The 45,605-nt window shown below is 72.3% G+C and carries 38 protein-coding genes; 21 read left to right on the top strand and 17 right to left on the bottom strand.

The genetic code is table 11. The annotated features are described in order from the left end of the window. The first annotated feature begins 113 nt into the window (after positions 1 to 113). From ABZ484_RS23825 to ABZ484_RS23835, 3 genes are read left to right on the top strand one after another with little or no spacing between them, the layout of a single operon-like run. On the top strand, positions 114 to 1,253 hold the full coding sequence (locus ABZ484_RS23825; protein WP_358867935.1) for a 5-(carboxyamino)imidazole ribonucleotide synthase: 1,140 nt from the start codon (positions 114 to 116) through the stop codon (positions 1,251 to 1,253). After that, positions 1,250 to 1,777 (top strand): 5-(carboxyamino)imidazole ribonucleotide mutase, encoded by a 528-nt coding sequence (gene purE, locus ABZ484_RS23830; RefSeq protein ID WP_358867936.1) that lies wholly within the window; start codon positions 1,250 to 1,252, stop codon positions 1,775 to 1,777. Before ABZ484_RS23825 ends, purE begins: the two co-directional genes overlap by 4 nt. A gap of 5 nt (positions 1,778 to 1,782) precedes the next feature. Further along, a complete protein-coding gene (locus ABZ484_RS23835; RefSeq protein ID WP_358867937.1) occupies positions 1,783 to 2,961 on the top strand; it encodes a dipeptidase in 1,179 nt (392 codons plus the stop codon). Between the two features lie 314 nt (positions 2,962 to 3,275). Here ABZ484_RS23835 and ABZ484_RS23840 read toward each other — a convergent pair whose 3' ends face one another. Continuing rightward, a complete protein-coding gene (locus tag ABZ484_RS23840; protein ID WP_358867938.1) occupies positions 3,276 to 3,635 on the bottom strand; it encodes a VOC family protein in 360 nt (119 codons plus the stop codon). Positions 3,636 to 3,750: 115 nt separating this feature from the next. Between ABZ484_RS23840 and ABZ484_RS23845 the strand changes: the two genes are divergently transcribed. After that, positions 3,751 to 4,257, top strand: a complete 507-nt coding sequence (locus ABZ484_RS23845) for a CGNR zinc finger domain-containing protein (protein WP_358867939.1) — start codon at positions 3,751 to 3,753, stop codon at positions 4,255 to 4,257. Between the two features lie 148 nt (positions 4,258 to 4,405). Here ABZ484_RS23845 and ABZ484_RS23850 read toward each other — a convergent pair whose 3' ends face one another. Further along, positions 4,406 to 5,749 (bottom strand): UDP-glucose/GDP-mannose dehydrogenase family protein, encoded by a 1,344-nt coding sequence (locus tag ABZ484_RS23850; RefSeq protein ID WP_358867940.1) that lies wholly within the window; start codon positions 5,747 to 5,749, stop codon positions 4,406 to 4,408. 186 nt (positions 5,750 to 5,935) lie between these two features. Here ABZ484_RS23850 and ABZ484_RS23855 point away from each other — a divergent pair, with 186 nt between their 5' ends. Next, complete coding sequence (locus tag ABZ484_RS23855) at positions 5,936 to 7,093, top strand: acyl-CoA dehydrogenase family protein (protein WP_358867941.1); 1,158 nt, start codon at positions 5,936 to 5,938, stop codon at positions 7,091 to 7,093. 85 nt (positions 7,094 to 7,178) lie between these two features. Here the strand turns inward: ABZ484_RS23855 and ABZ484_RS23860 are convergent, their stop codons facing one another. Then, positions 7,179 to 8,207 carry a glycosyltransferase family 2 protein gene (locus ABZ484_RS23860; RefSeq protein ID WP_358867942.1) on the bottom strand — a complete coding sequence of 343 codons (1,029 nt, stop codon included), beginning with the start codon at positions 8,205 to 8,207 and terminating at the stop codon, positions 7,179 to 7,181. Between the two features lie 128 nt (positions 8,208 to 8,335). Here ABZ484_RS23860 and ABZ484_RS23865 point away from each other — a divergent pair, with 128 nt between their 5' ends. After that, positions 8,336 to 9,847, top strand: a complete 1,512-nt coding sequence (locus ABZ484_RS23865) for an LCP family protein (protein ID WP_358867943.1) — start codon at positions 8,336 to 8,338, stop codon at positions 9,845 to 9,847. 13 nt (positions 9,848 to 9,860) lie between these two features. Here the strand turns inward: ABZ484_RS23865 and ABZ484_RS23870 are convergent, their stop codons facing one another. Continuing rightward, positions 9,861 to 10,445, bottom strand: a complete 585-nt coding sequence (locus ABZ484_RS23870; protein WP_358867944.1) for an acyl-CoA thioesterase — start codon at positions 10,443 to 10,445, stop codon at positions 9,861 to 9,863. 92 nt (positions 10,446 to 10,537) lie between these two features. Between ABZ484_RS23870 and ABZ484_RS23875 the strand changes: the two genes are divergently transcribed. Beyond that, positions 10,538 to 11,872: an LCP family protein gene (locus ABZ484_RS23875; protein WP_358867945.1), complete on the top strand. Its 1,335-nt coding sequence runs from the start codon at positions 10,538 to 10,540 to the stop codon at positions 11,870 to 11,872. Between the two features lie 100 nt (positions 11,873 to 11,972). Here ABZ484_RS23875 and ABZ484_RS23880 read toward each other — a convergent pair whose 3' ends face one another. The 6 genes from ABZ484_RS23880 to ABZ484_RS23905 form a co-directional block, all read right to left on the bottom strand. Continuing rightward, positions 11,973 to 12,335, bottom strand: coding sequence for a four-helix bundle copper-binding protein (locus ABZ484_RS23880; protein WP_358867946.1), 363 nt, complete (start codon positions 12,333 to 12,335; stop codon positions 11,973 to 11,975). A 158-nt stretch (positions 12,336 to 12,493) separates the two neighbouring features. Next, positions 12,494 to 13,378: a hypothetical protein gene (locus tag ABZ484_RS23885; RefSeq protein WP_358867947.1), complete on the bottom strand. Its 885-nt coding sequence runs from the start codon at positions 13,376 to 13,378 to the stop codon at positions 12,494 to 12,496. 153 nt (positions 13,379 to 13,531) lie between these two features. Further along, positions 13,532 to 15,046 carry an LCP family protein gene (locus ABZ484_RS23890; protein ID WP_358867948.1) on the bottom strand — a complete coding sequence of 505 codons (1,515 nt, stop codon included), beginning with the start codon at positions 15,044 to 15,046 and terminating at the stop codon, positions 13,532 to 13,534. Positions 15,047 to 15,295: 249 nt separating this feature from the next. Next, positions 15,296 to 17,086: an LCP family protein gene (locus ABZ484_RS23895; protein WP_358867949.1), complete on the bottom strand. Its 1,791-nt coding sequence runs from the start codon at positions 17,084 to 17,086 to the stop codon at positions 15,296 to 15,298. A 229-nt stretch (positions 17,087 to 17,315) separates the two neighbouring features. Continuing rightward, a complete protein-coding gene (locus tag ABZ484_RS23900) occupies positions 17,316 to 18,587 on the bottom strand; it encodes an LCP family protein (RefSeq protein WP_358867969.1) in 1,272 nt (423 codons plus the stop codon). 324 nt (positions 18,588 to 18,911) lie between these two features. Further along, positions 18,912 to 19,667 (bottom strand): TIGR03089 family protein, encoded by a 756-nt coding sequence (locus ABZ484_RS23905; RefSeq protein WP_358867950.1) that lies wholly within the window; start codon positions 19,665 to 19,667, stop codon positions 18,912 to 18,914. A gap of 149 nt (positions 19,668 to 19,816) precedes the next feature. Here ABZ484_RS23905 and ABZ484_RS23910 point away from each other — a divergent pair, with 149 nt between their 5' ends. Next, positions 19,817 to 21,370: a peptidoglycan recognition protein gene (locus tag ABZ484_RS23910; RefSeq protein ID WP_358867951.1), complete on the top strand. Its 1,554-nt coding sequence runs from the start codon at positions 19,817 to 19,819 to the stop codon at positions 21,368 to 21,370. A 106-nt stretch (positions 21,371 to 21,476) separates the two neighbouring features. Further along, positions 21,477 to 22,559, top strand: a complete 1,083-nt coding sequence (locus ABZ484_RS23915; RefSeq protein ID WP_358867952.1) for an NDP-sugar synthase — start codon at positions 21,477 to 21,479, stop codon at positions 22,557 to 22,559. 307 nt (positions 22,560 to 22,866) lie between these two features. On the opposite strand, the gene ABZ484_RS23920 is transcribed toward ABZ484_RS23915, so the two are convergent. The 4 genes from ABZ484_RS23920 to ABZ484_RS23935 form a co-directional block, all read right to left on the bottom strand. Continuing rightward, a complete protein-coding gene (locus ABZ484_RS23920) occupies positions 22,867 to 23,895 on the bottom strand; it encodes a DNA-3-methyladenine glycosylase 2 family protein (protein WP_358867953.1) in 1,029 nt (342 codons plus the stop codon). 99 nt (positions 23,896 to 23,994) lie between these two features. Next, positions 23,995 to 25,302, bottom strand: a complete 1,308-nt coding sequence (locus ABZ484_RS23925) for a coenzyme F420-0:L-glutamate ligase (RefSeq protein WP_358867954.1) — start codon at positions 25,300 to 25,302, stop codon at positions 23,995 to 23,997. After that, complete coding sequence (cofD, locus tag ABZ484_RS23930; RefSeq protein WP_358867955.1) at positions 25,299 to 26,258, bottom strand: 2-phospho-L-lactate transferase; 960 nt, start codon at positions 26,256 to 26,258, stop codon at positions 25,299 to 25,301. Before cofD ends, ABZ484_RS23925 begins: the two co-directional genes overlap by 4 nt. A gap of 154 nt (positions 26,259 to 26,412) precedes the next feature. Then, on the bottom strand, positions 26,413 to 26,931 hold the full coding sequence (locus ABZ484_RS23935; RefSeq protein WP_358867956.1) for a cysteine dioxygenase family protein: 519 nt from the start codon (positions 26,929 to 26,931) through the stop codon (positions 26,413 to 26,415). Between the two features lie 693 nt (positions 26,932 to 27,624). On the opposite strand from ABZ484_RS23935, the gene ABZ484_RS23940 reads away from it, so the two are divergent. From ABZ484_RS23940 to ABZ484_RS23950, 3 genes are all read left to right on the top strand, one after another. Continuing rightward, positions 27,625 to 27,888, top strand: coding sequence for a WhiB family transcriptional regulator (locus tag ABZ484_RS23940; protein ID WP_003975777.1), 264 nt, complete (start codon positions 27,625 to 27,627; stop codon positions 27,886 to 27,888). A gap of 229 nt (positions 27,889 to 28,117) precedes the next feature. After that, positions 28,118 to 31,954, top strand: coding sequence for a glycosyltransferase (locus tag ABZ484_RS23945; RefSeq protein WP_358867957.1), 3,837 nt, complete (start codon positions 28,118 to 28,120; stop codon positions 31,952 to 31,954). Next, positions 31,951 to 33,471, top strand: coding sequence for a DUF5719 family protein (locus ABZ484_RS23950; RefSeq protein ID WP_358867958.1), 1,521 nt, complete (start codon positions 31,951 to 31,953; stop codon positions 33,469 to 33,471). Before ABZ484_RS23945 ends, ABZ484_RS23950 begins: the two co-directional genes overlap by 4 nt. 131 nt (positions 33,472 to 33,602) lie before the next feature. On the opposite strand, the gene ABZ484_RS23955 is transcribed toward ABZ484_RS23950, so the two are convergent. After that, positions 33,603 to 34,052, bottom strand: a complete 450-nt coding sequence (locus tag ABZ484_RS23955; protein WP_358867970.1) for a metallopeptidase family protein — start codon at positions 34,050 to 34,052, stop codon at positions 33,603 to 33,605. 422 nt (positions 34,053 to 34,474) lie between these two features. Here ABZ484_RS23955 and ABZ484_RS23960 point away from each other — a divergent pair, with 422 nt between their 5' ends. The 8 genes from ABZ484_RS23960 to ABZ484_RS23995 all read left to right on the top strand — a co-directional run bounded on the left by ABZ484_RS23960 (position 34,475) and on the right by ABZ484_RS23995 (position 43,152). After that, positions 34,475 to 34,900 (top strand): DUF3499 domain-containing protein, encoded by a 426-nt coding sequence (locus ABZ484_RS23960; protein ID WP_030182488.1) that lies wholly within the window; start codon positions 34,475 to 34,477, stop codon positions 34,898 to 34,900. 353 nt (positions 34,901 to 35,253) lie between these two features. Then, positions 35,254 to 36,618: a phosphomannomutase/phosphoglucomutase gene (locus ABZ484_RS23965; RefSeq protein WP_358867959.1), complete on the top strand. Its 1,365-nt coding sequence runs from the start codon at positions 35,254 to 35,256 to the stop codon at positions 36,616 to 36,618. 132 nt (positions 36,619 to 36,750) lie between these two features. Continuing rightward, positions 36,751 to 36,921 carry a Trm112 family protein gene (locus tag ABZ484_RS23970; protein WP_358867960.1) on the top strand — a complete coding sequence of 57 codons (171 nt, stop codon included), beginning with the start codon at positions 36,751 to 36,753 and terminating at the stop codon, positions 36,919 to 36,921. A gap of 194 nt (positions 36,922 to 37,115) precedes the next feature. Then, positions 37,116 to 38,243, top strand: a complete 1,128-nt coding sequence (locus tag ABZ484_RS23975) for an SIS domain-containing protein (protein WP_358867961.1) — start codon at positions 37,116 to 37,118, stop codon at positions 38,241 to 38,243. A 64-nt stretch (positions 38,244 to 38,307) separates the two neighbouring features. Beyond that, a complete protein-coding gene (gene manA / locus ABZ484_RS23980; RefSeq protein WP_358867962.1) occupies positions 38,308 to 39,459 on the top strand; it encodes a mannose-6-phosphate isomerase, class I in 1,152 nt (383 codons plus the stop codon). A gap of 139 nt (positions 39,460 to 39,598) precedes the next feature. Then, positions 39,599 to 40,582 (top strand): cation diffusion facilitator family transporter, encoded by a 984-nt coding sequence (locus ABZ484_RS23985; protein ID WP_358867963.1) that lies wholly within the window; start codon positions 39,599 to 39,601, stop codon positions 40,580 to 40,582. A gap of 337 nt (positions 40,583 to 40,919) precedes the next feature. Further along, positions 40,920 to 42,377, top strand: coding sequence for an adenosylhomocysteinase (ahcY, locus tag ABZ484_RS23990; protein ID WP_358867964.1), 1,458 nt, complete (start codon positions 40,920 to 40,922; stop codon positions 42,375 to 42,377). A gap of 157 nt (positions 42,378 to 42,534) precedes the next feature. Then, on the top strand, positions 42,535 to 43,152 hold the full coding sequence (locus ABZ484_RS23995; protein WP_358867965.1) for a hypothetical protein: 618 nt from the start codon (positions 42,535 to 42,537) through the stop codon (positions 43,150 to 43,152). Between the two features lie 44 nt (positions 43,153 to 43,196). Here the strand turns inward: ABZ484_RS23995 and ABZ484_RS24000 are convergent, their stop codons facing one another. Then, complete coding sequence (locus tag ABZ484_RS24000; RefSeq protein WP_358867966.1) at positions 43,197 to 44,141, bottom strand: RDD family protein; 945 nt, start codon at positions 44,139 to 44,141, stop codon at positions 43,197 to 43,199. 130 nt (positions 44,142 to 44,271) lie between these two features. On the opposite strand from ABZ484_RS24000, the gene ABZ484_RS24005 reads away from it, so the two are divergent. After that, positions 44,272 to 45,279: a stage II sporulation protein M gene (locus tag ABZ484_RS24005; protein WP_358867967.1), complete on the top strand. Its 1,008-nt coding sequence runs from the start codon at positions 44,272 to 44,274 to the stop codon at positions 45,277 to 45,279. Between the two features lie 81 nt (positions 45,280 to 45,360). Here the strand turns inward: ABZ484_RS24005 and ABZ484_RS24010 are convergent. Beyond that, the coding region (locus ABZ484_RS24010; protein ID WP_358867968.1) for a hypothetical protein at positions 45,361 to 45,605 on the bottom strand (245 nt) is incomplete at its 5' end.

Below are 45,605 nucleotides of genomic sequence, written 5' to 3' on the forward strand. Positions count from 1 at the left end.
AGACCCGGAAGAGACAGGGAAGAGCGCACGAAACGGTCGGGGGGGAGGACGAGCGGTGAGCGGACGCACGGCGGGGAATCCGGCCAGGGTGGCGCGGCCGATACCCTGGGGGCGTGACGTTCCCCGTAGTCGGCATGGTCGGCGGTGGCCAGCTCGCTCGTATGACACACGAGGCGGGCATCCCGCTGGGCATCAGGTTCAAGCTCCTCAGTGACACTCCTCAGGACTCCGCGGCGCAGGTCGTGAACGAAGTCGTCGTCGGCGACTATCGCGACCTGGACACGCTGCGCGAGTTCGCGCGCGGATGCGACGTGATCACCTTCGATCACGAGCACGTGCCCACCGAGCACCTCCGGGCCCTGGAGGCGGACGGCATACCCGTGCGCCCCGGCCCCGACGCGCTGGTGCATGCCCAGGACAAGGGGGTGATGCGCGCGAGACTCGACGCGATCTCAGTGCCCTGCCCACGGCACCGCATCGTGACCGATCCGCAGGACGTGGTCCGCTTCGCCGCGGAGGGCGACGGCTTCCCGGTCGTCCTGAAGACCGTCCGCGGCGGCTACGACGGCAAGGGCGTGTGGGTGGTCGGCTCCGTGGAGGAGGCCGCCGAGCCGTTCAAGGCGGGCGTCCCGGTCCTCGCCGAGGAGAAGGTCGACTACGTCCGCGAGCTCGCCGCCAACGTCGTCCGCTCCCCGCACGGCCAGGCCGTCGCCTACCCGGTGGTCGAGTCCCGGCAGGTGAACGGCGTCTGCGACACGGTCATCGCCCCGGCCCCCGGCCTGGACGAGAACCTCGCGCTCCAGGCCGAGGAGATGGCCCTGCGGATCGCCAAGGAACTCGGCGTCGTCGGCCACCTCGCCGTCGAGCTGTTCCAGACCCGCGACGGCCGCATCCTCGTCAACGAGCTGGCGATGCGCCCCCACAACTCGGGCCACTGGACCCAGGACGGCGCGATCACCTCCCAGTTCGCCAACCACGTCCGCGCCGTCCTCGACCTGCCGCTGGGCGACCCGCGCCCGCGCGCCACGTGGACGGTCATGGTCAACGTCCTCGGCGGCGACTACCCCGACATGTACTCCGCGTACCTGCACTGCATGGCCCGCGACCCGCAGCTCAAGATCCACATGTACGGCAAGGACGTGAAGCCCGGCCGCAAGGTCGGACACGTCAACACCTACGGCGACGACCTGGACGACGTGCTGGAGCGCGCCCGTCACGCAGCCGGATACCTGAGAGGCACGATCACCGAATGAGCCCAGTTGTTGGCATCGTCATGGGGTCGGACTCCGACTGGCCCGTCATGGAGGCCGCCGCAAAGGCGCTCGACGAGTTCGAGATCTCCTACGAGGTCGACGTCGTCTCCGCGCACCGCATGCCCCGGGAGATGATCACCTATGGCGAGCACGCGGCGGAGCGCGGACTGAAGGCGATCATCGCGGGCGCGGGCGGCGCCGCCCACCTGCCCGGCATGCTCGCCTCCGTCACCCCGCTGCCGGTGATCGGCGTGCCCGTCCCGCTGAAGTACCTGGACGGCATGGACTCGCTGCTGTCGATCGTGCAGATGCCGGCCGGCGTGCCGGTCGCGACGGTCTCGGTCGGCGGCGCCCGCAACGCGGGCCTGCTCGCCGCCCGGATCCTCGCCGCCCACGACGAGGAGCTCCTGGCCCGCATGCGGGAGTTCCAGCAGGACCTCAACGACCAGGCCACCGAGAAGGGCAAGCGGCTGCGCGCCAAGGTCGAGGGCGCCGGCGGCTTCGGCTTCGGCACGGGGAAGTGACGCCGATGGCCTCCCTCGAGGAAGCCCGGGAACTGCTGCGCGAGTTCCCGGTCGTCGACGGTCACAACGACCTGCCCTGGGCGCTGCGCGAGCAGGTCCGCTACGACCTCGGCGCCCGCGACATCGCCGCCGCCCAGAACGCCCACCTGCACACCGACATCCCGCGGCTGCGCGCGGGCGGCGTCGGCGCGCAGTACTGGTCGGTGTACGTCCGCTCGGACCTGCCCGACCCGGTCCCGGCGACCCTGGAGCAGATCGACTGCGTACGGCAGCTGCTCGACCGCTACCCGGCGGACCTGGCGCCCGCGCTGACCGCCGCGGACATGGAGGCGGCGCGCGCGGACGGCCGTATCGCCTCGCTGATGGGCGCGGAGGGCGGCCACTCCATCGCGAACTCGCTCGGCACCCTGCGCGGTCTGTACGCGCTCGGCGTGCGCTACATGACGCTCACCCACAACGACAACGTGGCCTGGGCGGACTCGGCGACGGACGAGCCGGGCGTGGGCGGACTGTCGGCGTTCGGCCGCGAGGTGGTGCGGGAGATGAACCGCCTGGGCATGCTGGTGGACCTCTCCCACGTGGCCGCGACGACCATGCGGGACGCGCTGGACACCTCCACCGCCCCGGTGGTCTTCTCCCACTCCTCCTCCCGGGCCGTCTGCGACCATCCGCGCAACATCCCCGACGACGTCCTCGAACGCCTGCCCGCCAACGGCGGCATGGCCATGGTGACGTTCGTGCCGAAGTTCGTCCTCCAGGCCGCCGTCGACTGGACCGCCGCGGCCGACGAGAACATGCGGGCGCACGGCTTCCACCACCTGGACACCACGGAGAAGGCCATGAAGGTCCACCGGGCCTTCGAGGAGGCGAACCCCCGCCCCGTCGCCACGGCCGCCACGGTCGCCGACCACCTCGACCACATGCGCGAGGTCGCCGGCATCGACCACCTCGGCATCGGCGGCGACTACGACGGCACGGCCTTCACCCCCGACGGCCTGGGCGACGTCTCCGGCTACCCCAACCTGATCGCCGAACTCCTGGACCGCGGCTGGTCCCGTTCCGACCTGGCCAAGCTGACCTGGCAGAACGCGGTACGCGTGCTCGGCGCCGCGGAGGACGTCTCCCGCGACCTGCGCGCCACCAAGGGCCCGTCCAACGCGACGATCGAGGAACTGGACGGCTGAGGCCCGGTACCGGAGAACGGGTACCTCGGCAGTCCTGTTCTTCGGTACCAGCGGTATGCGAGAGAGGCGGCAGCAGATGCCCACGAGCGGCAGCGAGGCCCGCCGGGATCCGTACATGCCTGCCGACGAGTACGCATCCTGGCGGGAGACCGCCCACCTTCTCCGCTCCCCCTCGAACGCCCGGCGGCTCATGGAAGCCGTCGCGCGCGACAAAGCGGGCACGCCGGCCGCCGACACGAACACGGAAGGCCGGAAGCCCTCCCTGCCTTGATGGGCGACGCCCGGCCGACACTACGGCGACGGTGCGTTGCCTGTCAGCAGGCGCACAAGCAGAACGGGTGGCCGGCCGGGTCGGCGTAGACCCGGAAGGTGCGGGTGCGGTCCGTCGCGTCCAGCGGCTCCGCGCCGAGCGCGAGGACGCCCTTCTCCGCCGCGTCCAGGTCCTCCACCACAAGGTCCAGGTGGAACTGCTGCGAGCGGTCGGACGACGGCCACTTCGGCGGCACGTGCCCGGGCGCCGCCTGGAACGCCAGCGACGGACCGCCCGGCACCTTCAGGTCCGCCCAGTCGCCCTCGCCCTCCACCGTCCCGCCGAGCACCTCGGCGTAGAAACCGGCGAGCGCGCGCGGGTCGGGACAGTCCAGGACGACGACACCCAGCTTGGCGAGAGCCATGACTTCCTCCCGAGGAGTGCTGGTTACCCGTAGAGGCGGATAACCGGTAACGGTTACCGCATGCTCCCCCATGGCCGGTAACGGCGCAACAGCTTTTCGAGGTACCGTCGCAGCCATGAGTGAGAGATCGGCCGCGCCCGCGGGCCTGGCGCTGGTCGAGGCCCTGGTGAACACACTGGACCTGGAATCGGGCGGCGACTCGCTCGACTCACCGGACGTCCGGGCGCGCTTCGGGATCACCGAGGCCGAACTGCCGGCCGCACGCGAGCTGCGCGAGTCGCTGCGGGCCACGCTGCTCGCCCACGCCGGGCACCTGCCGCACCGCGAGGTGACGCCCCTGGGCGAGCTGCTGGCGCGGGCCCCGCTGCTGGTCGCGGTCGACGCCCAGGACGGCTCCGCGGCCCTCGCCCCCGCCGACACCACCACCCTGACCTCCCGTGTCGCGGCCGCCGTGGCCGAGGCGCTGGTCGCCGGCACCTGGACCCGGCTGAAGGCCTGCGAGGCGGTCACCTGCCACTGGGCGTACTACGACCGCAGCCCGGCCGGCCGCGGGCGCTGGTGCTCGATGCAGGTGTGCGGGGCACGCGCGAAGATGCGCCGGTATCGCGCCAAGGCGCCGTGACCGTCGCCCCGGTGGTACGGGTGGCACCCAGGCGGATGGTGCAGAATGCGGGAAGACGCCGGTTCGGCCGACTGAGCCTCGGCCGAACCGGCGTCGCCCCCGGTGAGCCGGTCGTTCGGCGAGTCGGTCGTTCGACCGCGCGTACGGCTCAGGCCGTAGGGCGGCCCATCGCCCGGTACGTCCATCCGGCCCGCCGCCACAGTTCCGGATCCAGCGCGTTACGGCCGTCCAGGACCAGGCGGGAGGAGACGACCTCGCCCAGCTCGGCCGGGTCCAGCTCGCGGAACTGACGCCACTCGGTCAGGTGCAGCACCACATCGGCGCCCCGGACCGCCTCCAGCGCGGACTCGGCGTACCCCAGCGTCGGGAAGACGCGCCGGGCGTTCTCCATCCCCTTGGGGTCGTAGACGGTCACCTGGCCGCCCTGGAGGTGGATCTGCCCGGCCACGTTGAGGGCGGGCGAGTCGCGTACGTCGTCCGAGTCGGGCTTGAAGGTCGCACCGAGCACCGCGACCCGCTTGCCGAGGAACGGCCCGCCGCCCAGCGCCTGCCGGGCCAGCTCCACCATCTGCCCGCGCTGGCGCATGTTGATCGAGTCGATCTCGCGCAGGAAGGTCAGCGCCTGGTCGGCACCCAGCTCACCGGCGCGCGCCATGAAGGCGCGGATGTCCTTGGGCAGGCAGCCGCCGCCGAAGCCGATCCCGGCGCGCAGGAACTTCTTCCCGATCCGGTCGTCGTACCCGATCGCCTCCGCCAGCTTGGCGACGTCGCCGCCGGCGGCCTCGCACACCTCCGCCATCGCGTTGATGAAGGAGATCTTCGTGGCCAGGAAGGAGTTCGCGGAGGTCTTCACCAGCTCGGCGGTCGGGAAGTCGGTGACGACGAAGGGCGAGCCCTCGCCGATCGGCGTGGCGTACACCTCGCGCAGCAGCTTCTCCGCCCGCTCGCTGCGCACGCCGACCACGATCCGGTCCGGGTGCAGCGTGTCCTGGACGGCGAAGCCCTCGCGCAGGAACTCCGGGTTCCAGGCCAGTTCGGCGTCCTCGCCCGCGGGCGCCAGCTCGGCGATCGTCCGGGCCAGCCGGTCCGCCGACCCGACCGGCACCGTCGACTTGCCGACGACCAGCGCGGGCCCGGTCAGATGCGGGGCGAGCGAGGCCACCGCGGAGTCGACGTAGGACATGTCACAGGCGTACTCGCCGTGCTTCTGCGGGGTGTTCACACAGACGAAGTGGACGTCGCCGAAGGCGCCCACCTCGGCCCAGTCCTGGGTGAAGCGCAGCCGCCCGCTGGAGCCCTCGATACCGGCCACGTGCTTGCGCAGCAGCTCCTCCAGACCGGGCTCGTACATCGGGACCTCGCCCCGCTGCAACATCTCGATCTTCTCGGGGACGACGTCCAGGCCCAGCACCTCGAACCCCAGCTCGGCCATGGCCGCGGCGTGCGTCGCGCCGAGATAGCCGGTGCCGATCACGGTGATCTTGAGGCTCATGGATGCTCCAGGAGGGACGGGGGTGATGCGCTGCCCGAGCATATCGGGGGTATGCGCAAGGCCATCGCCGGGCAATGTCCCCGCTGTCGCCAAGCTCACGTATCACTTGCGCGGGCAGGCACCTAAAATTCGGGTTACTTAACGGTAGTTAGCGTCACACTGGTCGCTTTTGGAGCGTGAGAGACCTTGGCCGGATCGGCTGATTTCGACCTGTACCGCCCGTCCGAGGAGCACGACATGCTCCGCGACGCCATCCGCTCGCTGGCCGAGGCGAAGATCGCGCCGTACGCCGCCGCGGTGGACGAGGAGGCCCGCTTCCCGCAGGAGGCCCTGGAGGCGCTGGTCGCGAACGACCTGCACGCCGTGCACGTCCCCGAGGAGTACGGCGGCGCGGGCGCGGACGCCCTCGCCACGGTCATCGTGATCGAGGAGGTGGCCCGTGTCTGCGCGTCCTCCTCGCTGATCCCCGCGGTGAACAAGCTGGGCTCCCTGCCGGTGCTGCTGTCCGGCTCCGAGGACCTGAAGAAGCGGTACATGACCCCGCTCGCCAAGGGCAACGGGATGTTCTCGTACTGCCTCTCCGAGCCGGACGCGGGCTCCGACGCGGCCGGCATGAAGACCAAGGCGGTCCGCGACGGCGACACCTACGTGCTCAACGGCGTCAAGCGCTGGATCACCAACGCCGGGGTCTCCGAGTACTACACGGTGATGGCCGTCACCGACCCGGAGAAGCGCTCCAAGGGCATCAGCGCCTTCGTCGTCGAGAAGTCCGACCCGGGCGTCTCCTTCGGCGCCCCGGAGAAGAAGCTCGGCATCAAGGGCTCCCCGACCCGCGAGGTCTACCTCGACAACGTGCGCATCCCCGCCGACCGCATGATCGGCGAGGAGGGCACCGGCTTCGCCACGGCGATGAAGACCCTGGACCACACCCGCATCACCATCGCCGCACAGGCCCTCGGCATCGCCCAGGGGGCGCTCGACTACGCCAAGGGCTACGTCAAGGAGCGCAAGCAGTTCGGCAAGGCGATCGCCGACTTCCAGGGCATCCAGTTCATGCTCGCCGACATGGCCATGAAGATCTCGGCCGCCCGCGCCCTGACCTACCAGGCCGCCGCCGCCTCCGAGCGCGGCGACGCCGACCTCACCTACCAGGGCGCCGCCGCCAAGTGCTTCGCCTCGGACGTCGCCATGGAGGTCACCACCGACGCCGTCCAGCTCCTCGGCGGCTACGGCTACACCCGCGACTACCCGGTGGAGCGCATGATGCGCGACGCCAAGATCACCCAGATCTACGAGGGCACCAACCAGGTCCAGCGGATCGTCATGGCGCGCAACCTGCCGTAAGCGGCAGGTGAGCCGATGACCGAAGGGTGCCCGCCGGTCGGGCACCCTTCACGCGTCCTGCGGCACCGCTCGGCTGCGGGAGTGCTCAGCTCGGCGAGGTGACCGCCGGCCGGCGCGAGGCGATGACCTTCCTCGCCAGCGCCTTCGGGCTGGTCAGGAAGCCCCAGCCCCACGACATGTGCATGGTGGCCAGGGCCACCGGTATCCGCAGCCGGGCGCTGAGCGGCAGGCCCTTGCCGGCCGGCACCGACCCGGCGGCGATCGCCGCCAGATAACCGCCCGGGACCACGAACGCCCAGGGGGTCAGGGCCGCGCCCACCACGATCCCTGCCGCGATCGCGCACACGGCGGTCGGCGGGGCGAGATAGCGCAGGTTGATGGAGCCCTCGTGGTAGCGGGCGACGACATGCCGCCAGCGGCCGTAGTCCTTGTACTGCTTGGCGAGCGCCCGCACGTTCGGGCGCGGCCGGTAGGAGACCCTCAGCTCGGGCGAGAACCAGATCAGGCCGCCCGCCTCGCGGATGCGGAAGTTCAGCTCCCAGTCCTGGGCGCGGATGAACTCCTCGTTGTAGCCGCCCTGTTGCTCCAGGGCCGCACGGCGGAAGACACCCAGGTAGACCGTCTCGGCCGGGCCGGCCTCGCCGCCGGTGTGGAAGGCCGCGTTGCCCACACCGATCTTCGAGGTCATGGCCGCCGCGACCGCGTGCTCCCAGGCGTTCTCGCCCTCGGCGTGCATGATGCCGCCGACGTTCTGCGCGCCGGTCTCCTCCAGGAGGCGTACGGCCGTGGCGATGTAGTTCGGCGAGAGCATGCCGTGGCCGTCGACGCGGACCACGATCGGATGGCGGGAGGCCTTGATCGCGGCGTTCAGCGCGGCGGGGGTGCGGCCGGTGGGGTTCGGGACCGTGTGGACGCGCGGGTCGTTCCGTACGAGCTCGGCGGCGATCTCGTCCGTGCGGTCCGTGGACGGACCCAGGGCGATCACGACCTCCATCTCGCCGTCGTACTCCTGCGCGAGGATCGCTTCGACGGCCCCGCGCAGATGCCGCTCCTCGTTGAGGACGGGCATGATCACAGACACGGCGGGGAACCGCACGTCGGGCTTGGCGTTCATCGGTGCTCACGTTACCGCGTACGGGGGACACCGGTGCGCGCCGCAGGGGGCACTGCCCCGGTGCGCAGATCGTATGGCCCTACGGTGCTCACGGTGCCCACCCACGCCATATGCGGAGGTGTCCCTGCATGTCCACCACGCCGCCCCGGTCGTCCCCGCAGTCCCGGCCCGCCGCGCGGTCCCGGCGCGGGTCGCGGCAGGCCGCCGTACCGCAGCGGCCGGACGGAGTGCCGTACGCGCCGGTGCCGCGCCGCAGACCGCGCTGGGCCATGCGGGCGGCGACCACGCTGTCGGTGGTGGTGCTCGCCTCGGCCGGGATCGGGCACGCGGTGGTCTCCAGCCTGGACGCGGGCATCGTCCGGGTCGATCCCTTCAAGGACATGAAGAACCGCCCGCCCAGGGGCCACGGGATGAACGTCCTGCTGGTCGGCACCGACGGCCGGGACAAGATCAGCGCCCAGGAGCGGCGCAAGTACCGGCTGGGCGGGCAGCCCTGCCACTGCACCGACACGATGATGATCGTGCACCTGTCGGCGGACCGGGAACGGGCCAGCGTGGTCAGCCTGCCCCGCGACTCGTACGCCGAGCTGCCCGCCCATGTCGACCGGAACACCGGCAAGCGGCACGGGCCGCACCCGGTCAAGCTGAACGCGGCCTATGCCGAGGGCGGACCGAACCTGACCGTGCGCGTGGTCGAGGGCATGACCCGGCTGAAGATCGACCACTACCTGGAGGTGGACTTCACCACCTTCATGCGCACCGTCGACGTCCTCGGCGGCGTCCCGGTCTGCACCGCCGAACCGCTGAAGGACTCCTACACCGGCCTGGACCTGCCCGCCGGCACCCACACCCTCACCGGCGGCCAGGCACTCCAGTACGTCCGCTCGCGGCACGTCGACGGGGCCAGCGACTTCGGCCGGATGCAGCGCCAGCAGCGTTTCCTGGCCGCGCTGATCGAACGCGCGACCTCCTCCCGGGTGCTGCTGAACCCGATGAAGTTCCGGGACGTGACCCGGGCCGTGCTCAGCTCGGTACGCGCCGACCAGGGTTTCCACACCGAGGAGCTGCTCGACCTCGGGCGGGCGATGCGGAGCTTCTCCCCCTCCTCCTCCGAGTTCACCACCGTCCCGGTCGAGCAGCCGGCCGTTCCCGTGGGCGGGCTCGGTTCGACCGTGAAGTGGGACAAGGCCAAGGCCGAGCAGCTGTTCCGGACGCTGCGCGAGGACCGCCCGCTCTCGGTGCGCAAGCCGTCGCCGCGGCGGGACCGCGCCGTGGCCGTGGGGGTCGCCCCGCAGCGCATCCGGGTCCAGGTGGAGAACGGCACCACCACGGTCGGGCTCGGCAGGCGCGTGGACACCGCGCTGGCGGCGGCCGGGTTCCTCACCACCAGGGCCCCCGTGGACTCCAAGGAACGCGGGGTGAAGCGGACCGTGGTGCTCTACGACCCCCGGTGGGACCGCTCGGCGCGGTCGCTCGCCGCGGCGCTGCCGGGAGCCGAGCTGCGGGCCGTGCCGGGGCAGGGCCCGACCCTCAGGGTGATCGCGGGCGGCGACTTCCGTCAGGTGCGCAAGGTCCGCGTGGAGGATCCGGTGCAGGGCGCGGCCCGCGTGGTCAGGGGCGACGAGGTGCAGTGCGGGTGAGGCCGGCGGGAGCTCAGTCCTCGTAGCCCTCCGCCGCCCGCTTCTCCCGCAGTTCCTTGATCGCGCGGCGGCGGGCCAGGCGGTGGGTGCGGCGTATCTGGGCCTCCTGGTAGCGCCGCTTGTCCCGCTCGGTCTCGGGCAGGACCGGCGGCACCACGCGGGGCTTTCCGTCCGCGTCCACGGCGGCGAAGACCAGGTAGGCGGAGCCGACCTGGGTGGCCGGGGTGGACTCGTTCCAGCGCTCGGCCAGGACGCGGACGCCCACCTCCATGGAGGTCCGGCCGGTCCAGTTGACCTGGGCCTTCACGTGGACGAGGTCGCCGACCCGGACGGGCTCCAGGAACACCATCTCGTCCATGGAGGCGGTGACGGCGGGGCCGCCGCTGTGCCGGCCGGCAACCGCGCCCGCCGCGTCGTCGACCAGCTTCATGATCACACCGCCGTGCACCGTGCCCAGGAGGTTGGTGTCGTTGTGGGTCATGATGTGGCTGAGAGTGGTCCGGGACGCCGAGGTGGGCCTGCCCGGGATTTCCGCGGTGCCGGTTTCCGCGACGAAGGCCTGGTCTGTCATGGCCCCCACCTTATGCCGAGGCGACATAGGGGGGATTTGTGTCGGCTTCGCAACAGCCGTGACCTGATTTTCCGACGGCCCTTGTACGCCATACGGGCGAGACCTGCACACTGGGGCCCATGAATGATTGGCCCGAGGGGTGGTCCGGCGACGAGCGTGGACCCCGGTACGGACGCGGCAGCGCCGGAGCGCAGCCGGAGGGCGCGCGTGTGATGCGCCAGGTGCGGCGCGGCGGCCCGGCGGTACCGCCCGGGCAGGGCGCCTACGGCAGGCAGGGCGGGCAGCGGCCCGCGGCGCCTCCGTACGGGGTGCCGCAGCAGCCGTCGTACGCCGGCGGCGGCTACGCCGACGGCTACACCGACAGCGACGACGGTTACGGCTACGACAGCGGCTACAACACCGGACAGGTCTACGGCCGGCCGGGCGGCGACGGTCCCGGCGGTCCGGGCGAGGGCGGCACCCGCGGTCCCCGTCCCGCGCCCAACTGGGGCCGTCGCATCAAATGGACCGCGATAACCCTGGTCACCGCGCTGGTGGTCACCTCGGTGGCCACCTACTTCTGGGCCGACTCCAAGCTGCACCGGGACGTCGACCTGTCCAAGGTCATCGACCGGCCGGAGGCCGGCAAGGGCACGAACTACCTGATCGTCGGCTCCGACAGCCGCGCCGGAATGTCCGCCGAGGACAAGAAGAAGCTCCACACCGGCTCCGCCGAGGGCAAGCGCACCGACTCGATGATGATCCTGCACGTCGGGGACAACGGCGACACGCTGATCTCCCTGCCGCGCGACTCCAACGTCACCATCCCGCAGTTCCGCGGCTCGGAGTCCGGCAAGATCAGGCCGGCGATGGGCACGAACAAGCTGAACGCGGCGTACGCGTTCGACGGGCCGACCCTGCTGGTCCGCACCATCGAGTACAACACCGGCCTGCACATCGACCACTACGTGGAGATCGGCTTCGCCGGCTTCGCCAACATCGTGGACGCGGTCGGCGGCGTCGAGATGACCATCGACAAGCCCTTCAAGGACAAGTGGTCGGGCGCCGACTTCCAGGCGGGCAAGCAGAAGCTGAACGGCGAGCAGGCCCTGGCCTTCGTCCGTACCCGGCACGCCTTCGCCGCCTCGGACCTCCAGCGCACCAAGAACCAGCAGAAGTTCCTGTCCGCGCTGGCCCACCAGGTGGCCACCCCGTCGACGGTCCTGAACCCGTTCAAGTTCTATCCGACGATGGGGGCGGGCCTGGACTCCCTGGTCGTCGACAAGGACATGAGCCTGTGGGACCTGGCCTCCATGTTCTGGGCGATGAAGGGCGTCAGCGGCGGTGACGGCAAGTCCATGAACATGCCGATATCCGGCTCCTCGGGCGGCAACCTCGTCTGGGACAAGGCGAAGGTCAAGACCCTGGTCGACGAGTTGAAGAACGACGAGACGGTGACCGTCTCCGGCAACTGACCGGACGGCCGCCGGGCAACCGGGCGGCCGCCGGACGACCTGTCAGGGGCAGGGCCCCGCGGTACTGTCCGCGGGGCCCTCGCCGTCGCGCCCGGCCGGGTCACATCCGGGCGCCCGTCATCGCGCGACACATCTCCGCGCAGCGGCGACACGCCTCCGCGCAGCGTTGCATCATCTTGTCCTCGGGCAGCGACATACACGCCTCGGCGCACATGTCACACGCCTTGGCGCACATCGCGCACATCTCGGCCGCCATCGGCGAGCGGCGCATCATCATGTCCGCGCACATGCGCGTGGTCTCGGAGCAGTCCATGAGCGCGCGCATGATCTGCATCTGCGCCTGGCCGCCCATCTGCATGCAGGAGCTCATGGCCTCCTCGCAGACGGTGTGGCAGGACATGCACGCCTCGACGCAGTCCTGCATCTGCTTGCTCATGGCGGTCATGGTTCCGGGCTGGGTCATGGCTCCTCCTGGGGGGACGAAGGCAGCCGGGGCCTCGGGGCGGGCCCCGTGCCCTTCCGTCGTACGCCCCTCGACCGCCCCCCGCCATCCGACGGAAGCACGGAATCCGCTACGCCCGCCCGGGTGAGGCGGCGGCGCCCGGCGACCGCGTCCGTCGCTCATCCCGCCTTCGCCGGGTCCGTCCCGTACAGGGCGGAGGCCGCCCGGGCCCGGGTCACGTCGCAGGTCTCCTGCTCGTCGGCGGGCGCGAGCCAGAGCGGCACCAGGCGGGACACGGTGGACGAGGCGTCCATCCGCAGATAGTGGCAGGTGCCGTTGACGCGCAACGCGAACACGTTCACGTCACCTCCGGCGGGGCCGCCGGAGACCTCGCTCACGGTGTCCTGCGCGGCGACCAGCCGCTTGTCCGTCAGGAAGTCCACGGCGCCCCGCGCGGAGTGCGGGTAGCCGGTGGTCGCCATCCGCCCGGACGCGCCGGTCGACTGCCGCGCGAGCAGCCCGCCCATCTGCGCCACGAGGCTGCCCGGCCGGCCGTCGGTCCGTACCGCCGGGCAGTCCAGATGGGACTTTTTGACGCTGTACGTGCCGACGGCGAAGGTGTAGCGGTAGCAGCGGACCGGATAGGCGTGCGCGTCGACGGTGCCCGCCTCCGGCGGCACCAGCCCCAGCATCACCGTCATCGTGTGCGTCCGGCCGCCCGGCCCGCCCGGGGCCGTGTCCGAGCTCAGCAGCACACCGCCGTGCCCCTCGACCTGGGCGACGAGGGTTCCCTCGGTGAACTGCCCTCCGTAGGTCTGCCCCGGCGAGTAGAAACCCGCGTTCAGGTCCGCCCGCAGATCCTCGGCGAGCCGGTCGGCCTGCGCGTCGACCGCCGCCGTGTCCTCGGCGGTCGCCCTCTGGTACACCAGGGTGCCCGCCACACCGGCGGCCCCGGCCACCACCGCGGTCAGCACGAACAGCAGCCCGCGGACCAGGGTCCCGCGCCGCCGCCGCTCCGCGTGGGGCCGTCCGTCCTGCCGGGCCACCGTCACATCTGCCGCCACGTCACCACTCCCCTCGGCAGGACGTCACCCCTGCCGACGGGACGCCCGGATCACCTCGCTGCCCGCCGATCCTGCCACCCGCGCCCGCAACGCCCGCACGCGGCCGAGGACTTGCCCGCGTGCGGGCGTTCAAGAAACGCACCCGGAGGCGGGCTACCAGCGGTAGGGCGCGTACACGTCCATGCACTGCCCGGTGTCGGCGCCGTTGATGGCGTCGGAGTTCTCCGGGATGTCGCCGGCCTTCGGCGCCTCCTGCTTCGGGTAGCTGGTGCCCGTGCGCCAGTCCGAGCCGACGACGAGGGTCACACCGGTGACGTCCGTCGACTTCTCCACCGAGGACATCGGGATGCCCAGCGCCGCCGCGACACGTTCGGCGTCGCCCTTCAGGTCGGCGCTCGGGTAGCGGACGACCGTCTCGTCCGCGGACGGCGTCACCGACGCGTCCGCCGCGGCCCTGGTGAAGCCCTTCCGCACGAGCTCCTGGCTGATGTCGGTCGCCCGGTGGGAGACCGGGGCGAGGGTGGACGTACGGGTGCCGTTCTGCACGGCGACGCCGATCTGGCCGTCCGGGTGCGCGGGGTCCGCGGAGGCCTGCTCCTGGTCCGCGCCCTGCTTGCCGCCGGCGCCGGACCCGTCCTTCTTGCCGTCGGAGGCCTTGCCGTTGGCGTCGAAGGACACGTCGTCGCGGATCATCTTCCACACCTTCTCGGCGTTGGCGCCGTCCGGTACGAGATGGTCCTTGTTCTGCGGGTCCTCGACGTTGGGCATCGTCGTCATGGTGATGCGGTTGGTCGGGACCGTCTTGAGCTGCATCGCCAGGTCGTACAGCTTCTTGACGGTGCCGATCTCCTCGGAGACCTGGAGGGACTTCGTGGCCGCCTCGGCCAGGTTCATCAGGCGGCCGGTGTCGGTGAAGACGCTCTGGCTCTTCAGCGTGCGGATCATCGAGTTCAGGTACATGTGCTGGGCCCTGGCGCGCAGCGGGTCGCTGCCCCAGGCGTGCCGGGTGCGCAGCCACTGGAGGGCCTGCTTGCCCTTGACCTTGGTCGTGCCGGCCTTCAGCTTCAGTCCGGAGCCGCCGGGCACGCTCGGCAGCGGGCGGTCCCACACGTTCTGCTTGGTGCAGACGTCGACGCCGCCGATGGCGTCCGCCATCTTCACCACGCCCGCGAAGTCGATGGTCATCCAGTGGTCGATGTAGACACCGGTGAGGTTCTGCCAGGTGGCGAGGGTGCAGCCGGCGCCGCCGCGGGCCAGTGACTCGTTGATGATGGCGTTGGTCGGCGGGTAGACGTGGCCGGTCTTCGGGTCCGTGCACTTGGGGATGTCGACGCGGGTGTCGCGCGGAATGCTCACCACGGCGGCGCTCTTGCGGTCCGCGGCCAGGTGGATGAGCATCTGCACGTCGCCCAGCGGCGGGTTGCCCCGGTTCTCCCTGCTGCCGCCGAGCGCCACGTTCGCGTCGGAGTTACGGCTGTCGGAGCCGATCAGCAGGATGTTCACGGGCGTCTGGCCGGCCGCGTTCGGCTTCGCCTTCCGCGCCTTGGAGTCGCCGCTGCTGCGCTCGCCCTTGCGGATGTTGCTGTTCAGATGCTCGTAGTAGAGGTATCCGGCGCCGGCCGTGCCGAGTATCACCACCGCGAGCACCGTCGCCGACCAGCGCAGCACGCGCCGTTTGGGACGTCTGCCCGCGGTGCCGCGTCCGCCATGTCCGCCATGTCCTCTGCCGCCGTGACGGCCGCGGCCGCCCGACACGTTCCCTCGCGACGCGAGGGGCGCCGTGTCCTCGACCGCAGGCCCCTCCCCGCGCAGACCGCTCTGGGTCAACTCCCCATCCTCCCCACCCTGACTTCACCGAACAGGCCTGTCGTGCGCCCTGTTAGACGCTCGACAGGCCCGAAGGGTGGCCCAGTGCGCTCAACTCGCGCACTGAACCTTGTCGGCCGTGGACTTCCCGTCCACGTCCGGCGCCTTCGTCGGAGCGGTGAGGGACACTCCCGCGCCCTTGAAGTCCTTGCCCAGGGTCAGCGTCATCGCCGGCAGCCCCTGGGAGTTGGTCACGCTCTTGCCCGGCTTCAGCGCGGAACCGGACAGCCCCATCAGCGCGGCGAGCTTACGGGCCTGGTCGGCCTGGTCGGGCGCGTACTCGAGCGTGGTCTTGCCGATGGCCGCGGGCGCGTTGCCCGCGTTCTCGGACTTGCTGACGCCCTGCTGGTTCTGCAGCCAGGTCAGCGTCTGCGACGCGGAACCGGGAGGGGCGCCACCGTTCAGGATCCGCACCCGCACGTCGGAGGCGGCCGACTGGGGGCCCTTGAGCCGGTCGGCCTCGGCGTCCTTCGCCTGCTGCTGCTTCTTCTTCACCTCGGTGAAGGAGACGTCGCTGCCGATGGTGTCGAAGACCTGGGGGGCCTTGTTCGGGTCGACGATGACCGTCTTGTGGATCTTGCCGTCCGCCGGGTTGTCGAGGACCGGCACCGTCAGGAAGGTGATGTTCTTCGGCGGCACCTTCTTCAGCTCCAGGGCGATGTCCTTGAGCGTGCTGACCTTCTTGATGCCCTGGTCGACGGTGAGCGCCTTGGTGGCGGCGTCGGCCAGGTCGTAGAGCTTGGCCGGGTTGGTGAGGGTGTCGCCGGAGGACATCTTGCGCATCAGCGAGCCGAGGAACTGCTGCTGCACCTTGATGCGGTCCAGATCGCCCTGGTTGCCGAAGCTGTGCCGGGTGCGGACGAACGCCAGCGCCTGCTCGCCCTCGACCTTGTGCGTGCCGGCGGACAGCTTCAGGTGCGAGTCCGGGTCGTCGACGGCGTGCTTGAGGCACACCTCGACGCCGCCCACGGCGGACGTCAGGGTCTTGACCGCGTTGAAGTCGGCCATCATGAAGTGGTCGGGCGCGATGCCGGTGACCTCCTTGACCGTGCGCATCGTGCAGCCCGCGTCGCGGCCGTCCTGGCCGAGGCTCGTGTTGAAGCGGACGTCCTGCGTGCCCGGGATGACCTTCATGCTGCCGTCGGACTGTTTGGTCGGGCAGTCCGGGACGTCCACGATCAGGTCGCGGGGGATGCTCAGCGCGGTCGCGTTCGTACGGTCCTTGGAGACGTGCAGCAGGATGTTCGTGTCCGCGTGGCCCACGCTGCCCTTGTCGCCGTAGCCCCCGTTGCCCTTGCCGGTCCGCTTGTCGGTGCCGATGACCAGGATGTTGAAGGCCTCGTCCTTGCTGAAGCCGTTCTTGGCCGCGCTGCCCACGTCGGTGGTGGAGATGTTGCCCTCGAGGTGCTTGAGGATCAGATAGCCGGCCGTGCCGACGCCCACCAGGACGAACGCCATGGTGCCGCCGGTCCACATCAGGACCTTCTTGGTCCTCGACTTCTTCTTCTCCGGCCGGCGCCCCCGCCGCCCGGGCACCGGCTCCTGCGGCGGCGGCGCGCCACGACGGCGGCGCGGCCCGGGCACGGTGCGGCCCGGAGCCGCCTCGCGGGACTGCTGCCGTCCGGGCGCGGACCGCTCTCCCGGCGCGCCGGCGCGCCGGCCCGCCGCCGCGTTGCCGCCGCCCCCGCCCGCACCGCGCGAGGACGGTCTACGCGGGCTGGGGACCGACGACTGCGGAGCGGAAGGAGTCAGTCGCAGTTCGTATTCGCCGGTGTTCGGATTGAGCACCCACTGGTCTGCGGGATCGATGTTGTCCGCCCGCCCACGGCCTTGCGCGTCCACGGTTGTCCGAATCCTCCGTCGGGGCCACGCGGCGCCTCCCCCCTCAAAGGCGCTCAGGGTCTCGTACACACAGTGCACGACCCCAGGGAGACCTCGCGGCCGGTAGCACCGGATCGCTCACACTATCCGGCCGGTCGCGGATTCAGCGACGGCGGTGACAAATTCCACGTCCCTACAACTGGGCAATCCGCCCATTTCCGGGAACAGAAGTTCGCCTTTGGTCGGGGCTTTACCCGCAGATGTCCTCAGCGGCGGTGTTGCCGGGGAACGACGGGGTGGGTGACGGTGGGTCCACGAAAGCGGCAGTACGCGCCCGGAGCTTCGCCGCACTCCCGGAAACGTACTGAACGTAGTCGTGCGACTGCGCAGCCGAACCGCCGCCGGGAAGGGAATCGGGTGCCCCGGCCGCGGAATCCGGTCGGCCGGCCGGAGAATCCGGCCGACCGGTCGGGGAACCGGAATGCGGAGCAGCCGAATTGGCGCCGTTTGCGCCGGAATACCGTGAAACCTCCTTGGCCACCGCCACCGGCTGGTCCGCCCGCAGCCGGGCGAACAGTTTTTCGGCCTCCGGTTCCACGAGTTGGTCACGATCGGCGTTGTAGACGTACGACTCCCTCGGAACCGTCAGGAACCGGACCTGTTCCGTGGGGATCTCGCGCAGCCCGCGCACGAGTTGGTAGAGGCCGCGCAGACTCGCCAGCGCCGGGTCGGTGGTCAGGGAGGAGGTGGCCGCGTCCAGGACGGGATACAGCTTCACCGGGTTCAGCAGGACGTCGTCGCCGCGCACCTTGTGGACGAGGGCGCCGAGGAACCGCTGCTGGCGCTCCATGCGGTCGGTGTCGCTGCCGTCGCCCAGGGACTTGCGGGCACGGACGTAGCCGAGCGCCTGCTCGCCGTCGAGTGTCACCCGGCCCGCCGGCAGCCGCAGTCCGGCGTCCTTGTCGTTCACGGGCTTCTTCAGGCACAGCTCGACGCCGTCGACCGCGTCGACCATCGCCTTGAAGCCGCTGAAGTCGACGACGACGTGGTGGTCGATCCGGATGTCCGTCAGTTTCTCGACGGTGCGGACGGTGCAGGCCGGCCCGCCCGTCTGGTAGGCGTAGTTGAGCATCGCGAACATCGGCTCGGTCCGGCTGCCGTCCGGGCGGCGGCAGCCGGGCACGTCCACCATCAGGTCGCGGGGCAGGGACACGGCGGTGGCGCTGCGCCGGTTCGCGGCCAGGTGCAGCAGGATCATGGTGTCGGAGCGCTCGGTCCCCGAGTCCCGTCCGTACCGGGTGTTTCCGTCGCCCGCGCGCGTGTCCGACCCGATCAGCAGGATGTTCTGGGCGCCCTTGACCAGGGCGGTGGGCCGTTCCTTCTCGTAGCGCCGGAGCTCGGCGGCGGCTGCCTCGTCGGGGGTGATGTTGTCGCTGAGCTTGACGTAGACCGCCCACCCGATCCCGGCGGCCGCGGTGACCAGGACGGCCGCGCCGAGCGCGGTGCCCCGCAGCCAGCGCATACGCCGCCGGCGCGCGAGCCCGGCCCCGGTGGCCGATCCCCCCAGGCCCGGCCCGACGCCCGGTCCGCCCGGTCCACCGGCACGGCCCTCGGCACGGCTCCCGCCTGCCCCACGGCTCACGTCTGGAACCACCCCTCTCCTCCGTCCGGTCCTTCGACCATGACCCGGGGGGAGCCCGGGGGAGGGGTGCTGATGAGCCGAACGGGGGAACGGGGCCGGCTCCGCGGCCGTGTCTCCGACGACGTTCACGGCTGCTGGCCGTGCCGGCGGCCGGGGAGGCGGGCGGCCGTGCCGGTGGCCGGGGAGGCGGGCGTCACCGCGCCGTCATCGTGCCGTCGCCGTGACCCTTTCGGTCTCGATGCGCTTGGCCAGGGACTCCTCGTCCAGACGGTCCAGGTGGCGGCAGAGCACCACCGATCCGCCGGCGGCGAGCGGGGCGTACAGGCCGGCGCTCAGCCCCTCCCAGGTGTCGTACGGCAGTCCCGACAGCAGCCGGGAACCCGGCCCCGTCAGATCCAGTCCCGGGGCGTCCGCGCGGGCCCGCTCGACGACCTCCGCCGCCGTGTACTCCGCGCCGGCCACGATCAGGCCGGGCCCCTCCGGGTCCACGGGCGCGAACGGCGCGAACCGGTCGCCCTGACCCGGTACCTCGACGGCGTAGTCGACGAACCCCTGCGGCGGCTGCGGGAACCGGCCGCCCAGCGGCCGCAGCGCCAGCGCGACCCGCTCGCCGGAGCAGGCACGTGCGGCGTCGAGCGTGTCCGGTCCGCTGACCACGACATCGGCCGCCGCCGGATCCCCGCCGATGTCCGCGACCGCGCCCACCGACGCGCACGCCAGCAGCCACACCGCCGTCTGCCAGTGCGCCGGCAGCAGCAGGGCCACCCGGTCGCCCGGCCCGGCGGCGAGGTCCCCCTGGAGGAGGTTCGCGGTCTTGGCCACCCAATTGGCGAAGGTGGCCACGGACAATTCGACACGTTCGCCCGTGGCGTCGTCGTAGAAGGTCACCAGAGGGCGTCCGGGATCCGCGGCGAGCGCGGAACCCAGCAGGTCGGCAGGGGTGCGTTCGGTGGCGTTCACCCGCGCTAGCGTACGCGGCGCCGCTCCCGCCCGGCGCGCTGTGGCGTCCGCGGGGGCGGCGGGCGGCCACCGGTTCGGAGGAACGTCATCCGACGCACCGTCAGTTCGCTAATGGACATGTATGTATGACTATGTCCAAGATCGGGGCCATGCGTCGACGATATGGATTCCTTGCGTCCTCGATCGGTGTCACCAGCGCGGCGGCCCTCGCCCTGACGCCCTCCCTCCCCGCCGCCGCGGCCACGACGACGGTGAGCGGCGCGTCGGCGGCGCCGGTGGCGGCCCCGCCGGTGCCGGCCGTGCAACGCGCGGGCACGGAAGCGGCGGACGTCCCCGGCAGCACCCAGTCCCTGCCCCTCGTCCCGCTCACCGAGGGCCGTGCCCACGGCCGAAGCCTCACCGTCCCCCGAGGCCACGCCCCGCGAGGCCACGCCGCCCGGGGCCTCGCCTCAGCCCGGGGCCCCGCCGTCACCCCCACCGACGGCGCCGTCCCCGAACAGGGCCTGCGCCGCGCCGACGTACGGCACTTCTCGCTGCTCGGCGTCGTCTGGGACAACCCCGACACCGAACTGCACGGCAGCGTCCAGGTCCGCACCCGTTCCGTCGCCACCGGAACCTGGTCCGGCTGGCAGGCCGTCGAGACCCACAACGCCGACCACGGTGCCGACCCCGGCACCGCCGAACGCGCCCTCCGTCACGTGCGCGGCGCCACCGCGCCGCTGTGGGTGGGCGACTGCGACGGCGTCGACGTGCGTGTCCGCGCGGACACCGGCGACCGCGACCAGGGCGCCGACACGGACCCGCCGCTGCCGTTGCCGCTGCCCTCGGGGCTGCGCCTCGAACTCGTCGACCCCGGCGGCGACCCGGGCGGCGACCCCGGCGACGGCCTGGGCGACGAGTCCCCGGTCCCGAGCCCCGAGCCGGACCAGCCGCGGACCGGCGAGCTGAGCGAGGCGGCCACTGCCGCCTCCGCCGCCAACGCCGGTCTCGCCCCGATCGGCGCCACCGAGATCCCCGCGCTCGGCCGCGAGGACACCGAACGCGAGTTGTTCGCCCTGCGCGGCGGCGAACTGACGGAACGGCAGCGCGCCCAGCCCCACATCGGACCCCGCCCGAAGATCATCACCCGCCGCGGCTGGGGTGCGGACGAGTCGCTGCGCGCCAGGGGGTTCGTCTACACGAAGAAGGACAAGGTGGCGTTCGTCCACCACACCGCCACGGGCAACAACTACACCTGCTCCGAGGCCCCCTCGGTCATCCGCAGTATCTACCGCTACCACGTCCTGAGCATGGGCTGGCGTGACATCGGCTACAACTTCCTCGTCGACAAGTGCGGCACCATCTACGAGGGCCGGGCCGGCGGTGTGGCGAAACCGGTGCTGGGCGCCCACACCATGGGCTTCAACAGCAACAGCGTGGGCATCGCCGTCATCGGCACCTACAGCAGGTCCAAGCCCTCCTCGGCCGCCGTCAAGGCCGTCGCCCGGCTCGCCGCCTGGAAGCTCGGTCTCTACGGGATGAATCCGCGCGGAAAGACATATCTGAAGTCCGCCGGTGGCAACCTCTACCAAAAAGGAAAGAACGTACGCCTGAACGTGATCTCCGGTCACCGGGACGGCTTCGCCACCGACTGCCCCGGAGCAAAGCTCTACGGAAAGCTCGGCACCGCCCGCAAGACCGCGGCGCGCTACCAGGGCCGCTGAGGCCGGACCACACCGCACGGCCCTCGGAGGCGGCCGGGAACGGTCTGCATACACTGGCCGGCCGAACGACAGATCGGCCGGTCCCGGCAGGAAGCAGAGACGACAGGTGACAGAAGCGATCCTCCTGGTCGGCGGCAAGGGCACCCGGCTGCGCCCGCTCACGGTGCACACCCCGAAGCCCATGGTGCGGGCGGCGGGGGTGCCGTTCCTGACCCACCAGCTGGCGCGGGCGAGAGCGGCGGGTGTCGAGCACATCGTGCTCGCCACGTCCTATCTGGCCGAGGTCTTCGAACCGTACTTCGGCGACGGCTCCTCCCTCGGCCTCCACCTGGAGTACGTCACGGAGGTGGAGCCCCTGGGCACGGGCGGCGCCATCCGCAACGTCGCCTCGCGGCTGCGCTCCGGCCCCGACGAGCCGGTCCTGATCTTCAACGGCGACATCCTGACCGGCCTGGACATCCCGGCGCTGGTGCGCACCCACGAGGAGACCGGCGCGGACGTCTCCCTGCACCTGACGAAGGTGACGGACCCGCGCGCCTACGGCCTGGTCCCGACCGACGGGACGGGCCGCGTGCTGGCCTTCCTGGAGAAGCCGCAGACCCCGGAGGAGATCGTCACCGACCAGATCAACGCGGGGGCGTACGTCTTCCGCCGCTCGGTCATCGACACGATCCCGCAGGGGCGCCCGGTGTCGGTGGAGCGCGAGACCTTCCCCGACCTGCTGTCCGCCGGCGCCCACCTCCAGGGCATGGTGGACTCCACCTACTGGCTCGACCTCGGCACCCCGGCCGCCTTCGTCCGCGGCTCGGCGGACCTGGTCCTGGGCCGCGCCCCCTCCCCGGCCGTTCCCGGCCGCTGCGGCGAGCGCCTGGTCCTCCCCACGGCCGTCGTCGCCCCCGACGCCAAGCTGACGGACGGCACGGTGGTCGGCGAGGGCGCGCTGGTGGCCGAGGGCGCGCGGGTCTCCGGCAGTACGATCCTGCCCGGCGCCGTCATCGAGCCCGGCGCCGTCATCACCGACTCCCTCATCGGCGCCCGCGCCCGCATCGGCACCCGCTCCGTCCTCACCGGCACGGTCATCGGCGACGGCGCGGTCATCGGCCCCGACAACGAACTCCGTGACGGCGTGCGCATCTGGTGCGACGCCCGGATCCCGGCCGGCGCGGTGAGGTTCTCCTCGGACCAGTAGAGCGCGGCCTCAACGCCATGACTGCGGGCAGTCGCGTGCCTCCGTAGCCGCGGGCAGTCGTGCCGCAGGGGGCGGTCGCCCACCCCGGCAGCGGCACCCGTACACAGCCGCGGGCGCGCGTGCCTCCATAGCCGCGGGCAGTCGTGCCTCCCCCAGTGCTCGACGCCTGGGCGGTACCCCCACGGCGGCACGGGTGGGCGCAGCGGCACCCCGCACGCGCGGGCAAGCGCACCCACCCCCGCGCCGGCCCCAACGCCGGGCACTCTCATCAGGTCCAGCCGCTCCGGCTCACCTCACGGCGGCTACTTCAAAAGCGCCCGATGTCACCGACCGGCATCCGCGGCCCCCGCCGAGGCGGCACCCGCCCACTCAGCAGAATCAACCGGGCCGCCCGATGCCGCTGCCCCTGCTCCGCGTACGGCTCCAGCAGCCGCAGCATCACCGCATCGTCCGCATACCGGTCCCCGGCCAGCGCGAACCCCACGATCCCCGGCAGATGCAGATCCCCCACCGTCACCGCATCCGCCGCTCCATGACTGCGCTGCACGGTCTCCGCCGACGTCCACGGCCCGATCCCGGACACCAGCTCCAGCCGTTCCCGCGCCGCCGCCGGAGGCATCCGCACCGCCTCCTCCAGCCGCGCCGCGACCCGCACCGCCCGCAGCACCGTGGACGCCCGCTTGTCGTCGACCCCGGCCCGATGCCAGTCCCACGAGGGAATCAGCGCCCAGGTGCGCGGCGCCGGCATGACGTGCATCCGTACCGGCACCGGGCCGGGCGCCGGGTCCCCGTACTTCCGCACCAGCGTCCGCCACGCCGCGTACGCCTCGACCGTCGTGACCTTCTGCTCCAGGACCGACGGGATCAGCGACTCCAGCACCAGCCCGGTCCGGGTCAGCCGCAACCCCGGTCGCCGGTGCCGGGTCAGTGCGAGCAGCCGGTGTCTCGGCTCGAACAAGGACGGGTCGTCGGCGGCCCCGAGCAGTTCGGGCAACTGCTCCAGCAGCCACTCGGCCCCCGGCCCCCACGCCTGGCCGCACACCTCCCCACCGCGCGCGAAGACGCGTAGCGTCCCGGGCCCCAGCGGTGTACGGCTGGCCCGCCACACGGACCCGTCGGGCGTCGCACGGAAGGTCGGATCGCCCGGCCCGCGCCGCAGCGGACCGAGCACCAGCCCGAGGTCCAGCGGCCCGTCCGGCACCCAGGTGCGGGTCCGCCCCGGCGCGGCGGCCTGCCGGGGCACACCGCCGGCGGGCATCGCACCGCCCGAGGGAACGGCGACATGCCCACCGCGCACGGTCGTACGCGTGGGCCGCGGAGCGAAACGTCCTGCCACGAATGAGTTCCCGTAAGCTCGCCGGAGTGGTCCTAGGAGACTAAGCGGTGGTAGGCACGAACCGCCGGAAGAAGCGGTCATCCCACCCGGAAGAAGCGGTCACCGCACCTCGATGAACGCCCCCGCCGCCCGCTCCGGCCGCGGTCGCGGCTGCTCCGCCGGATGCCCGACCGCCACCGCGCCCATCGGGTCCCAGGTGCCCGGCAGGCCGAGCGTCTCGCGAACCACGTCGCGGCAGAACATCGTCGACGACACCCACGCGGAGCCCAGCCGCTCCCCGGCGAGCGCGACCAGGAAGTTCTGCACGCCCGCGCCCGCGGCGACCACGAACATCTCGCGCTCGGCCCCGTCCCGCCGCGCGTCGCCGTAGGCGTGCGAGCCGTCCATGACGAGGCAGGGCACCACCAGGTACGGCGCGTTCCGCAGGACGTCGCCGCGGCGCACCCGCTTGGCGATCGACTCCTCCGTCTTGCCGTCCCGCCTCAGGTCGGCGATCCACGCGTCCCGCATGGCGTCGAGCAGCCGGGTCCGCGACTCGGCGGACTCCAGCAGCACGAAACGCCACGGCGTCGTGTGGTGCGGCGCCGGCGCGGTCACCGCCGCGGCCACCGCCCGCCGTACCGCCCCGGGGTCGACGGGTTCGTCCGTGAAGGCCCGCACCGTACGCCGCTGGGTCACCGCCTGCCGTACCGCCTCGGAGGTGCCGAGCCGGAACATGTCGTCGCGCGCGTCGCGCACCATGGCCCTCGCTCCCTCGCCGTGCTCCGCGGACACCACATGGGCCAGGCCGCGCACCACGGCGACGGGCAGCCCGGCCGCCTTGCCCTTCACCAGGTCACCGGCGGACGCCAGTTCGTCCGCGGTGGCCACGACCGTCGCGCTGAGCGGATTGCCGTGCGTGTCCGTGGCACCGCGCAGGTCGTCCAGCACGCGCACACCCGCCGCGCCGATCGCGACGTCCGTGAGTCCCGCGCGCCACGGCCGCCCGAAGGTGTCGGTGACGACGACCCCGACGTCGACGCCGAGCGCGTCGCGCAGCCCGTCCCGGATCGCGCGCGCGGACGCGTCGGGGTCCTCGGGCAGCAACAGCACCGTCCCGGACGGGGTGTTGGAGGCGTCGACGCCGGCCGCCGCCATGACCAGGCCCTGCCGGTTCTCGACGATCCGCAGCGGTCCGCGCCGGGCCACGACCCGTACGGTCTCCGCGTCGATCGCGGCCTCCCGGTCGGCCGCGGTGACGACGCGGCCCTCCGCCTTGGACACGATCTTGGAGGTGACCAGCAGCACGTCACCGTCGGCCAGTCCCGGCTCGGCGGCCGCGATCAGCTTGCCGAGGTCGTCGCCCTCCTGGACCTCGGGGATCCGGGTGATCGCCCAGACCCGGTATCCGGGCGCCTGTCCGCTCAAGCCCCCCGCACCTCCTCCGCCAGCGTCAGTGCCTCCCGCGCCATCTGCGCGGCGGCGTCGACGTCGGTCATCATCAGCGGCACCGCACGGCACCGGATCCCGGCCGCCTCGACCCGCTCCACCGAGGCCGCGTCCACCGTGTCGACGAGCCAGCCGTCGAGCAGGCCCGAGCCGTAGTGCTCGGCCACCGCCGCGGCCGTGGACTCCACGCCCACCGCGGCGAGCACCTTGTCGGCCATCCCGCGCACGGGCGCGTCCCCGACGATGGGGGACAGGCCGACCACCGGCACTCCGGCGTCGGCGATCGCCTCCCTGATGCCGGGCACGGCCAGGATGGTGCCGACGGAGACGACCGGGTTGGACGGCGGGAAGAGGATCACGTCCGCCCCGGCGATGGCCTCCAGCACGCCGGGCGCGGGCTTGGCGTGCTCCGCGCCCACCGGCACGACGGCCTCGGCGGGCACGGACGCGCGCAGCCGCACCCAGTACTCCTGGAAGTGGACCGCCTTGCGTTCGCCGTCGATCTCGACGGCGACATGCGTCTCCACGCGGTCATCGCTCATCGGGATCAGCCGCACGCCCGGCTTCCAGCGGTCGCACAGCGCCTCGGTGACCGCGCTGAGCGGATAGCCCGCGCCCAGCATCTGTGTCCGCACGATGTGCGTGGCGAAGTCCCGGTCGCCCAGGCCGAACCACTCGGGCCCGACGCCGTACGCCGCCAGCTCCTCCTTGAGGTGGAAGGTCTCGTCGGACCGCCCCCACCCCTGCTCCTCGTTGATGCCGTCGCCCAGCGTGTACATCACCGTGTCCAGGTCCGGGCAGACCTTCAGCCCGAAGAGGTGGATGTCGTCGCCGGTGTTGCCGATGACCGTGACGTCCGCGTCCGGCACGGCCCGCTTCAGACCGCGCAGGAACCGGGCACCACCGATGCCGCCTGCCAGAACCACAATGCGCATGGGGCCAAGTCTGTCAGGCGGGTACGACAACGCGGTGCCGGTACGACGACGCCGCATCGGTACCGCCGCGCAGTACCGGTACGGCGACGCGGCGCCCCGCCCTCGGGCCGGACTCCTGTGCGCCGCCCGGACTCCTGTACCGCACGCCGGACTCCTACGCGCCGACGGCGCCCACCGTCTGCTGCGCGGCCACGGACCCCGAGCAGGAAGCGGTGGAGTGCATGGGCATCTCGGTCAGTCCCGGGAAGTAGACGTGCAGGCTGACCGCCGGCCGCAGCGTGTCGTTGACGACCTCGTGCACGTATCCCGGAGCGAACACGCGCTGCGCGCCCGCGCCCAGCGCGCGCGTGCCCCGCCGGGTGTGCTCGGTCAGGGTGCCGTCCAGGACGGTGAGCACACCGGAGGAGCGGCCGTGGTCGTGCGGTCCGCTGCCCTGGCCGGGCAGCCAGGACAGCAGCCACACCTCGTAGCCGGGTCCGGTGCGCAGCCGGTGGTACCAGCGGGTGGTGGCGTCGTAGCGGACGAGGTGCTCCCACTGGGCGCGGTCGGCCGCGACGGACCGGGCCAGGCCGGCGAACTCGGCCACGGTGGCCGGGTGCTCGCGCGGGGTCTGGAGCAGGTGCGGGACTTCGAGGATGTCGCCTGCGATCTGGAGGTCGCTGTCGCTGTTCATGGGGGTGTCGTGGTTCCTCGGTGGGGCCGATCAAAGGGAACGGACGCCGGGCCGTACAGCAGTTTCGGAAGGGGCCCGGACGGCGGCTGGAGCGCGCGTGCGCGCGGGGGCTCAACAGCCGGAACAGCGACAGCTACAGCGAGCGCGGGCAGCACCGTGGGACCCGGCGGTGCGGGTCGAGGTGGGTGCCGAGTTCGCGAGCATGCCCACAAGGACACCGGTTCACACCACCCGTGTCAACTCGACGCCCGGAATGTGGGACATGTTTCACCTCATCCGGTTCATCTCTCAGGTGAAAGGTTTGCTCAGCGGGAGAGCGGGACACATGGCGCACATGCCGGGCGCGCAAGCCCCGTTGCGATCCCGTGATCCGACTGTGATCAGGTTCGCGGCGGTGCGCGTGTCGGAACGGGATCGAAGGTCCAGGCGTCCTTCCTTCAGGGGGCTCGGTGAGGGCTCGGTGAGGGCTCCGCGCGGGGCGACGGGTCTTCGGGGCCTCGGCTGCGCGTCAAGGTTTATGCCGATTTGAACACTTTCCGCATGGCCTTGGTTCCGCAGAGTGAATAAGGGGCTCAATAGCAGATCTCGGCTTGACTCGCCCGGAGCAGCACACTTGTAATTTCACTCGTGTCGTTCAGCCGGGATCGGTAACGGCTACATCACGGGGACGCGAAAGACAGACGAGGGGCGCACATGACCGAGCTGGTGCAGCAACTGCTGGTCGACGACGCGGACGAGGAACTCGGCTGGCAGGAGCGCGCGCTGTGCGCCCAGACCGACCCCGAGTCCTTCTTCCCCGAGAAGGGCGGCTCCACCCGCGAGGCCAAGAAGGTCTGCCTCGCCTGCGAGGTCCGCTCCGAGTGCCTCGAGTACGCCCTCGCCAACGACGAGCGCTTCGGCATCTGGGGCGGCCTCTCCGAGCGCGAGCGGCGCCGGCTGAAGAAGGCCGCGGTCTGACGGCGCGTCGGCCGTCGTCCGGCCGCCGCCCGGTCACCGTCCGGCCACGGACGTACGCGTACATCCCCTACACAAACATCACGAACGGCCCGTCGCAGGTGGGTTATCCACAGGCGGCGGGCCGCCGTCATGGCCAGCCAGTAGTGTGGTCGCTCGTCCGAGACGCCCCGCTGCCCCCAGGGGGCACAGGCGTCCACCGCAGTCCACCGAACCGGGGCCGTGTATCTCGATGTCCGTGCACAGCCATACGGCAGCCCACTACGACGTCGCCGCCGCAGCGCCGTCGGACCCCGCGGGCGCGACGCAGTTCGCCCCGCAGTCCGACCCGAACCGGCCGCCGGAGTTCCCGCGGCACGTCGTCACCGCCGTCCTCGTCTCCCACGACGGCGCCCGCTGGCTGCCCGACGTGCTCGCCGGCCTGCTCGGCCAGGAACGCCCGGTGCAGTACGCCGTGGCCGCCGACACCGGCAGCGCGGACACCTCCGCCCAGGTGCTCACCGACGCCCTCGGCGCCGACCGCGTGCTGCACCTCGCCCGGCGCACCGGCTTCGGCCAGGCCGTCGACGAGGCCACCCGCACCGCCCCGGTCCTCACCCCGGACGAACTGCCGTACCTCAAGCGCCCCAGCGGCTGGGACCCCGTCACGCGCACCTGGCGCGACGACGCCTACGACCTGCCCGAACTCCCCCACGGCGAACCGGTGCAGTGGCTCTGGCTGCTGCACGACGACTGCGCCCCCGAACCCGACGCCCTGGCCGAGCTGTTGCGGGTCGTCGACAACGAGTACGAACTCGGCCGCGAGGACGTGGCGGTGGTCGGCCCCAAGCTGCGCGGCTGGTACGACCGGCGCCAGCTTCTCGAAGTGGGCGTCACCATCGCCAACTCCGGCCGCCGTTGGACCGGCCTGGACCGCCGCGAACAGGACCAGGGCCAGCACGACCACGTCCGGACCGTGCTGTCGGTCTCCAGCGCCGGAATGCTGATCCGGCGTGACATCTTCGAACAGCTCGGCGGGTTCGACCGCCGACTGCCCCTGATGCGCGACGACGTCGACCTGTGCTGGCGCGCCCACGCCGCCGGCCACCGCGTCCTCGTCGCCCCCGAGGCCGTCGTACGGCACGCCGAGGCCGCCTCCCGCGAGCGCCGCACCGTCGACTGCGTCGGCCGCACGGCCGCCTCCCCGCACAAGGTCGACAAGGCCGGCGCCGTCTACACCCTCCTCGTCAACACCCGTACCGCCGCGCTGCCCTGGGTGCTGCTGCGCCTCGTCCTCGGCACCCTGCTGCGCACCCTCGCCTACCTCGTCGGCAAGGTCCCCGGACAGGCCGTCGACGAGATCCGCGGTCTGATGGGCACGCTGCTGCGGCCCGAGCGGATCATCGCCGGCCGGCGCGGGCGCGGCAGGCCGCAGATCGACAAGGGCGAGCTGAGGGCCCTGTTCCCGCCGCCCGGAGCGACGATCCGCGCCACCGTCGAACAGGTCGCCGGCAACCTCGTCGGCCGCTCCGACCCCGAGGTCTCCTCGGCCGGCCGGCACGGCGGCGCGATCGAGTCCGGGCCCGGCGGCGACGACGCGGACTTCCTGGAGATCGAGCAGTTCGCCCGGCTCAAGCGGATCGCCCGCAAACCCGGCCCGGTGCTCTTCCTGGTGCTGCTGCTCGTCACCCTCGCCGCCTGCCGCAACCTGCTCGGCTCGGGCGCGCTCGCGGGCGGCGCCCTGCTGCCCGCCCCGGCCGACTCCTCGGAGCTGTGGTCGCGCTACCTGGACTCCTGGCACCCGGTCGGCACCGGCGGCACCCCGTCCGCGCCGCCGTATCTGGCGCTGGTGGCGATGCTGGCCTCCGTGCTGCTCGGCTCGAGCGGGCTGGCGGTCACGGTCCTGCTGATCGGCTCGGTGCCGCTGGCCGGGTTCACCGCCTACTTCGCGTCCCGCCCGCTCGTCCCCTCGCGGCTGCTGCGCGCCTGGGCCTCCGTCGCCTACGCCTTCCTGCCCGCCACCACCGGCGCGCTGGCCGGCGGCCGGATCGGCACCGCCGTACTGGCCGTGCTGCTGCCGCTCATCGCCCGCGCGGGCATCGCGGCGAGCGGCCTGGCACGGGCCTCCGGCGCCCGCGGCAGCTGGCGCGCCACCTGGGCGTACGCGCTGCTGCTGACCGTCGCCACCGCCTTCGCGCCCATCGTCTGGCCCCTCGCCCTCGTCCTCGGCGTCGGTGTGCTGGCCGTGCGCCGCGGCGACATCGTCGCCCACGCGCTGCGCTTCCTGGCCCAGTTGGGCACCCCGCTGCTCGCCCTCGCGCCCTGGTCGCTGTCGCTGCTGCCGTTCGGCTTCTTCCGGGAGGCCGGACTGGAGTACGGCGCCTCGGCCGCCTCCGCCCTCGACCTGCTGGGCGCCTCACCGGGCGGCCCGGGCACGGTGCACGGGCTGATGCTGATCGGCATCGTCCTGGCCGCGCTGGCCGCCCTGCTGCGTTCGGAGCGCCAGTTCGCCATCTGGACCAGCTGGGCGGTCGCCCTGGTGGCCCTCGTCTTCGCGGTCCTGTCCAACGACTCCGCCTGGGCGGGCCCCGCCACCCTCGTCGAGGGCATCGCCCTGCTGGCCGCCGCCGTGCTCGGCGCCGACGGGGCACGCGCGCGCGTGGCCGAGCAGAGCTTCGGCTGGCGCCAGCCGGTCGCCGCACTCGTCGCCTTCGCCTCGGCGGCGGGTCCCCTGCTCGTCGTCGCCGGCTGGATGATCCGTGGCGCCGACGGCCCGCTGGAGCGGCGCGACGTGGCGCAGGTGCCCGCGTTCGTCGCCGAGGAGAGCAGCACCCGCGACCAGGCCCGCACCCTGGTCATCGACAGCGACTCCGCCGCCCACGTCGGCTACATGCTCGTGCGCGACTCCGGGGTCCGGATGGGCGACGCCGAACTGGCCGCGGCGGACGGCGGCAACAGCAGGCTCGACAAGGTCGTCGCCAACCTGGTCGCCGGTTCCGGCGCGGACCAGGCCGGCCAGCTCGGCGGCTTCGCCGTGCGCTACGTCCTCGTCCACAAGGGCGCCCCCCGCGAGGTCAGCCGCGTCCTGGACTCCACCCCGGGTCTGAGCCGGCTCAGCCAGCAGGACGGCAGTGCCCTGTGGCGGGTGGACCAGGAGGTCTCGCGTGCCGCCATCGTGCCCGCCTCCGGCTCGGACGCCGACCAGGACTCGGGCCAGGGCTCGGGCCAGGACGCGGGGGCGGCCGGCGGGACCGGCGCCGCGCAGCCCGTCGCCGCCGGACCCGTCGAGATCCACACCACGATCCCGGCCGGTGCCGCTGACCGCGTCCTGCGCCTGGCCGACGCCGCCGCCCCGGGCTGGACGGCCACCCTGGACGGCAAGCCGCTCACCCGCACCACCCTCGACGGCTGGGCCCAGGGCTTCCGGCTCCCCGCCTCCGGCGGGCAGCTCGACGTCACCTTCGACGACCCGATCGGCCACACCGCCTGGCTGTGGGCCCAGGGCCTGATCGCCGTCGTCCTCGTCGTCCTCGCCCTGCCCGGCCGGCGCCGCGACGTCGACGACGACCTGCCCGAGGAGCAGCCCGTTCCCGCCGAGGCGATCAGCGGCGAGGGCCGCCGGGCCCGCCGGCTGCGCGCCCAGGCGGAGGCCGAGGAGGCCGAGCGGGAACCGCAGCCGTCGGGCCCGGCCACCCTGCCTCCTCCTCCGGAGGAGGCTCCCGCCGCCGTGCCGCACCAGCAGTCCTACGACGGCTGGGACACCACAGCCTACGCCGGAGCCGGAGCCCCCGGAGCGGGAGCCGCGACCGAGTACGGCGCCTACGGCGGCGAGCCGTACCAGTCCGCCCCCGCCCAGGCCCAGCAGTACCCGACCGGCGCCTACGACGACCCGTACCAGGGCGGCCAGTACGACCCGTACGCCTACGGCGGTCAGACGCCGACGGGCTCCTACGACCCCACGGCCTACCACCAGGGCTACGAGGAGCCGTACGACCAGGGCTACGAGGAGCCGTACGACCCGGCACAGCACCACGCGCAGGACCACGCGCACGGCATCGGCAGTGAGCGCCCCGACGGGAGCCAGCAGTGAACCGCACGACCATGTCCCTGATCGCCGGCGTGGCCGCGCTCGCCGCCGTCACCGGATTCGCCGCGCTGGACACCCCGGACGCGGCGGGCGCCGGCAGCGCCAAGGCGGCCGCCCGGCTGCCCGTCGAGCGCACCACCCTGGTGTGCCCGTCCCCGAGCAGCTCCGACATCGCCGACACCTCGTACACGTCCTTCACCCCCGTGACCCAGGGCACGGACGGCGACGGCAAGGCCCGGCTCCGGCCCGCCGCCGAGGAGTCGGCCACGACCGGCGACGCCCAGGGCAAGGACGACGGCAAGAAGGACGGCAAGAAGAAGGACTCCAAGCCGGTCCTGGAACCGAAGGAGCCCGGCAAGCCGGTCACCGGCGACACCTCGGGCGGGGACGCGCCCGCGCTGATCGGCACCGCCGAGGGCAGGTTCGCGCCCGGCTGGACCATGCAGCAGACCACCGAGGTCGCCGCGGGCACCGGCCGCGGCCTGCTGGGCGTGGACTGCACCGCCCCGGACACCGAGTTCTGGTTCCCCGGCGCCAGCACCAAGGCCGACCGCTCCGACTACGTCCACCTGACCAACCCGGACGACTCCGCCGCGGTCGTCGACATCGAGCTCTACGGCAAGGACGGCGCCGTGAAGTCGACGGTGGGGGAGGGCATCACCGTCGCACCGCACTCCAGCGAGCCCGTCCTGCTGTCCACGCTCGCCGACGCGCCGCAGGAGGACCTCACGGTGCACGTGAGCGTGCGCAGCGGCCGGGTCGGGGCGGCGGTGCAGGCCCTGGACGACAAGCTCGGCGGGGACTGGCTGGCGGCCGCCGCGGACCCGGCGGACAGCCTCGTCCTGCCCGGCATCCCCAAGGACGCCACCTCCGTGCGGCTGATCGCCTTCACCCCCGCCGACGCCGACACCGACCTGAAGGTGAGACTGGCCTCGCCGTCCGGGCTGATCACGCCCGCGGGCCACGACACCGTGCACGTCAAGGGCGGGATGACGACCGCCGTCGACCTGGGCGAACTGACCCGGGGGGAGGCCGGCTCGCTGGTGCTGACCCAGACCTCCCCGTCCGTGCCGGTGGTCGCGGCGCTGCGGGTGACACGCGGGAGGGGCGGCAAGCAGGAGACGGCGTTCATCCCCGCGACCGGTCCCGTCGCCGCGCGCGCCACGTCCGCCGACAACAGCGGGAAGGGCTCGACGCTCTCGCTGACGGCCCCCACCGCCACCGCCCAGGTCAAGGTCACGGCATCGGCGGGCAGCGAGGGCGGTACGGCGGTGACGAAGACGTACACCATCAAGGCGGGCACGACCCAGGACATCGCCCCACCCGCCCCGTCCGGACTGAAGGGCACCTACGCCCTGACGGTGGAGCGCCTGTCCGGCGGCCCGGTGTACGGGGCGCGCACCCTGACCGCCACGGAGGACGGCGTCCCCGGGTTCACGGTCCAGACCCTGCCCGACGACCGGGGGACGGTGTCGGTGCCGCACGCGGACGAGGACGTGTCGGTGCTGCAAGGATCCTGAGCCCCGGCCGGAGGGGCGTGAGCCCTGGGCGGAAGCCTCTGGGTACGGAACCCCGAAGTGGAGCCTCGGGCACGGAACCCGATCAGGAGCCTCTCGGCACGGAACCCGATCAGGCCCGGTCAGGCCCCGCCTCAGTCCTCCCCGTACCGGGGATCCACCGTCTCCGGAGTCAGCCCGAGCAGCTCGGCCACCTGCTCGACCACGATCTCGTGCACCAGGGCGGCCCGCTCGTCACGCCCCTTGCTGCGGATCTCCACCGGCCGCCGGTAGACGACCACCCGCGCCCGGCGGCCGTCCCGCGCGGGCATCGTGCCCCCGAGCGGCACCGGCTCGTCGCTCCAGGGCTGCCCGGGCCCGTCCAGCCGCGGCACCTCCAGCACGAGGAAGTCGATGTCGGCCAGCTGCGGCCAGCGCCGCTCCAGACGCTCCACGGAGTCCTGCACCAGGTCCGCGAACGCCTCGGCACGGCTCGCGGCGAGCGGCACCTGGGGCGGTGCGATCGGGCCGCGCATGCCCCGGCCGTGGCGGTCACGTCGTCGGGGCCCGGGGCCGGCGGAGCGGGGCGGTACACGGTTGTCCATCACTGCTGAAGCGTAGTCCCCGCCGCCTGATCATGCCCGGCCCCGCGCGGTATGCCGGGCACATACCGGACACCGTGCCGTCCGCGTGATCGCGGGTCACGATCCCGGGTCACGACGACCGGCCACACGGGTCACGGCGACGGGTCACGCCGACGGGCCCACGGGTCACGCCGACGGATGATGGCCGACTGGTCATATCGGTCACGATGACTGCTCACTTGATACCGATTCCGGCCAAGCCTGGCTCGATTCCGTATCTCTCCGAGACCGTCGAACTCAAAGCGATTGACGGTGTTTGTACCCAGTCGTGACCGGAGCAAAGGGCGCCAGAGATCGCTTTCCCGGCCGTCCGTGCAGGTCAGCGAGGTGTGTCAGAAGGGGCGTGTGGGGCGTTTCACACTACGACACGGTGGGGTGACCTGGTGGAGAGTCGTCGCGGCCCGCTCAAGAGTGCGGTACCGTCCAACGTCGTGAGCCCTGTACGTCGCTGTTCGCGCACCGCTTGCGGCCGTCCCGCCGTAGCGACGCTGACGTACGTCTACGCCGACTCGACCGCGGTCCTCGGCCCGCTCGCCACCTACGCCGAACCCCACTGCTACGACCTGTGCGCCGAGCACTCCGAGCGCCTCACCGCCCCGCGCGGCTGGGAGGTCGTGCGACTGCTCGACGGTTCGGCGCCCGCCCGCCCCAGCGGCGACGACCTGGAAGCGCTTGCCAACGCGGTGCGCGAGGCGGCCCGCCCCCAGGAGCGGGCGGCCCAGGCCGGTGGCGGCGGAGCGCGCGGGGCCGACCCGATGGAGGTCGCGCGCCGCGGTCACCTGAGGGTGCTCCGGTCACCGGACAACTGACAAAACCGTTCACCACCGCTTGAGCCGAGGGGCGCCCACCAGGCGAGCCTGAGGCATCAGGCAAGCCGGGGACATCGGGCGGGCCGGAGGCATCGGGCAAGCCGGAGGCAACGGGCGAGCCGGAGCCAACGGGCAAGCCCGGGACATCAGGCGAGCCGGAGGCATCAGGCGGGCCGAGACTCCGGCCCAACGTCTCACCGATCCTTGCGAGTTGTCCCACCGGTCCTTCCGACGTGCCCCAGCAGCGCGCCCGCGCTCGTCCAGCAGTACGTGCGCGCCGCCCCTCACGCGTCGGCGCCACCGCCCGGGACGGGTAGTTTGTGGTGACCGATTGGACTCCAGAAGGGTTGGCCGTGGCTGCTGATCTGTCGCAGATCGTGAAGGCGTACGACGTGCGCGGTGTGGTCCCGGACCAGTGGGACGAGTCGCTGGCCGAGCTCTTCGGAGCGGCCTTCGCCCGGGTGACCGGCGCGAACGCCATCGCGACCGGGCACGACATGAGGCCCTCCTCGCCCGGCCTGGCCCGTGCCTTCGCGCGCGGCGCCGCCCGGCTCGGCGTCGACGTCACCGAGATCGGCCTGTGCTCGACGGACCAGCTCTACTACGCCTCGGGCGCGCTCGGCCTGCCGGGCGCCATGTTCACCGCCTCGCACAACCCGGCGCGGTACAACGGCATCAAGATGTGCCGTGCGGGCGCGGCGCCCGTCGGCCAGGACTCGGGACTGGCCGAGATCCGCGAACTGGTCGAACGGTGGAGCGAGTCGGGCGCCCCCGAAGCGGCCGCGCGCGCGGGAACGATCACGCGGCGCGACACGTTGGAGGACTACGCGGCCCATCTGCGCTCCCTCGTCGACGTCTCCGCCATCCGCCCCCTGAAGGTCGTCGTCGACGCGGGCAACGGCATGGGCGGCCACACCGTCCCCACGGTCCTGACCGGCCTGCCCGTCGAGCTCGTCCCGATGTACTTCGAACTCGACGGCACCTTCCCCAACCACGAGGCGAACCCGCTGGACCCGGCGAACCTCGTCGACCTCCAGAAGCGGGTCCGCGAGGAGGGCGCCGACCTCGGCCTGGCCTTCGACGGCGACGCCGACCGCTGCTTCGTGGTCGACGAGCACGGCGAGCCGGTCTCCCCGTCCGCGATCACCGCGCTGGTCGCCGCCCGTGAGCTGGCCCGGCACGGCGGCCAGGGCGTGATCATCCACAACCTCATCACCTCCTGGTCGGTCCCGGAGGTGGTCGTGGAGAACGGCGGCACCCCGGTCCGCACCCGCGTGGGCCACTCGTTCATCAAGGCCGAGATGGCGCGGACGGGCGCGATCTTCGGCGGCGAGCACTCCGCGCACTACTACTTCAAGGACTTCTGGAACGCCGACACGGGCATGCTGGCCGCCCTGCACGTGCTGGCGGCCCTGGGCGGCCAGGACGGCCCCCTGTCGGCGCTGGTGGCCCAGTACGACCGCTACACCGGCTCCGGCGAGATCAACTCCACGGTCGCCGACCAGGCGGCCCGCCTCACCGCCCTCAAGGCCGCCTACGCCGGCCGCGAGGACGTGACCCTGGACGAACTCGACGGCCTGACCGTCACCGCCGCCGACTGGTGGTTCAACGTCCGCCCCTCCAACACCGAACCGCTGCTCCGCCTGAACGCCGAGGCGAAGGACGCGGCCACGATGGCCGAGGTCCGCGACGCGGCCCTGGGGATCATCCGCGGCTGACGGGCGACCGCCGGGGCCGTCCGCCGCCGCACGGCCCCGGCCGACTCCGTCACCACGCCCCCACCGGCGGTAGTCTGACCAGGCACGTCCGTACAACCGCACACGCCCCCCTACGTCCCGGAGGGACCACCCATGCCGCTCGAAGCCGGCCTCCTGGAGATCCTCGCCTGCCCGGCCTGCCACGCCCCCCTCAAGGAGCAGGACGCGGAGCTGATCTGCACCGGTCAGGGCTGCGGCCTGGCCTACCCCGTCCGCGACGGCATCCCCGTCCTCCTCGTCGACGAGGCGCGCCGCCCCGAGTGACGGACGCCCCGGCGAGCCGCCCCGCGTGACCGACGACGTGACCGACTCCCCGACGGCTGGGCGGCCCGGCGTCCCACCGTCCTGACGTCCCACCATCCCGACGACGCGACGTCCCGGCGTCCCACCGTCCCGACGTCCGACGACCCGACGTCCTGGCGCCCCGGCGCTCGGAGCCCGATCGGAGGCTGCCGCCCATGCTCGACGAATCGCTGCTGGACGACCCGGAGGCACTCGCCAGGGCCGACCGCCGCGGACTGCTCCGCGGTGCCGCCGAGGCCGGTGCCCGGATCCGCACCGCCGCCCGGCACGCCGCCGAGGCCGGCGTGGGCGACCTCAAACCCGACGGCCGCCCCCGTGCCGTACTGATCGCCGGCCCGGGCGCCGCCGCCACCCACGCCGCCGACCTGCTCGGCACCCTCGCCGGCGGCGGCAGCCCCGTCACCCGGCTGGCCCCCACCGGTGTCGCCTCCGCCTCCGGCGCGCTGCGCTGGGAACTGCCCGGCTGGACCGGCTCCGTCGACCTGCTGCTGATCGCCACCCCGGACGGCACCGAACCCGGCCTGGCCCTGCTCGCCGACCAGGCCTACCGCCGAGGCTGCACGGTCGTCGCCGTCGCCCCGGCCGGCACCCCCCTCGCCGAGGCCGTCGAGGGCGCCCACGGCCTGTTCGTCCCCATGGCGACGGCCCCCTACGACCACGGCGAACCCCTCGCCGGATCCGCCCCCGGAGTCTTCTGGGCGCTGCTCACCCCGCTGCTCGCGCTGCTGGACCGGGTCGGCCTCGTCACCGCCGCGCCCGACGCCCTGAACGCCGCCGCCGACCGGCTCGACCACATCGCCGAGCGCTGCGGGCCCGCCATCGCCGCCTACAGCAACCCGGCCAAGACCCTCGCCGCCGAACTCACCGACGCGCTGCCGCTGATCTGGACCGAGGGCCTCGCCGCCGGTCCCGCCGGCCGCAGGTTCGCCGCGGGGCTCGCCGAACTGTCCGGCATCCCCGCCCTCGTCGCCGAGCTGCCCGAAGCGCTCGCCGCGCACAACGCCCTGCTCGCCGGCCCGCTGGCCGCCAGCGCCGACCCCGGCGACTTCTTCCGTGACCGCGTCGAGGAAGCGGCCGCGCTGCACGCGCGCGTGGTCCTGCTGCGGGACCGCCCGCTCAGCGAGCTCACCGCCGCTCCCGCCGCCCGCGACCTGGCCCTCAGCCACGAGACGCCGATCAGCGAGCTCGAGCCGGAGCCCGGCGGCGAGATCGAGACCCTCGCGGAACTGATCGCCGTCACGGATTTCGCCGCCGTTTACCTGTCGCTCGCCTCCAGGGCCTGACCTGGGCCCGGGGCCCCCGCGGACGGGCGCCCCGAGCCCCGACAACCACCGCAGAGAGAAACGCATGGACCGCCTCGACAACACCATCCGCCCCTACGCCTGGGGTTCCACCACCGCCATCCCGCACCTGCTCGGCGTAGAACCGAGCGGCGAGCCGCAGGCGGAGATGTGGATGGGCGCCCACCCGGGCGCGCCCTCGCGCACCACGCGCGGCACCCTGGTCGAGGTCATCGAGTCCGACCCGAAGCGCGAACTGGGGGCCGAGGCCGTCGCGAAGTTCGGCCCGCGCCTGCCCTTCCTGCTCAAGATCCTCGCCGCCGGCGCCCCCCTCTCCCTCCAGGTCCACCCCGACCTCCGGCAGGCCCAGGAGGGTTACGCCGACGAGGAGCGCCGCCAGATCCCCGTCGACGCCCCGCACCGCAACTACAAGGACGCCAACCACAAGCCCGAACTGGTCTGCGCGCTCACCGAGTTCGACGGCCTGTGCGGCTTCCGGGCCCCGGCCGAGGCCGCCGACCTGCTCGCCGCCCTCGACGTGGACTCCCTCAAGCCGTACGTCGACCTGCTGCACGCCCACCCCGAAGAGGCCGCACTGCGCGAGGTCCTCACCGCGATCCTCACCGCCGACCGCGAGGAGACGGCCCACACCGTCGCCGAGGCGGCGGCCGCCTGCGCCCGCCTCGGCGGCGACCACGCCCCCTACGCCGGCATCGCGCACCACTACCCCGGCGACCCGGGAGTGCTGGCCGCGATACTCCTCAACCACGTCCGCCTCCAGCCCGGCGAGGCCCTCTTCCTCGGCGCCGGCATCCCGCACGCCTACCTCAGCGGCCTGGGCGTGGAGATCATGGCCAACTCCGACAACGTCCTGCGCTGCGGCCTGACCCCCAAGCACGTCGACGTCCCCGAACTCCTGCGCGTCGTCCGCTTCGAGGCGGGCGACCCCGGCGTGCTGCGCCCCGAGGCCGCCCCGGACGGCGAGGAGGTCTACGAGACCCCCATCGACGAGTTCCGCCTCTCCCGTTACGTCCTGCCCGAGGGCACCAGGGCCCACGACCTCACCCTGTGCACCCCGCAGATCCTGCTCTGCACCGCCGGCTCCGTGCACGCCGGCGAGCACGAGCTGACCGCCGGGCAGTCCGTGTTCGTGCCGGCGGGAGAGAAGGCCGAGGTGTCCGGGGCCGGCACCGTCTTCCGGGCCACGGTCGTCGTATGACCCCGCATGCTTCCCCGCTTGTGGTGACCTGACGTACCGCGGCCGGACCGGGCTGCAACAATGGCCCACCGGCAAAGGACGGGCAAAGCCGGCACGAGGGCGAAGAGCCAGTACGAGGGCGAAGGGACAACGCGAACACATGAGCGCGTCAGGCGGCACCAGGGCGATCGTGGCGGCACTCGGCGCCAATCTCGCGATCGCTGTATCGAAGTTCGTGGCGTTCGCCTTCAGCGGCTCGTCGTCGATGCTCGCCGAGGGCGTGCACTCGCTCGCCGACTCGGGCAACCAGTTCCTGCTGCTGGTCGGCGGCAAGAAGGCACAGCGGGCGGCCACCCCGCAGCACCCGTTCGGCTACGGCCGCGAGCGCTACATCTACGCCTTCCTCGTCTCCATCGTGCTCTTCTCCGTCGGCGGCATGTTCGCCATCTACGAGGGCTACGAGAAGATCAGCCACCCGCACGAACTGGAGCACTGGTACTGGCCGGTGGGCGTCCTCGTCTTCGCGATCATCGCCGAGGGCTTCTCCTTCCGCACGGCCATCAAGGAGTCCAACGCGCTGCGGGGCGGGCTGTCCTGGACGCAGTTCGTCCGCCGCGCCAAGGCGCCCGAGCTGCCGGTCGTCCTCCTGGAGGACTTCGGCGCCCTGATCGGTCTGGTCCTCGCCCTCCTCGGCGTAGGACTCGCCCTGCTCACCGGCAACGGCGTCTGGGACGGCATCGGCACCGTCTGCATCGGTGTCCTGCTCGTCCTGATCGCCCTCGTCCTGGCGGCCGAGACCAAGTCGCTGCTGCTCGGCGAGGCCGCCGGCGCCGACGTGGTCCGGCAGATCGAGACCGCCACGGTCGACGGCGACACCGTCACCCGCGTCATCCACATGCGCACGCTCCACCTCGGCCCCGAGGAACTGCTCGTCGCCGCCAAGATCGCCGTCCGGCACGACAACACGGCCACCGAGATCGCCGCGGCCATCGACGCCGCCGAGGCCCGTATCCGCGCCGCCGTCCCCATCGCCCGCGTCATCTACCTCGAACCCGACATCTACAGCGAGACCGAAGCGGCCAGGGGCGCGGACCCGGAGGCCACCCCGGGCGGACCGAACCCGCACCCCGCCCCCGGCCACTGAGCTGCGCCACCGCGAACCGTCACGGGCCCGCCGATCCTCCGCATCGGCGGGCCCGGTCCGTCTTCCCGGCGTCTTCCCGGCGTCCCGCGAACGGCTGGATCTGTCCGGAGGCGGACTGGGGTCGCCCGGCTGCGCGGTGTAGCTTGGGATCGAGCCAGACGTCGCTGCTGATGGCGGTCGGGCGGCCCCACGACGGGCCGTCCGAGGGAGAGAGGGCCTCCGACGGACTGCGCTGCGCGCACGCGGGCATGCCTGTGTCCTCTTCGGGCACCCCTGTGTCCGCCGCCGCGCAGATCAGCCGTATCCACCTCGACCCAACCCCGAGGAGCAGCTCGCAATGACGACTGTCGAGAACCGACAGGACTTCAAGGTCGCGGACCTTTCTCTGGCCGAGTTCGGCCGCAAGGAGATCTCCCTGGCCGAGCACGAGATGCCGGGCCTGATGGCGATCCGCAAGGAGTACGCCGAGAAGCAGCCGCTGGCCGGCGCCCGGATCACCGGCTCCCTGCACATGACCGTGCAGACCGCCGTACTCATCGAGACCCTCGTCGCCCTGGGCGCGCGCGTGCGCTGGGCGTCCTGCAACATCTTCTCCACCCAGGACCACGCGGCCGCCGCCATCGCCGTCGGCCCGAACGGCACCCCGGAGAACCCCCAGGGCATCCCCGTCTTCGCCTGGAAGGGCGAGACGCTTGAGGAGTACTGGTGGTGCACGGAGCAGGCGCTGACCTGGCCGGACAGCCCCACCGGCGGCCCGAACATGATCCTGGACGACGGCGGCGACGCCACCCTCCTCGTCCACAAGGGCGTCGAGTACGAGAAGGACGGCAAGGTCCCCTCGGTCGACACCGCCGAGTCCGAGGAGCACCGGGTCATCCTCCAGCTGCTGACCCGCACGCTGGGTGAGAACCCGCAGAAATGGACCCAGCTGGCCTCCGAGATCCGCGGTGTGACGGAGGAGACCACGACCGGCGTCCACCGCCTGTACGAGATGCAGCGCGACGGCACCCTCCTCTTCCCGGCGATCAACGTCAACGACTCGGTGACGAAGTCGAAGTTCGACAACAAGTACGGCTGCCGGCACTCCCTGGTCGACGGCATCAACCGCGCCACCGACGTCCTGATCGGCGGCAAGACCGCCGTCGTCTGCGGCTACGGCGATGTGGGCAAGGGCTGCGCCGAGTCCCTGCGCGGACAGGGCGCCCGCGTGATCATCACCGAGATCGACCCGATCTGCGCGCTCCAGGCGGCGATGGACGGCTACCAGGTCACCACCCTGGACGAGGTCGTCGGGACCGCGGACATCTTCGTCACCACCACCGGCAACAAGGACATCATCCTCGCGTCGGACATGGCGAAGATGAAGCACCAGGCGATCGTCGGCAACATCGGCCACTTCGACAACGAGATCGACATGGCCGGCCTCGCCAAGGTCCCCGGCATCGTCAAGGACGAGGTCAAGCCGCAGGTCCACACCTGGACCTTCCCCGACGGCAAGAAGATCATCGTGCTGTCCGAGGGCCGCCTGCTGAACCTGGGCAACGCGACCGGCCACCCGTCGTTCGTGATGTCCAACTCCTTCGCGGACCAGACCCTGGCCCAGATCGAGCTGTTCACCAAGCCCGACGCCTACCCCACCGGCGTCTACGTCCTGCCCAAGCACCTGGACGAGAAGGTCGCCCGCCTCCACCTCGACGCCCTCGGCGTCAAGCTCACCAAGCTGCGCCCGGAGCAGGCCGCGTACATCGGTGTGGACGTCGACGGCCCGTTCAAGGCGGACCACTACCGCTACTGACCGACCCCGAGCCGCACCCGCGTCTCACCCTGGTCCCTCGAGGCAGGCCCCCGCACCCCCGTGCCGGGGGCCTGCCCCTTTGCCGGCCACACCTGCCGGACACCTGCCGGACCGGCCGACGACTGGCCGGACCGACCCGTCAAGCCCCAGGAACCCCATGCCCCGCGGCCGCTATTCGCTCCACGATCCGCACGATCACACCCCCCTCGGTGAAGAGCACTTCCAGTGCGCCCCCGGCCCCTCCGGCTGGCGCTACGTCTCCCAGGTCACCACCCCCTCGGGCGATCACCGCGGCTCCGTCGACCTCGCCCTCGACGAACTCGGCCGCCCCCTCCGCCTGGAACTCCACGCGGGCGGCTGGCAGGTGCGCGGCGCCGCCCTCGACGGCGTCACCTGGGTCCGCACCGACCCCACCGGAACCCATGCCACCGAAGGCAATGTGCGCGCCCATGCCTTCACCGGCACCTCCCCCGCCTTCCTCATCGCCACCGCCCGTCTCCTCCGCCTCACCCCCTCGGCCTCCGTGACCCGCGTACGCCTCGTCACCTTCACGGAACCGGTCCTCGCCCCCCGCACCGTGGACCAGTCCTGGGCCCTGGTGAAAAGAGAAGCACACGCCACTGACAACGCCCCTCTGACCGTGGACGAATACCAGGTCACAGCCCTGGACACGGGGGAGCGGCACACCGTCCACATCACCGGTGACGTGGTCCTGGCGGCCCCCGGCGTCGAGCTCGAGGACCTCCAGTCACCACCCTCCGTCTTCACCGACTGACCCCGGCTCCCGAGCCGACGCCGAGCGACGGCGAGCCGACCGCCCTACGCGGGAGGCACGAACCCGGTGGCCGGCCTCTCCCCACTGGCCGGCTCGGGCCGCGGCGCGGAAGGGGACGGCGCCTGCGGGACGGGAAAGGCCGACGCCGGTGGTCCGGGGTGGTGAGCCGGCGCCTGGGGCGCGGGAGCGGACACCGGGGGCGGGGGAAAGGCCTGGGCGCCCGGCCCGGCCGCCGTCGCACCGTTCCCGAAGGCCCGCCGGGCCTCGCGGACCTGCCGCTCCTGCAACACCGCCGCCAGATACATGGCCGGCGGAACCCCGGGCGGCACCGGAGCCCCCGTGCGCGCCGAGAGATCGACGGCGAGCCGCTCCGCCATGCCCGAGCCGACCTGCGGATCCAACTGCCGCATCCGGGTCAGGTACTGCCGGATCGCAAGCCACAGCCCGTCGGGCACCGACGACAGGTCGAGGGCCGAGAACCGCCCGGCCAGCCAGGGCGGCGGCGGGGGCACGAAGGACGCCTGCCCGGCCGGCACCCGTTCCCGCACCACGAGGGTGCCCGCGAAGACGTCACCCAGCCGACGTCCGCGGCCGGACACCAAGGAGGCGATACAGGCGACGATTCCGAACGTCATCAGAATCTCCACCACGCCGAGAGCGCCGCGCACCAGCGCGTGCCGGAACCGGATCGGCCCGCCGTCGTCCCTGACGACACGCAGCCCGCACGCCAGCTTCCCGAGCGACCGCCCATGGCTGAGCGTCTCCACCGCGATCGGTCCGCCCACCAGAACCAGCAGGAAGGTGGCGATCGACAGCGCGATCTGCGCCGCCTCGTCCAGCGACGCCGTGGCGGCGAAGAGGGCGATGCTCACCATCACATAGGCCGTCATCGCCACGGCGAGGTCGAGCAGGACGGCCAGTGCCCTGCTGGGCAGCCTCGCAGGGCGCAGTTCCAGCGCCACCGCCTCGCCCGTCACCAGCTCACTCACGCCCGCCACCTTCCCCTGGCCCGCCTTGGAGACGGCCAGTCTGCCAAGCTGTGGGCAATCGCGCCGCAGTACGACAAGCTGACGCATCCGACGGACAGTCGATCAACCAGCCGAGGAGCAGGCAGACCCGATGGACCTGGACGTCTTCGTCTCCGCCCACCGAGCCGAGTGGGACCGCCTCGAAGTCCTGCTCCGCCGCCGGCGCCGTCTCACCGGCACGGAGGCCGACGAACTCGTCGCCCTCTACCAACGTGCCGCCACCCACCTCTCCTTGATCCGGTCCAGCGCCCCGGACCCGCAGCTGACCGGCCGGCTCAGCCAGCTCGTGGCACGCGCGCGCAGCGCCGTGACGGGAACCCGGCGAGCGTCATGGCGCGACGTCACCCACTTCCTCCTGGAGGGCTTCCCCGCGGCGGTGTACCGGGCGCGCCACTGGTGGGTACCCACGGCCGTCGTCTCCACCGTCGTCGCGGCACTCCTCGGATGGTGGATCGGCACTCATCCGGAGGTGCAGTCCACGATCGCGGCCCCCAGTGAGCTACGGCAGCTCACCCGACCCGGCGGCGAGTACGAGACGTACTACTCCAGCCACCCCGCGGCGGCCTTCGCCGCCCAGGTGTGGACGAACAATGCCCAGGCCGCCGCCATGTGCCTGGTCCTGGGCGTCTTCCTGGGACTGCCGGTCCTCTGGATCCTCTTCGAGAACATGCTCAATCTCGGTGTCGGCATCGGGCTGATGTCCTCGGCCGGACGCCTCGACACCTTCCTCGGCCTCGTCCTCCCGCACGGCCTGCTCGAACTGACCGCGGTCTTCGTCGCCGCCGGCACGGGCCTCCGCCTGGGCTGGACCGTCATCGACCCGGGGCCGCGCACCCGCCGCGCGGCCCTCGCCGAGGAGGGCCGCGCGGCCGTGGGCATGGCGATCGGCCTCGCCCTGGTCCTCCTCGTGTCCGGCGCCATCGAAGGCTTCGTCACCCCCTCGGGCCTGCCCACCTGGGCCCGCATAGGCGTCGGGATCGTGGCCGAGCTGTCCTTCCTGACCTACGTCTACGTCCTCGGCGGCCGCGCCGTACGTAGCGGCGAAACGGGTGACGTCGCGGCAGACGAGCGAAGCACCGGCGTGCCGACGGCCGCCTGATGTGCATGAACGTCCGTTGAACTGCTAGTGTCCTCTTCGCCCCACCGGAGCCGTTGACACGGAGCCGATGAGGAGGTAGATTCAAACAGTTGCCCGGAGGTGGACCCAGTCCACGGGGCCGCAGTGAACATCTGCCTGCTTCTTGGAAACGTCGATTTCAGAGAAGCCCTCCCGATGAATCGGAAGCGAAGGCCGGTCAGACCGGCGCGAAAGTTCTGATAAAGTCGGGATCGCCGGAAAGGGAAACGCGAGAGCGGGAACCTGGAAAGCACCGAGGAAATCGGGTCGGAAAAGATCTGATAGAGTCGGAAACACCGAAGGGAAGC

This window comes from Streptomyces sp. NPDC006393 (assembly GCF_040628575.1).
Taxonomy (GTDB): domain Bacteria; phylum Actinomycetota; class Actinomycetes; order Streptomycetales; family Streptomycetaceae; genus Streptomyces.

What these genes read in the sequence shown, in the direction of transcription:
- ABZ484_RS23860 (WP_358867942.1), bottom strand. Translation starts at nt 8,207, where the DNA reads ATGAACGCCAAGCCCGACGTGCGGTTCCCCGCCGTGTCTGTGATCATG.
- ABZ484_RS23975 (WP_358867961.1), top strand. Translation starts at nt 37,116, where the DNA reads ATGCTCGACGAATCGCTGCTGGACGACCCGGAGGCACTCGCCAGGGCC.
- manA (WP_358867962.1), top strand. Translation starts at nt 38,308, where the DNA reads ATGGACCGCCTCGACAACACCATCCGCCCCTACGCCTGGGGTTCCACC.
- ABZ484_RS23865 (WP_358867943.1), top strand. Translation starts at nt 8,336, where the DNA reads ATGTCCACCACGCCGCCCCGGTCGTCCCCGCAGTCCCGGCCCGCCGCG.
- ahcY (WP_358867964.1), top strand. Translation starts at nt 40,920, where the DNA reads ATGACGACTGTCGAGAACCGACAGGACTTCAAGGTCGCGGACCTTTCT.
- ABZ484_RS23840 (WP_358867938.1), bottom strand. Translation starts at nt 3,635, where the DNA reads ATGGCTCTCGCCAAGCTGGGTGTCGTCGTCCTGGACTGTCCCGACCCG.
- ABZ484_RS24005 (WP_358867967.1), top strand. Translation starts at nt 44,272, where the DNA reads ATGGACCTGGACGTCTTCGTCTCCGCCCACCGAGCCGAGTGGGACCGC.
- ABZ484_RS23995 (WP_358867965.1), top strand. Translation starts at nt 42,535, where the DNA reads ATGCCCCGCGGCCGCTATTCGCTCCACGATCCGCACGATCACACCCCC.
- ABZ484_RS23880 (WP_358867946.1), bottom strand. Translation starts at nt 12,335, where the DNA reads ATGACCCAGCCCGGAACCATGACCGCCATGAGCAAGCAGATGCAGGAC.
- ABZ484_RS23955 (WP_358867970.1), bottom strand. Translation starts at nt 34,052, where the DNA reads ATGGACAACCGTGTACCGCCCCGCTCCGCCGGCCCCGGGCCCCGACGA.
- ABZ484_RS23875 (WP_358867945.1), top strand. Translation starts at nt 10,538, where the DNA reads ATGAATGATTGGCCCGAGGGGTGGTCCGGCGACGAGCGTGGACCCCGG.
- ABZ484_RS23850 (WP_358867940.1), bottom strand. Translation starts at nt 5,749, where the DNA reads ATGAGCCTCAAGATCACCGTGATCGGCACCGGCTATCTCGGCGCGACG.
- ABZ484_RS23900 (WP_358867969.1), bottom strand. Translation starts at nt 18,587, where the DNA reads ATGCGCTGGCTGCGGGGCACCGCGCTCGGCGCGGCCGTCCTGGTCACC.
- ABZ484_RS23985 (WP_358867963.1), top strand. Translation starts at nt 39,599, where the DNA reads ATGAGCGCGTCAGGCGGCACCAGGGCGATCGTGGCGGCACTCGGCGCC.
- ABZ484_RS23935 (WP_358867956.1), bottom strand. Translation starts at nt 26,931, where the DNA reads ATGAACAGCGACAGCGACCTCCAGATCGCAGGCGACATCCTCGAAGTC.
- purE (WP_358867936.1), top strand. Translation starts at nt 1,250, where the DNA reads ATGAGCCCAGTTGTTGGCATCGTCATGGGGTCGGACTCCGACTGGCCC.
- ABZ484_RS23970 (WP_358867960.1), top strand. Translation starts at nt 36,751, where the DNA reads ATGCCGCTCGAAGCCGGCCTCCTGGAGATCCTCGCCTGCCCGGCCTGC.
- ABZ484_RS23870 (WP_358867944.1), bottom strand. Translation starts at nt 10,445, where the DNA reads ATGTCGCCTCGGCATAAGGTGGGGGCCATGACAGACCAGGCCTTCGTC.
- cofD (WP_358867955.1), bottom strand. Translation starts at nt 26,258, where the DNA reads ATGCGCATTGTGGTTCTGGCAGGCGGCATCGGTGGTGCCCGGTTCCTG.
- ABZ484_RS23910 (WP_358867951.1), top strand. Translation starts at nt 19,817, where the DNA reads ATGCGTCGACGATATGGATTCCTTGCGTCCTCGATCGGTGTCACCAGC.
- ABZ484_RS23945 (WP_358867957.1), top strand. Translation starts at nt 28,118, where the DNA reads ATGTCCGTGCACAGCCATACGGCAGCCCACTACGACGTCGCCGCCGCA.
- ABZ484_RS23940 (WP_003975777.1), top strand. Translation starts at nt 27,625, where the DNA reads ATGACCGAGCTGGTGCAGCAACTGCTGGTCGACGACGCGGACGAGGAA.
- ABZ484_RS23835 (WP_358867937.1), top strand. Translation starts at nt 1,783, where the DNA reads ATGGCCTCCCTCGAGGAAGCCCGGGAACTGCTGCGCGAGTTCCCGGTC.
- ABZ484_RS23845 (WP_358867939.1), top strand. Translation starts at nt 3,751, where the DNA reads ATGAGTGAGAGATCGGCCGCGCCCGCGGGCCTGGCGCTGGTCGAGGCC.